Source organism: Pseudomonas sp. ERMR1:02 (genome assembly GCF_002277815.1).
Taxonomy (GTDB): Bacteria; Pseudomonadota; Gammaproteobacteria; order Pseudomonadales; family Pseudomonadaceae; genus Aquipseudomonas.
Window position 1 is genome coordinate 175,172 of sequence record NZ_NKJI01000001.1, and the last position, 57,671, is coordinate 232,842.

The window sequence follows — 57,671 nt, forward strand, 5'->3', positions numbered from 1 at the left end:
GTTTATACAGTAGCTCGCTATAGATGCAACCGCGAAATAGAAAACCCCGGCAAGCCGGGTTTTTATTACAGCGTGATAAGCGCGCAGGGTAATCAGCCGTTTTGGCGGATACCTGCCACCAACCAAGGCTGGTTTTCGCCTTGGGCACGTTCCATGTTCCAGCTTTCGCTGAACACTTCGCCCTGGTCGAAACGCGAGTTTTTCGACACGCCGCTGAAGGTCAGGGTGGCGATGGTCTTGTCGGCGCGGTCATCCACACCCTCCAGTTGTACATTGAGGTTATCAATGTAGGTGGACTGGAAACCGTCGCCCAGATCGGCACGTTCGCGCTTGAGGAACTCCAGCATCTGCGGGGTCACGAACTCGGAAATCTTATCCATTTCGTTGGCGTCCCAGTGCTGTTGCAGGGACTGGAAGTGATTGCGGGCCGCTTCGACGAAACTTGTTTCATTGAACCAGGCTGGCGCATTGATCACCGGACGTGCGGCAACGGGTGCAGCCGAACCACCGAAAACCGAACCCATGGCTGGCTTCTGTTCGAACGCTTCACGCTGCATCGGCGCGTGCCCGGCCGGAGTGTATTGCTCCTGCTGCTTGCGACGACGGGCGGCGATGAAACGGAAGATCAGGAACGCGATGACCGCCATGATCAGGATGTCGAAGATCTGCATACCCTGGAAGCCGCCGCCCATGAACATGGACGCCAGCAGACCACCGGCAGCGATACCGGCCAGAGGACCGAGCCAGCGCGAAGCACCGCCGGCCTTGGCAGCAGCGCCAGCGGCACCGGCAGCACCAGCGGTCGCCGCGGCGCCGCCCATGCCTGGAGAAGAAGGAGCCATTTGGCTGGTTTGGTGAGTCGGCGCAGCGCCGGCGCTTTTGCCACCACCGAAGCGCTTGGCGGCATTGACGTCGAGACTCATCGTCAGGCCGATGCACAACGCCATGGCGATGCTAAGAAAACGTTTCATAAAGGGAATTCCCATTTGTGGAAGGCACGCGCGCCATGTTGCACAGCTGAAGTGTTACTGGCTAGCGGCAGAGTGTTTCGGGCTTTTGCCTGACAGGTCGAGTTCAGCTTCAGTCAGCGCAATAAGGCCTGTTAACTTTGGTCTGTAGGATGAGTGGATAAGTTCTGTAGGAGAGATGCCTAGCGCCGAAGCACCAGCATGACGACTCCGGCAGTGATCAGACCAATACCGCCCCACTGGCGCAGTTCGAGCTTTTCGCCCAGCAGAATCACGCCGAGCACCGCTACCAATACCACGCTGAGTTTGTCCACCGGAGCGACCAGTGACGCCGGGCCGACTTTGAGTGCGCGGAAGTAGCAAATCCACGACGCACCGGTGGCCAGGCCAGACAACAGCAGGAACAGATAGCTTTTAGCGGAAATCGATCCTAATGCCTGATATTGGCCCGTCGCGTACAAAATCAAGGCCAGGCTGACCAGCACCACCACTGTTCGCAGCAGCGTGGCGAAATCTGAATTGACGTTTTCTATGCCAATCTTCGCGAAAATGGCGGTCAACGCCGCGAATGCAGCCGACAACAGCGCCCAGAATGTCCAGGAAGAAAAGAAGCCCGAGCCCATGGTGTCCATCCCTCAATCGACCACATTATCTTCGACACAACGCAGGTCCCCTGTGGGAGCGGGCTTGCTCGCGAAAGCAAAGTGTCAGGCGACATCTATAGTGACTGACATACCGCTTTCGCGAGCAAGCCCGCTCCCACATTAGATCTCTGGCGGCTGTTAGATCGCTTCCAGCTTGGCGTAACCCAGCATCAACCACTTGCTGCCTTCGCTGAAGTTAACCTGAACTCGAGCCTGTGCGCCTGCACCCTCAAAGTTCAGAATCACGCCATCACCGAAGATCGAGTGGCGTACAGTCTGGCCCAGGCTGAAACCGGTTTGCGGAATCTCGCTGCCGCTGAACAGGTTGCCGCCACTCATCGACTGGCCACCACCGAACGGACGGCTGACGCTGTTGGAAAGCCGCACTTCCTGAATCAGGCCTTTCGGCACTTCGCGCACGAAGCGCGAAACCTTGTTGTAGGTCTCGCTACCGTACAGGCGTCGGGTTTCAGCATAGGTCATCACTAGGTTCTGCATGGCCCGGGTGATGCCGACATAGGCGAGACGACGCTCTTCTTCAAGACGACCGGGCTCTTCCAGGCTCATCTTGTGCGGGAACAGGCCTTCTTCCATGCCCACGAGGAACACGTAGGGGAATTCCAGGCCCTTGGCGCTGTGCAGGGTCATCAGCTGAATGCTGTCTTCGTGCTCGTCGGCCTGGGTATCTCCAGCTTCCAGCGACGCATGACCGAGGAACGCCGCCAGCGGCGTCAGGTCCTCGTCTTCTTCGCTGTTTTCGAAGTTGCGCGCGGCGCTGACCAATTCCTCAAGGTTTTCTACCCGGGCCTGGCCTTTTTCGCCTTTTTCCGCTTGGTGGTAAGCAATAAGCCCTGACTGCTCGATGACGGTTTGGGTCATCAGGTGCAGTGGCATTTCCATACACTTGGCGGCGAGGTTTTCGATCAGTTCGATGAAGGCGCCGAGCGCGCCGGCTGCACGACCGGTAAGGCCCTTGTTCGCTACCAGCAGGCGCATCGCTTCCCACATCGACACATCGCTGTGACGCGCATGGTCGCGAATCGCCTCGACGGTTTTTTCGCCAATGCCACGGGCCGGCACGTTGATCACCCGTTCCAGCGCGGCATCGTTGCCACGGCCTTCGAGCAGGCGCAGGTAGGCCATGGCGTTCTTGATTTCGGCCCGTTCGAAGAAGCGCTGGCCACCGTAGATGCGGTACGGGATGCGTTCACGCAGCAGGGCTTCTTCCAAAACGCGCGATTGGGCGTTGGAGCGGTACAAAATTGCGATATCGCTGCGGGCCAGACCGGTTTTCAGCGCGCTTTCGATGGTTTCGACAACGTAGCGGGCTTCATCGTGTTCGTTGAACGCGGCGTACAGATTGATTGCTTCGCCATCGCCGCCGTCGGTCCACAGCTCTTTGCCCATGCGGCCGGTGTTGTTGGCGATCAAGGCATTGGCGGCTTTCAGGATGCCGGCGGTGGAACGGTAGTTCTGCTCCAGGCGAATGATCTCGGCATCCGGGAAATCGTCGGAATACTGGTAGATGTTCTCGATTTTCGCGCCACGCCAGCCGTAGATTGACTGGTCGTCATCGCCCACCACCATCAGACTGTCACCGCCCTTCGCCAGCAGGCGCAACCAGGCGTACTGCACGGCGTTGGTGTCCTGGAACTCGTCCACCAGGATGTGCCGGAAGCGCTTCTGGTAATGCGCCAGCAGCCCCGGGTGATCGCGCCACAGGTCGAGGGCGCGTAGCAGCAGTTCGGAGAAGTCGATAACGCCGGCGCGCAAGCACGCGGCCTCGTAGGCTTCATAAATACTGCGCATGGTGGCCAGGAACAGATCGCCGCTGGCTTGAATGTGTTGCGGGCGCAGACCTTCGTCTTTCTGCCCGTTAATGAACCATTGGGCCTGACGGGCCGGCCACCGTTGCTCGTCCAGTCCGAGCTCGCGGATCACCCGCTTGACCAGCCGCTGCTGGTCGTCGCTGTCGAGAATCTGGAAGGTCTGGCTCAATCCGGCTTCCTGCCAGTGCGCCCGCAACAAGCGGTGCGCCAGGCCGTGGAAGGTGCCGACCCACATGCCGGCCGGGTTGATACCCATCAACTGCTCGATGCGATGGCGCATCTCGGCAGCGGCCTTGTTGGTGAAGGTCACCGACAGGATGGAGTGGGGCGACGCGTTTTCGACCTGGATCAACCAGGCGATACGGTGCACCAGCACTCGGGTTTTACCGGAACCAGCACCGGCCAGGACCAACTGACGACCCACGGAGGCTGCTACGGCCTGGCGTTGGGCATCGTTGAGGGAGTTCAGCAGAAGGGAGAGATCATCGCGCATCGGGGCATTCTAGGGGGAGGGGCCACACCGGGCAAACCCCGCTTTGCTTTAGCCGATGAAAGATGCGTGCGGGACGACCGGTCAGTCACGACCGCAAGCGTTGGCCGGTCTCGTCTGGGGGGCTTTCGGGCCGAGCCGGGTGCTCGATATTTTGTCTGTTTTTTGACCGGGAGCAGTTTGGTCCGGGCACTTGCTTGTGTATGCTCCGGCGACGTTTGGGCCTCATGCTCATCATTATAAGAACAAGAAATTGCCTATGACCCTCAGCTCTGACCTGTCGGGCCCTTCTGTGGAGCCCCGGGTTATCCGTAAGCAATACGCCATGGAAATGGCGGTCGAACGCACGCGCCTGCTGTATCAGGGCTCTTTGCTTCCCACACTGTTCATGTTGATCAATGGTCTGGTCTGCGCCGGTTTGCTCTGGAGTCCGCAGCGCTACTATCTGGTCACGGTCTGGCTGGTGTGGCTGCTGTCGCTGGTGGCGTTGCGGGTGATTCAGGTTGCAGCCTTCGATTCGGCGATTCCCAACCGTCAGGCCCATCCGATCTGGCTACGCATGTTCTTGCTGGGCTCGGGTCTGACCGGCCTGACGCTGGCCGGAGCCGGTATCGCGCTGGTTCCCGCCGACAATTTCATCCAACAAGCCTGGGTTTTCGGCCTGATCGGCGCAGCGGCCCTTTCGGCCAGCGTGGCCTACGCGGTCAGCCTGCCGGCGTTTCTGTCATTCACGTTGCCCTGTTTATTGCCCGCCATCGCTTATCTGTTCTGGGACGGCGACGAGCAGGGACAGGGGTGGGGCTGGTTCGGCCTGATTCTGCTGGGGGCATTGAGCGTTGTGGCCTGGCAGGTCAATCGGCTGATCGATCACGGCTTGTTGCAGCGTTTCCAGAATCAGGCGCTGATCGAGCATCTGCAGCAGGCGCAAAACTGTAGTGATCAACTCAATCAGAAGCTGGCAAAGGAAATCGACCAGCGCCGGCGCGCCGAAGAGGAGTTGCGCGAAATCCAGGTCGATCTGGAAAGCCGCGTCGCCCAACGCAGCCGTGAACTGGACGTTGCCAATCAGGCGCTGAGCAAAAGTGAGGCGCGCCTGGCGCTTGCGCTGAAGGCCAGTGAGCTGGGGCTGTGGGACTGGAACCTGCAAACCGACGAAGTTCACCACACGCACATCAGGGAGTTGTTCGGCCTGGAGCCGGAATACGTGACGGCGATGCTACGCCACCTCAAGCCACGCCTGCATCCCGAGGATCTTCCTGCACTGAGAAGGGCGCTGGTCGAGCATTTGAAGGGCCGCACCGAGGATTATCAGGTCGAGTACCGCGTGCGGCATGGCGATGGTCACTGGGTCTGGATTGAGGACCGCGGGCGAGCGGTCGAACGCGCCGAAAACGGCCGGGTGATTCGCATGGTCGGCACTCGCCGCGACATCAGCGTCAGCAAGGCACTTGAAGAGCAGCAGCAATTGGCGGCGACGGTGTTCGAGGCGGCCAGCGAAGGCATTGTGATTCTCGACCCCGATTACGCACTGATCGCGGTTAATCAGGCTTTTAGCCGCGTGACTGGCTATGAGATTGGCGACATGCTCGGGCGCAACGTCGTCGAATTGCCGTGCAGCCGCGATGCTCGTCGCCATTTCGGAGTCATTCATCAAGCCCTGGAACAGCATGGCAGCTGGCAAGGCGAACTGGTGGAAACCCGCAAGAATGGTGAGATGTACCCGCAATGGCTGCACCTGAATACAGTGCGAGATACTCGGGGAAAAGTCAGCCATATTGTCGGCTTCTTCGCGGATCTTTCGGCGCGCCGTGAATCCGAAGAGCGCATGCGCTACTTGACCCATTACGACGAGCTTACCGGCCTGGCTAACCGTTCAATGTTCCGCGAACGGCTCAGCGAGGCGCACCAGCGAGTGCGCCAGGGGGGTATCGCAGCCTGGCGTTACTGCACATCAATCTGGACCGTTTCAAGCAGCTCAATGACAGTCTGGGTCATGAATTCGCCGACCAGTTGTTGCAGAAAATGGCCCGGCGACTGGTCAACGCGTTGCCGGAGGCTGACACCGTCGCTCGCTTGTCCGGCGACGAGTTTGCGGTGCTGTTCAACTCCTACGGCAACCTTTCGAGCCTGGCGCGGGTGGCGACACGCTTATCGAACAAGTTGCGCTTGCCGGTGACGGTCGAGGGCCATGAACTGGTGGTCAGCGCATCGATGGGCATCAGTCTGTTGCCGGACAGCGCCAGGGATATTTCCGCGCTGGTCAGCCAGTCGAACATGGCCATGCAGCACGCCAAGCATCTGGGCGGCAACAACTTCCAGTTCTACACCGACAGCCTGCAAGCCAGCACACTGGAGCGTTTGCAGCTGGAAAACCAACTGCGTAAAGCCGTGGAAGAGAAGCAGTTAAAGGTGTTCTATCAACCCAAGCTGTGCCTCGCCACAGGCAAGCTGAATGCCGCCGAAGCGCTGGTTCGTTGGGATCACCCAACCATGGGGCGCGTGCCACCGGGGGATTTCATCGGACTGGCCGAGGAAACCGGGCTGATCGGCCCGATCGGCGAGTTCGTGCTGCGTCAGGCTTGCTGGCAAGCCTGCGAGTGGCAGCGGCAGGGGCTTGAACCGATTCGGGTCTCAGTCAATTTGTCGGTGCATCAGCTGCGCCAGGGCAAGCTGGTCAGTCTGGTACGGCAAGTGCTGGAGGAAACCGGGCTGGCGCCGCACTACCTGGAGTTGGAACTCACCGAAAGTCAGTTGCTGGACAGCGTCGAGCACATCATTGCGACCTTCCAGCAGCTGCGTGATCTAGGGGTAAAGCTGGCGATTGACGACTTCGGCACCGGTTATTCATCACTGAGTTACCTCAAACGGATTCCGGTGGATTACGTGAAGATCGATCAGGCGTTCATTCGCGGGTTGGGGGAGGGCACTGAGGATGCGGCGATTACCCGGGCAATCATTGCCATGGCGCACGGCTTGTCGCTCAAAGTGGTGGCGGAAGGGGTGGAACGGTGCGAGCAGCTTGAATTTCTCAAGCATGAGCAGTGTGATGAGGTGCAAGGGTATCTGATCAGTCGTCCAGTCGAGGCGGATCGGCTCGTGGCGCTGCTGCGCGAACAATGCATGGAATGACGGGGAACTTCCCGCCGGTTCCTTTTCGAGAGCCGCCGGGAAGAGAACGTGCTGTTATTCGGTAATCATAATGTTGTCGATATGGTGCAGTAAATCGCCTTCGTAGAAGATGCTGACGCCAGTGACATTGGAATTACCCATTACTTTATATTCGACAGGTTTTTCGGTTACGACCTGCAGTGAAACTTCTTTGGAGGTTTCAAGTTTGAGTTCCAGTCGAATATTGAATGATCGGTCCTGTAGTTTCATGTATTCCAGTTTTGGCGTAACACCAGCGTGGGCAACGGTTACGGTGCCGTAGGTGCGGAAGGATGCTGCGCCAGGCATACGGTCAATTTGTGCGGTCCAGTCTTTGGTTTTAATGCTCATAGTGTGTAACTCCTGTAATTAATGTTATTGCTTCCTGCCGAGTCAATATATACAACTGAAGTAGCGGGAGGGGAACTTTGTAGTCTGGCTTTGTAAGGCTGTATGTTCCGGTAATTATCGAATGAATATTGACAGGTAGAACTTTGATGGGAGGTCGCGGCTCTTCAAGTCATGTAGCGATGGTGTGTTCGAGCACCGAGCGCGAGTGCTACATGAGGCGCGAGCACCTGAAATCGAGGGATCTGGTTACGCATTGAGCAGGCAAAAAGCCCATTCATGTAGTATAACTACAAGCGTGCTACATCCCCGGCAACTGCCAATAACAAAGAGTCCATCCCCTTGAATCTGCTGCAACACATCGCCCAGTCTCGTCACCTGTTACGCAAGTCGGAGCTCAAGGTCGCCGATCACGTGCTGCTTGACCCCGCGGCCGTGATGCACAGTTCCATGGCTGACCTGGCCCATAGCGTCGGCATCAGTGAACCGACCATCGTGCGTTTTTGCCGCGCCATCGGCTGTTCCGGGTTCCAGGACCTGAAGTTAAAGCTGGCCCAGAGTCTGGCGGCCGGCGCGAGTTTCGGGCAGTTCGCGATCCATGAAGACGATTCGGTCGCCGACTACAGCCTGAAAATTTTCGACACCACTCTGCACACCCTGATGGAGGTTCGCGAGAAGCTCGATCCGGTGGAGTTGCAGCGAGCGGTTTCGCTGATGTCCCAAGCCCAGCGTGTCGAGTTCTATGGCTTCGGCGCCTCGGGTGCAGTGGCGGCAGATGCACAGCACAAGTTTTTCCGTTTGCTGCTGACCGCAGCGGCGTATTCCGACCCGCACATGCAAGCGATGTCGGCGGTGACTTTGAAACCGACCGATGTGGCGATTTGCATTTCTCAGTCCGGGCGTTCCAAGGATCTGCTGATCACCGCCAACCTGGTGCGCGAAAGCGGTGCTTCACTGATCACCCTGTGCCCAAGTCAGACGCCGTTGGCCGAGTTGTCGACCGTCAACCTGGCGATCGACGTGCATGAAGACACCGAAATCTATACGCCGCTGACCTCTCGGATCGCCCATCTGGTGGTGATCGACGTGCTGGCGATGGGTGTGGCCATGGCGCGGGGGCCGAGCCTGGTCAACCACCTCAAAAGCGTCAAGCGCAGCCTTCGCAGCTTGCGGCTGTCACCTAAATCTGTAAAAGCGCTGGACGATTAATTCTGATCTGAAATGGCTGGAAGGTCGTTCCGACCTTCATTCGCGAGCAAGCCCGCTCCCACATTGAATTGCTGGTACACACGGATTTGTGTACGACAGAGATAAAATGTGGGAGCGGGCTTGCTCGCGAAGGCGTCCTTGATTACGCCGAAATTTTCATCTGTCTGTAACGCCCCAGCCGCCAAACCGTCATCCCTCGCGCCTATCTTGAAGCTCCCGCACTCGCCCTGGGAGACTCGAAATGGCTCAGCCCTACGAAGAACGCAACAGCGCCGTCAAAACCCGTCGTCAGCAGGAAGACCAACGCCGCATGGAGTTTCGCCGTGCGATCGAAGATCGCTGCGAGAAGCGTCAACTTCTCGCCGAGATTGGCGATTTTCCTGAAGAGTTCGAACTCAATTACTGGCAGGCTGCCTCGACAGCTTCCCGTCGAAGCGTTCAACCAGGCCGCTGATCTGCACCCGCTCGCTGCGAACAAACGCAAGGAATGCGTGGGCCACCGGTGACAGCCGTTTAGCCTTGGCTTGCACCAGGCACCAGCTACGGTACAGCGGCAGTTCTTCGACCGGCAACTCGATCAATCCGCCGGTCGCCAGTTCGAGGTTCAGGGCGTGGCGCGTCAACAGCGCAACGCCCAGGCCCGCCAACACACATTCACGCTGGGCTTCGGCGGATGAGACTTCCTGGGTCTGGTTGAAGTGCACGCGCTTCTCTTTGAAGTACTCCTCGCAAGCCAGACGCGTACCGGAGCCGGGCTCACGCAGCAGCAGCGTGTAAGGTTCGAGATCTTGCAGGCGCAGCGGTCCCATATGGCACAGCGGATGATCGGGTGGCGCAACAGCGACAATCGGGTTGTTGAGGAACGGCAGGAACTCCAGCCCCATGTCTTGCGGCACCATGGACATGATCACCAGGTCATCGCGATTGTCAGAGAGGCGCCGTATCACCTGTCCGCGATTGACCACCGTCAGTTGCAGGTTGACCTCCGGGTGCTGGCGCTTGAATGCGGCGAACAGGTGCGGGACGAAGTACTTGGCGCTGGATTCCACTGCGAGTTTCAACTGGCCCTGCAACGAGCCCTGCATGTCGGAAAGCTGCATGTCTAGGTTTTCCAGCCGCCCGAAAATGTCCCGGCTGGCGCGTTGCAGCGCTTCGGCTGCTTCCGTCATGTAGAGTTTTTTGCCAACGTAATCGAACAATGGTTGTCCGATCAGCTCTTCCAGTTGACGAATCTGTAGGCTGACGGCCGGTTGTGTGAGGGACATTTCTTCGGCTGCGCGGCTGTAAGACCTCAAATCACAGACCTCGTTGAAGATCTGCAATTGACGCAATGTCATACGCATCAAGGACTTACGCATTTTATGAGCGCTCTCACCGCAGGCTGATTCATCAACTATAAGTCTTTACTTATGCATGACCCAATAATTATTCATTTTTGTTAATCCCTTGTGAGCGCTAGTGTGGGCCTGCGACCAAATTGAAACATTTGGTCACGCGTCGACCTGGGTCTTGCAGGTCGTGGGTACTTCCGGCTCAAGGGAAATTCCAAGTGATAACAAAGATCCTGATCGCCAACCGTGGTGAGATTGCCGTACGAATCGTACGTGCCTGCGCCGAAATGGGCATTCGCTCAGTCGCGATCTATTCCGACGCCGACCGCCATGCCCTTCACGTGAAACGTGCGGACGAGGCCCACAGCATTGGTGCCGAGCCACTGGCCGGTTACCTGAATCCGCGCAAGCTGGTGAACCTGGCCGTGGAAACCGGTTGCGATGCGTTGCACCCCGGTTACGGTTTCCTTTCGGAAAACGCGGAGCTGGCGGACATCTGCGCCGCGCGCGGTATCAAATTCATCGGCCCATCGGCAGAGGTCATCCGCCGAATGGGCGACAAGACCGAAGCCCGCCGCAGCATGATCAAGGCTGGCGTGCCGGTTACTCCAGGCACCGAAGGCAACGTCGCGGACATCGCCGAGGCTCTGGTAGAAGGTGATCGCATTGGTTATCCGGTGATGCTCAAGGCCACTTCCGGTGGTGGCGGCCGCGGTATTCGTCGCTGCAACAGCCGCGAAGAACTTGAACAGGCTTTCCCGCGAGTGATTTCCGAAGCTACCAAGGCTTTCGGTTCTGCGGAAGTGTTCCTGGAAAAATGCATCGTCAACCCGAAACACATTGAAGCGCAGATTCTCGGCGACAGCTTTGGCAACGTGGTGCACCTGTTCGAGCGTGATTGCTCGATCCAGCGCCGTAACCAGAAGCTGATCGAAATTGCCCCGAGTCCGCAGCTGACCCGGAACAGCGCGCCTATATCGGCGACCTGTCGGTGCGTGCGGCCAAAGCCGTGGGTTACGAGAACGCCGGTACCGTGGAGTTCCTGCTCGCCGAGGGCGAGGTGTACTTCATGGAGATGAATACCCGGGTGCAGGTGGAACACACCATCACCGAAGAAATCACCGGTATCGACATTGTCCGCGAGCAGATCCGCATTGCATCCGGCCTGCCGCTTTCGGTGAAGCAGGAAGATATCCAGCACCGTGGTTTCGCACTGCAGTTCCGGATCAACGCCGAAGACCCGAAAAACAACTTCCTGCCAAGCTTCGGCAAGATCACCCGTTATTACGCACCCGGCGGCCCCGGCGTTCGTACCGACACGGCGATCTACACCGGTTACACCATTCCGCCGTTCTACGATTCCATGTGCCTGAAACTGGTGGTGTGGGCGCTGACTTGGGAAGAGGCGATGGACCGTGGTTTGCGAGCCCTCGACGACATGCGTCTGCAAGGGGTAAAGACCACCGCCGCGTACTACCAGGAAATCCTGCGTAACCCGGAATTCCGCAGCGGCCAGTTCAACACCAGCTTCGTTGAAAGCCACCCAGAACTGACCAACTACTCGATCAAGCGCAAACCCGAAGAGCTGGCCCTGGCCATCGCCGCCGCCATCGCCGCCCACGCAGGCCTGTGAGGAATATTCCAATGACTAAGAAAATCCACGTTACCGACACAATCCTGCGCGACGCCCACCAATCGCTGCTCGCGACCCGCATGCGCACCGAAGACATGCTGCCGATCTGCGACAAGCTCGACAAAGTCGGCTACTGGTCGCTGGAGTGCTGGGGCGGCGCAACATTTGACGCCTGTGTGCGCTTCCTGAAAGAAGATCCGTGGGAGCGTCTGCGCCAACTGCGCGCAGCGTTGCCTAACACGCGCCTGCAAATGCTTCTGCGTGGCCAGAACCTGCTGGGCTACCGCCACTACAGCGACGACGTGGTCAGGGCCTTCGTCGCCAAGGCAGCGGTCAACGGCATCGACGTGTTCCGTATCTTCGATGCCATGAACGACGTGCGTAACCTGCGCGTGGCCATCGAAGCGGTGAAAGCGGCGGGCAAACACGCCCAAGGCACCATCGCCTACACCACCAGCCCGGTGCACACCATCGATGCATTCGTAGCACAAGCCAAGCAAATGGAAGCCATGGGTTGCGACTCTGTGGCGATCAAGGACATGGCCGGTTTGCTGACCCCATACGCCACCGGCGAACTGGTCAGGGCATTGAAAGCCGAGCAGTCGTTGCCAGTGTTCATTCACTCCACGATACCGCTGGCATGGCGACCATGTGCCAGCTCAAAGCAATTGAAAACGGCGCCGACCACATCGACACGGCGATCTCCAGTTTCGCTTCGGGCACCAGCCACCCGGGCACCGAGTCGATGGTCGCCGCCCTTAAAGGCACCGAATACGACACCGGCCTGAATCTGGAACTGCTCCAGGAAATCGGCCTGTACTTCTACGCCGTGCGCAAGAAGTACCACCAGTTCGAAAGCGAATTCACCGCGGTCGATACCCGCGTGCAGGTCAACCAGGTTCCGGGCGGCATGATCTCCAACCTGGCCAACCAGCTCAAAGAGCAGGGCGCGCTGAATCGCATGAGCGAAGTGCTGGCAGAGATCCCGCGTGTTCGCGAAGACCTCGGCTTCCCTCCGCTGGTGACCCCGACCTCGCAGATCGTCGGCACCCAGGCGTTCTTCAACGTGCTGGCCGGCGAGCGCTACAAGACCATCACCAACGAAGTGAAGCTGTACCTGCAAGGCGGCTACGGCAAAGCACCGGGTACTGTGAGCGAGCAACTGCGTCGCCAGGCCATCGGCAGCGAAGAAGTGATCGACGTCCGTCCGGCCGACCTGCTCAAGCCGGAAATGGCCAAGCTGCGTGCCGACATCGGTGCCCTGGCCAAATCTGAAGAAGACGTGCTGACCTTCGCCATGTTCCCGGACATCGGCCGCAAGTTCCTCGAAGAGCGCGCTGCCGGCACCCTGACGCCAGAAGTGTTGCTGCCAATTCCTGAAGCCGGCCGCGTGGCTTCCGCAGGTGGTGAAGGCGTGCCGACCGAGTTCGTCATCGACGTCCACGGCGAAACCTACCGCGTCGACATCACTGGTGTTGGCGTGAAGGCGGAAGGCAAGCGTCACTTCTACCTGTCCATCGATGGCATGCCGGAAGAAGTGGTGTTCGAACCGCTCAACGAATTCGTCAGCGGTGGCAGCAGCAAGCGCAAACAAGCGACTGCACCGGGCCACGTCAGCACCACCATGCCGGGCAACATCGTCGATGTGCTGGTCAAGGAAGGCGACACCGTCAAGGCGGGTCAGGCCGTACTGATCACCGAAGCGATGAAGATGGAAACCGAAGTCCAGGCAGCCATCGCTGGCAAAGTCACCGCCATCCATGTGGCCAAGGGCGACCGGGTGAATCCGGGCGAGATCCTGATCGAGATCGAAGGCTGAGTTAACAGTCGCGATACAACGCTTTAAACCTCGGGGGGCATGTGCTCCCTTTTTTTATGTCTGCAAATCCGTTCATGGAAACGCCGCATACCTGTGGGAGCGGGCTTGCTCGCGAAAGCGGTATCACATTCAGCATTTGTATAGGCTGACCCTCCGCATTCGCAAGCAAGCCCGCTCCCACAGGTACTGCATTGATTCTGTGACGGCGGTGAGGGTTGATCAGAAGCTCATCTGCCACTGCCCAATCAATCCGTGATTGCGGCTATCGCTGCCCATTTCACCCGTGACGCCTACGCCAACTGTATTACGCGGGGAAAGCCTGAGATCCACCCCGGCGTCGACCATCAGCTTGTCACGATCCAGCGGGGCGCTGTAGACGCTGTAGTCATTGTCGCCCGTGACAAGACGTTGTCTGGTTTCGGTGTAGACCTCGCCGTACGTGTATTTCCAGCCTGCGCTGACGCGTGGAGTCAGTTGCATACCGTTACCCAGCGTATTGAGCTTCGCCAGACGCAAGCCGAATGTGCTGCTGAAGTATTCCTCGGATTGCCCGTGCACTTTCAGCGCTGCGGCGCCTCCTTTTTCCGTGAAGCTGTCGCGTTGATACCGTTGATACCCAAGGCTCGCAAACGGTTCGATATTGACCCCGGCGCGCCCCAGGTTGTACCCCACCTGCGCAAAGGCTTGTTGGGTATTGGCATTGTAACGGCCCTTGGGACGATCCTGGACCTCATAGAATTCGGCCCGGCGTGCGCTGGCTCCGGCGTGGTTATTGTGTGTCACACCCAGGCGCAAGGACATCGGGCCATCCTGGCGAAGGGCGTAAGCACCCAGATGCCAGCTGTCCAGATCGCCGTCGAGTTCATTGCTTTTCTGACGAGTCCGGGAGCTGCCGCCCATCACACCGACACTCCATTGCTCATCGACCGGCCAGTCGGCACCTAGTACCAGTCCCTGGGTGGAGTGTTGTAGCGGGTCATAGTCACGACTCAGTTTTCCGCTGCTTCCCAGCACCTGAAGCCAGACTCGTCCGTTGGCGTCGCTGCCAGCCGCCAGCCGAGGCGTGTTGTTCTGATTGCTGAAATCACCGGCACTGTCCAGTTGACGCATGGCGGAGAGGAGAGTGGCGCTGATTGGCCCGTCGCTATTCAAAGTAGCCTTTGCGAGGTTGGCGTTGCTGTCACCGGTCAGTAGTTCGATGATCCAGGGAGCTGTTGCGGTTGGCTCCGCCGTGGATTGTGCAGTCGCAAATTCAACCCAGCCGAAGGCAAGTGCGTTAGCCAGGACGAGGTGTTTTGGTCGGTACGTGTGTTGAGCGGGCATCGATTTCGGCCTCTGGTAACAGGAGGCCAAACTCTAAAGTGGGGTTACAGGTGCCGATGTCAGGCGCTTCCGGCAATCGTGCGAGGAATATCGGAGATTGCTGAGGAAAAAAAGCAGCTGCACAAATGCGGCAGCATTTGTCGTTTTCGGGCTGACTGTTTTTCCTACGACAATTGAGGCTGTGCTCAGCGGAACGTTGCGGTTTCATTTTTCAGGATGGCTTCCGACCGCGTTTAGGTGTCATCACTAAAACTGCATTATATTGCAGTTAGAGGACGAGGAATTACCGTCTGTATGCATTTTATTGCGTGTACAAATGCTGTTGATTTGTCTTGAATGCATTATATTGCGTTTATAGTTGATAGGACTCTTCAAGAAATGCATTTAAATGCAGGTAAAAAAGCATGTACAACCTGACATTGCAGGTTTTTACGGCGGGGCAATGGTCCGACGCCATGGTCTTGAGCTTTGATAAACCTGAAAACGGCTTCGAAAGCCGATGCAATTTCGGTTACGAGACGAGTTATCTCGTCGATAACCATGAATTCATAGGGTCCCCGTTTTCCAAGGCGGTGAGTGCAAGACTCCCATTGGATTGGGATAGTCGGCGTTCCGGCGCGCCAGCATTCGTGCATGACATTGCACCTGCGGGAGCCGCGAAAAGGTTTCTTCTAGCACGCTTGGGACAAGGTAAGCCCACAGATATCAGCGCCGATCTTTACCTGCTGGGTCGAAGCACTCCGGCCCTATCGGTAACATGCGGATAAAGGAATCTGCCGAGGCAGTGGACGAGCGGGAGCCCATCGGGTTTGAACGTCAGGATGTCATCCGTCGTGACAACCGATTCCTCGAGTACGCCTATGAGTTAGGTGCTGCTATTGGCGGTGCAACAGGGGCTGGAGGCGAGGCTCCGAAGCTTTTGTTGGCTGAAAACAAGAGCGGCCTTTTGTACCCGGATGCAGTGCTGGACGACGCGGAAGTCACACAGCATTGGTTTGTGAAGTTTGCTCGCAATAAAGGAAATCAGACTGATCAAGACATCCTCCGAAGTGAATACCACTACTACAAAGCTCTGCAGACCCTAGGTATCGAAACAGTTGCTGAAGAAGGGTTGGCGTTAGAGGAAGCAACCAAGCCCAGCTTGTGGATGCAGCGTTTTGATCGGCAGGTAACCGACCAAGGAATAAAGCGTTTTGCCGTAGAGTCGGTTTATTCGCTGGCGAACGTTACTCAGCCTGGAAGTGCGATGAACCACATGGAGGTAATCCGCATGCTTGCCGGGCTTTGGCGTGAAGTGGGGCAGGCGAATCGGATTCCGGATCTTGTTGCCGACTACTTGCGTCGGGATTTAATCAACAAAATACTCGGAAATTCGGATAACCATGGTCGCAACACCGCAATCATCCGGGATACGGACTCGTTTCGTTTGGCGCCAATTTATGATTTGGCGCCAATGGTGATGGATGACGAAGGTGTGACCCGCACGACCAAGTGGCCAAAAGAGCTGGAGAGGGCAGGGGATGTCGATTGGCGTGGAGTATGTCGTGCGCTAGCTGATATCGCTGATCCGGATGATCCATTGGCAGGATTGGCTGACGCGACAGACTCTTTCGAGCGTTTGCGTGAGGATGCGCTACGTTTGGCGGCACTTCCCGACATTTTGGCTACCAGTGGATTGCCTGCGGTGACAATGAATCATCCGCGCATAGCATTAAAAATCTGGAGCAACGTTTGAAAGAGTGGGACCTGAAATGAGCATGACCGTTGCCGAGCGCACGGTGCTCATAGAAAACATTCAAGAAGGGCTCACCCAGGGCTCGATTGAAATCGGTGAAGCTGTCCGACGCCTGCGAGTGGAAGTTACCGGCCTGCATCAGACCCAATTTGCCAAGATGTGCAAAATCTCGGTACGCACACTGGTGCATATCGAGCATGGGGAAGGGAACCAGACGCTGAAGTCGCTGAACGCAGTATTCCGCCCTTTTGGATTGAAGATGGGTGTAGTGCGAATTCGGCGTGATATCAGCTGAAACTGCGCCGGTCATTTGTAGGAGCCGGCTTGCTGGCGATGGCGGAGCTTCACGCAACATAAGTGTCAACTGACACGCCGCTATCGCCAGCAAGCCGGCTCCTACAGAGATCAGACGTTGCTGATCCTCAATTGATCAGCCGCGGCACTCAGCCAGCGTTTTCACCTGTCCCGAATCCGTCTGGTTTTCATCGCTCAACCACTTCTCGAACCCCGCGCCAATCGCTGGCCATTCCGAGTCCAGAATCGAATACCAGGCGGTATCCCGGTTCTGCCCCTTTACCACCATGTGTTGGCGAAACACCCCTTCAAAGCTGAAGCCCAACCGCTCGGCCGCGTATTTGGAGCGGGCGTTGCCGTTGTTGCACTTCCATTCAAGGCGCCGGTAGCCCAAGGCGAACGACTCTTTGGCCAGCAGGTAAACCGCTTCAGTGCTTTTCGGCGAACGCTGCATCGGGGCGCCGAAGGTGACGTGGCCGATTTCGATGCGGCCCTGGGCCGGAACGATGGACATCAGACTGAGGATGCCTTGCACGTCGCCACTGGCGCGATCGATCACGCTGAAGAAATACGGGTCGCTGTTGGCGGCGTGGTTGTTCAACCAATCATTGAAGACGCTGCGTTCCGGGAACGGGCCGTATGGCAAGTAATCCCAAGTTTTGGGTCGGCGCCGGGGCCTTGCAGGGCTTTGAACAAACCGTCGCCGTGGCGTGCCGGGTCGAGTTTTTCCAGGCGGATGAAACGCCCTTCGATCGTTTGCACTGTTGGCGCCGGGACGCCTTTCCAGTCGGCGAGTGAAGTAGACATGCTGTTCTCCTTGAACCTTAAATGGCTTTGCGAAACTGGATGAAACCAGGGCGTTCGGCGACGCGCTCGTAGAGCTGGATCGCGGTGGCGTTGGTTTCGTGGGTTAGCCAGTGCACCTTGTTGCAGCCGTCAGCTCTGGCTGTGGTGTAGACGAATTCAATCAACTGGCGACCGACGCCGGTGCCGCGGGTTTCGGGTGCCACCAGCAGGTCTTGCAGGTAGCAGGAGTTTTCGATGCTCCAGTTCGAACGATGGTAGATGAAATGCACCATGCCCACCGCTTTGCCATCAGCCCAGGCCAGCGCGGCGTGAGTGGGCTCGTTGGGGTCGAGCATGCGCTGCCAGGTGCTGTCAGTCACAGTCTCGGGCAATTCGGTTTTGTAGAAACGCAGATAGGTCTGCCACAGCGGCAGCCAGGCGCCGTGGTCGTCGGCGCTGACCTGGCGGATGTCGATCTGACTCATGTTCATTCCTTAACGCATCAATTGGGCGAGCGCGTGGTCGTGCACATCGGGGCTGGCGGCCAACCCTTCGCGCACGCCGGCGATGTCGGCGGGGTCACGGTTCTGGCTGAGCTTGCGCTTGCCGTCCAGTCGTTCGATTGGCACGGCGAAACCGACGATGGCCTTGAGCATGCCGTCGATGTAATCGGCGGGGGCATCGGCGACTTTCCAAGGCTGAGCACGGCCGCTCTCATGGCGATCAGTCAGAGTGCTGACGATGTCGAGCAGCCGTCCGCCATCGCTGAAGGTTTCGGCGCGACCATAGGCATGTACGGCGACGTAGTTCCAGGTTGGGACGACTTTGCCGTGCTCGGCCTTGCTTGGGTAAAAGCCCGGGCTGACGTAGGCATCGGCACCGGAGAAAATCAGCAAGGCTTCGGCGCCGTCACGCAGGTCTTTCCACTGCGGATTGGCCTTGGCCAGATGCCCGTACAGCGTGCCCTTTGGACCTTGTTCGCGATGGAGCAACACGGGTACATGGCTGGCTTGCAAACCGTGTTCGCCGTGGGTCACCAATATGGCGAGGCGGGTGGCGAGGATCAGCTCGTGCAGTTGGGACAACTCATCGATGGCAAAAGCGCGGGGCGTGTACATGGCGAGATTTTCCTTGGCGAATGCTTGCATCCTAGGCAGGCTATTGGTCTGTTGTAAGAGCCATTAATGACCAATTTCATAGGTCCATTGAAATGCATAGCGAACCGCTGTCCCTGTCGTTCAACCCGGCCGGTATCGAACTCGATCGCCGCCAGGGCCTGAGTCGACAGCTCTACCAGGCATTGCGATTACGTGTACTGGACGGACGACTGGCCAGCGGCACGCGATTGCCCGCAAGTCGGGATCTGGCCGCGGCGTTGGCGATTTCCCGCAACAGCGTGGTACGTGCCTACGATCAACTCTACGCCGAAGGGTTTATCGAGGGACGCGTTGGCGACGGGACTTATGTTGCGCAACTGCCCCAGACAACGTTACCGGGGAAAAAACTATCCACAAAAGTATCCACAGGGTTTTCAACAGGCTTACCCACAGCCTTATCCACAAATTGGTTAGATTTACCTGTGATTTCATCCAGTAAAGTTATCCACAGCGGCGCTCTGGGGCGCGTTGAAACAACCATTTAGCTCTGCCGCCAAGTGGTCCGCCGCGCGCATTTCGAGTGGGGGTTCCAGCGTTCGATCTGTTTCCTTTTGAGGTCTGGGCCAAGCTGAATGCGGCTTTCTGGCGCAAACCGGAACTACAGCAGTTGTGTTATGGCGACCCCGCAGGTGACGAGCGTTTGCGTGGGCTCATCGCCGCGTACTTGCGCAGTTCCCGTGGCATGCAGTGCACGGCTGAACAAATTGTGATCACCAGTGGTGCGCAGCAGGGGATTAGCCTTTGTGCACAGTTGCTGGTGGAACCGGGCGACGGGGTGGCGATTGAAAATCCGGGGTATCGGGCCGCCGGTCATGCCTTCGCCGTGGCCGGGGCGCGCCTGCACGGAGTGGCGGTGGACGGCGAGGGCATCGACTGCGCTGAATTGACTGCGCTCGGCGATTGTCGCCTGGCCTATGTCACACCTTCGCATCAGTACCCGACTGGCGTGGTCATGAGCCTGGCGCGACGTCTGGAATTACTGGCCTGGGCCGAGCGCACTCAGGGCTGGATCGTCGAAGACGACTACGATGGCGAATACCGTTACAGCGGCGCGCCACTGGCACCGTTGGCGGCGCTTGATCGGCAGGGTCGGGTTTTGTACGTCGGGACATTTGGCAAAGTGGCCTTCCCGGCATTGCGTTTGGGGTATCTGGTGTTGCCGCCAGCGCTCACGCAGGCATTTTCTCAACGTAGAGCGGTGGACGTGCGGCACTCCGAGGTCAGCACCCAAGCGGTGATGGCCGAGTTCATGGCCGCCGGCCACTTCCAGCGCCACATCCGTCGCATGCGTCGTGCTGCATTGAGTCGTCGTAACACGTTGCTGAGCGGTTGGCCCCAGAACATCCCAGGTATCGGCAGCCTGCCGAGTGTTGCGGCGGGGCTGCATTTAACGGTTGCAGTCGACACTCAGGCTCGTGAGCAAGAACTGATTGAAAAAGCCATGAGCGTCGATGTTGAAATCAATGCGCTGAGCAGTTACTGGCTGCCAGATACGCAAAAACCGGTGGACCAGCGCGCCGGGCTGGTCCTGGGTTTCGCGGCGGTGCCTGAAGCGGCCATCAGTGCTGCATTAGGACGACTGGAAAAAGTTTGGCGCCGTTGAAAAGACCCGCGTCAATCACGGGTCTTGCCTTTTAGTTGGCTCAGGGTTTCGAGGAGGAGGGCTTTGGCTTCTGCAAGAACAGTGCTTTGGCCAGTTGCGGGCTGATTTCGCTGCGATAGATCGCGATCAGCTCGCTATTGGATGTGGTTGTTCGCAGATCATATCCACCACCTAACCTGCGTTGTGATGCGGTTTTCAGGTGGGCTGCGGTATAGCCCTCGTCAGGCGTTTCAAGTTTGGGATAATGAAAGTGCGCGTACCAAAGTACAGCGCCATTAGCGTCGCCAGCCTTCCTGGATCCAGTGCCTGAACCAGTGCCACGCTCACGAATTTCATACTCTTCCAGAAAGTCCTTTCTGTGTCCTTTGAGCCGGTTTCGACCTGGAGTCTTGACGATGTCCACCAGTCCTTCGCCGTGCAGCCATTCAACACGGGCGGCGGTCGGTAGTTGTCGTTTGATTATGGTGATTCGGGTGAGGCGACCCTTTGCGTAAAGAATGGTCGCTTCATCATTGAGTTGCTTCACCACGTTGACGGCTGAAGTCTGGCCGCCTTCGGTGGCGTTCAGGTCGATCAGGGCCTTGTCGATTGCGTCGGCCGCTTCCGTCATCCGAGAGGCCTGTTGCTTGAACATCTCCTCGATTTCCACAGGAATACGCCCGGCCTGATTAGCATGTGTTTCGGTTCGACGGGTAAAGGGCTGCAATTGATTCAGTAACATTTGGCCCTGCTGGATACTGACGTCCAGATTGGGGCGTATGGGCATCGTCGGCGGGGCCTGATCCTTCACATGTTCGAGCCAGTTACCGGGTGTTTTTTCACGAAACGTCGCGATGACCTTTCCAGTCAGCGGTGATGTCACGTCGAACAAATCAATTTCATCGCCGGCCAATCGCTGGCGGGGGGTGCCGACCACAGTCCCTTTGAAGCGCGTTTTGATGATGCGTTTGCGAGGCAGCGCAGGACGTGACGGTCCCGCCGTCGGCTCAAGCATCCTGCGTTCGTGCAACAGGTCCGCGAGTTGCTTCGCCGTGGGCTCGTTGAATGCCTTGATCCGCTCGCGCATCAGTTGCAGTGGTGCGTCCAGCAATTGCTCGGGAAACTCTTCGGACAGATCGGCAATCCGTTGGTCCAGGGTTGCAAATTGCTCCACCAGATCGTTGAAACCGTCGATTCGTTCGAGCAGCGCGAGTGTCTCTGCGTCGGCAGCGAGGTCTAGAGAAGACTGAATGGTGAGGCCGGCATCTTCGACAAGGTTTTCGATTGTCTGCCGTGCAGGCGCCAGGTCGGCCGGGGTGCTGTCTTTGAGACATAGCTCCTGAGCAATACTGATCTGGAATAGTTTCAGATCCTGCAGCTTGAACGTCGGCAATTGTGCGGTGTATTCACGGGCCACTTCGCAGGCTTCCTTACCGAGGCGCGTCAGTTCTTCGATTCGAGCTCCAGCAAATTCGATCTTGTCGATAAAGCCCTGTGTCAGGTCGCTCGTGAGCTGATGAATCTGGCGTGGCGTCTGCGGACCTTCGACCTCATTCTGGTCCAGCAGCGCAAGGGATTGGCGCATACGTTCACCGAAAATACGGTTTTGGCAAATGAACCATTTCTGTGTCAGTGATAGCTGGAGTTCAAGGCAACTGACAATGACCGGGCGATAGTTCGGGATGGGCTCAAGGGCGTTGTAAGTCTTGAGTTGTTCAATGTAGGTGCCGTAAGTCGTCAACTGTGAATCCAATGTTTCGATCAGGGATTGGTGATCGGCATCGGTAGCGGCTTTTTCTGCTGTTTCCAGTTCCTTTTGCAACTCCAGCTTGCGGCCATCAAACGCTTTCAGTTGTTGCTTCAAGTCTTCCTTGCGTCGCTGGTTGGCGCGCTCAAGGGCTTTTCGACGACCGCCGCCACGTAGCCTAAGGCGCGTGTCGATGAACCACTCTCCCTTCGCCGAATGAATCAGGAGAGGGCCTTTCACCGCAGGGGTTTGCCGTGAATCGATGATCTGCACTGCATCGTTGTCGTTCAGCATGACTTCGAACCAGCGTCGACCGACCTTCGCGTACCACTTGCCGTTGAGTCCACTGAGATGCTGGTGGGGGCCGGGATCGAGCGAAGGCGCTGCCAGTCCTGCAGGTACTGCAATGGTCAGGCTTTCAAGCACGGCACCCAGAGCCCCGGGCGGCAAAGTGCCGAGGGCATGTAGAGAGGTTTCATGTGCCACCGCAGGTTGGCTTGCCTGCCAGTCGGGCAGGCGAGTCACGGTTGGTTTGGTGGCGGGCACAGTTTGTGTTGCAGGGTGTACGGTTGTAGTTTTTTCGGGTTTTCGCGTGGAGGGTTTGTGGCCAGCGGCCGCTTGATGGGCGAGCACCATGCCCAGGGTCAGCAGCAGGTCGGTCATGGCGGACCAGACACCTTGGCGATCATCATTTTCGTTGGCGTCGGTTGCTTCCTGCAGATCGTCCATGATCTGCCAGATCCAGGCAGCCGTACCGGCCGTGCGACCTAGGAAGGGCAGCGCGATATTGAAAAGCATCCACGCGCCTTTCTTGAGCGTTGCCCAGCGGGCTTCGGCATTGGATACCGATTGGCGGTCAGCCAACGTGACCATCGCGTTGGCGTTCGCTTTGAACAAAGCCAGGAAAGGTTTCTCACCCAGCGACTTCGTGCTCAACGCCACGCTGCCCATCTTGGCCAGAACCGAGGTGGGCTCAACCAGTAATTGCGCCACAGTCCAGACCGAAGGCAACTCGCCGGGGAAGACATACTGGGAATAGTTGAAGCGCACACTGTCCGGTAGCCAGGCCAGGATCGATTGGCGAAGGTCTTTGTTTTGCCTGATCGCATACAACAGATTCGCTTCGCTGGGATATTGCAGCAGCGGGTGGTCGAGTAACGGCCGGTAGAGCAGGCAAGGTCCCAGCGTGGCGAGTCGCGGCCCGATCACAAACATGTTGGCGACTTCATCGGCCTTGCTGTCAGTGCGGTCCCCGGGAATGAGTGCCAGCGGGCGAATAATGACTTCCACCCCGTCGACAAAGCGGTCTGCAGGGTTTTGCTGCATGGCCGCAACGACATATCGATACCCGCGCTCCTCAATTCCGGCCTGACCGCGGATCTTGTATTGCAGCGCCTGCATCGGCAGCTGAATGCGCAGATGCGGGATATAGAGTTCTACCCTTCGCAACGTTTCCTGCGCATCGGTGAGTAGTTTGCGCTTGATCAGCGCGGGGTAAGTCGCGCCGATATTCACCTGCGTCACGAGTTTTTCCAGGTACGCCGGCTTCATCCACGTCGGTGTTGCTTCGCCGTTTTTGAAATGCACCGTCTTATTGCCCAAAGGGACCGCAATCAGGTTCTGCAGCGCAAGTTCCACCAGCGATAGCGTGAGGGTCTCAGTCTTTGCGGGCACGACGAAAGTGCCGATAACGACAAGACTGGTGATGCTGATTTCGACGTCCTCAAGCTTCAGGGTCGACGCGCTCGGATAGTCTTTGATCATCTGCTCGCGCAGGCTCTGCACCGCAAAGTCCGGCAGCGCTGGAATGTCGTCGAGGAAGGTTTTACCCGCGTCCTGTTCACGCAAACTGGCTAAGTCCATCAAATGCCGGCTGTATCGGGTGAGGTCCGCTGGTGAGGCATTATTCAGCCAGTCCGGCATCAAGCCCTGAACCTTGCGAAAGTGTGACGACGGCAGTTCATCAAGGTCAGTGAAGTTTCTTGGTGGAGAGTTGACCTGTGGTGAACGGCTCGGCGAGGCTGTGCTGTCAACGGTATTCAATGAGCCGATGGCCTGGGCCTCAAGGGCAATCAACGCGCAGGCCTGGTGGTGGAAAAAATTGCCGTCTGGCTCATACAGGCGCCACTGCGAAGCCTGCTGGGCGGGCAGTGTTTCACCCAATGCCTCAACAGAATCGTAACGTTTGAATCCTTTAACTATGGAGTGCGTGAGCACAAACGTACGGTTGCCGAGTGTGCCCACGAGCACCGCGATATCCAGAATCTGCGAATGTTTGCTCGCCCCGTTTTCCACGTCGTCGATGTCGATCAGGCAGGCTTTGGTCAGGTACTTGTCCTGGGCACGCCGTGTCGCGCGGTCCGGATGGCTGAACACCGCGCTGACCATGGCTTTTTCGTCTTCGCTCCAGTCCAGGGTCGGGTCGAGGTTCCAGATGTCTTGCAGTGACTTGGAGAGCTGATGCCAGCGTGGTGTCGACGGGCTCGTCACCTGGTTCCAGTAATCAAGCTGCTGTTGCTGATAGGCATTGAACAGCAGCGGGGCGAGTGAATTGATGAGGCATCCGATCGTATCGATTTTCACCGCGAGTTGAACCACCGGTTCGACACCGGGATGCAGGGTCAGAAAATGTTCGCCGTCGATGTAAGTCACGGTCGATCCCGCGTATCCGAGTCGCACCAGCACATTGGTGAGGGATTCATACAGGTGAGGGCCGGGCACAATGCGATCTTCAGTAATAACCCAGGTCGGGGTGACGACTGTGGCGAGTGTCGGATCGATCTTCAGTAGCGGATACAGCGTGTTAAGCGCGGCCCCCAGAAAATTCGCAGCAACTTCACTGATCGAGGGGCCAGTGACCAGCTCGGTCAGTACATCTTTGTCTTTTTGGAGGGTGGTTTCGGGCATGGTCGTCTCCTGACGGGTGTGCGAGCCGCTGTGGATGACACGGCGCGGGATCAGGGGACGTTATCGGGCGGTTACAGCAGTCTTGCGGTAGATAAATATTGCAGGCAAAAAAAGACAGCTTCAGCGGATCTGCTACTTGGCATGGCAAAGCTCCCTTGTAGGAGCTGGCTTGCCAGCGAAAGCGATGGGCCACCCGAAATATTTATCGCGTGAACGATTGCTTTCGCTGCGGTGCAGCGATCCGACAAGCCAGCTCCTACAAAATCAGGTCCCGGACTTGATCTTGGTCCAGGCACGGGTCCGCGCACGTTCGGCATCGCGCGGCAGCGGTTGCAGGGTGTAGAGCGTGCCCATCGCCGCTTCAGTCGGGTACAGGTTCGGGTTGTTGCGGATCGCCGGATCGACTATTTCCGTGGCGTCCTTGTTCGGGTTCGGGTAGCCGACGAAGTCGCTGACGGGTGCGATGACCTGCGGTTGCAGCAAGTAGTTGATGAAGGTGTAGGCGTCCTCTGTGTTCTTCGCGCCCTTCGGAATGGCCAGCATATCGAACCAGATCGGTGCGCCTTCTTTGGGCAGGCGCATGTCGACGATCACGCCGTTCTTGGCTTCCTTGGCGCGGTTGGCGGCCTGGGAGAAGCTGCCGGAGTAACCGACCGCGACGCAGATGTCGCCGTTGGCGATGTCGGCCATGTATTTGGACGAATGGAAGTAGGTGACGTATGGACGGATCTTCATCAGCAGCGCTTCAGCCTTGTCGTAGTCCGCCGGCTTTTTGCTGTTGGGGTCCAGGCCGAGGTGTTGCAGGGCCAGCGGCAGGATCTCCGACGGCGAGTCGAGCAGGGCGACGCCGCACTGCTTGAGCTTGCTGATGTTCTCTTCCTTGAAGATCAGATCCCAGCTGTCCACCGGCGCATTGTCGCCCAGCGCAGCTTTGACTTTGGCCGGATTGAAGCCGATCAGAATGGTGCCGTACATGTAGGGCACAGCGAACTTGTTGCCCGGATCGTTGGCCTCGATCAACTTCATCAGCTTGGGATCGAGGTGGTTCCAGTTCGGTAGCTTGCTGCGTTCCAGTGGCTGGAACACGCCGGCTTCGATCTGCTTGGCGAGGAACACGTTGGACGGCACTACCACGTCATAGCCGGAGTTGCCGGTCAGCAGCTTGGCTTCGAGGGCTTCGTTGGTGTCGAAGATGTCGTAGATCAGTTTGGTCTGGGTGTTCTGCGCCTTGAAATCTTCCAGCGCCTTGGGGGTGATGTAGTCGAACCAGTTGTAAACGCGCAACGTTCGTTCTTCAGCGTGAACGGCGCCGCTGAGCACCGTTGCGCAAAGCGCTGGCGCGATAAAACGCTTGAGTTTGTTCATTGTTGTTATTTCCCCTGGGCGCTTTCAAAACCTTCGAGAACGTTCACGGCATTGATGCCGATTTCTTCAACAGCGTAACCACCTTCCATCACGAACAACGTCGGCTTGCCTAGGCCGGCGATACGCTTGCCCATGGCCAGGTAGTCCGGGCTGTCGAGTTTGAATTGCGAAATCGGATCGTCCTTGAAGGTGTCGACACCCAGGGATACGACGATGATGTCGGCACCGTAGCTTTCAATCTCTTTGCAGGCTTGTTCCAGCGCTGCGCTCCATACTTCCCAACCCGAACCTGCGGCCAGCGGATAGTTGAAGTTAAAGCCTTCACCGGCGCCTTCGCCTCGTTCATCGTCATAACCGAGGAAGAACGGGAATTCGGCTTGCGGGTGACCGTGGATCGAGGTGAACAGCACGTCGCTGCGCTCGTAGAAAATCGATTGGGTGCCGTTGCCGTGGTGGTAGTCAACGTCGAGGATCGCGACCTTTTTGTGGCCCTGATCGAGGAACGCCTGCGCTGCGATGGCGGCGTTGTTGAGGTAGCAGTAACCGCCCATCAAATCGCTGGCGGCGTGGTGTCCCGGTGGACGGCACAGGGCGAAGGCACTGCGCGCGCCTCGCTGGATTTCCGCTTGCGCGGTCAACGCCACTTGCGCTGCGCTGTACGCCGCTTGCCAGGTGCCGGCGGTGATCGGGGCGCCACCGTCAAAGCTGTAGTAACCGAGCTCGCCGTGCAGGCTGGTGGGCTTGATGCGGCGCAGGGAACGGGCCGGCCAGGTGTAGGGCAGCAAGTCACCGTCGGTGTTGAACTCGGTCCAACGCGCCCAGGCGCCTTTGAAGAAGTCGAGGTAGTCGCGGCTGTGGATGCGTGCGATCGGGTCGAGGCCGAAGTCCTTCGGTGCCTCGACGGGGCCCAGGTTCTGGTTTTGCACTCGTGCCAGCACATGGTCGGCACGCGAAGGCATTTCGAAACAGGGCTTGAGTTGCCCGTCGATCAATTCACAACGGCCGTGGTGCAGGTGGTGATCATCAGAGTAGATCGTCAGCATTTCTTGTTCTCCGCAGGCTGATTCGGTTGAACACAGTCTTGCGGCGCCGACGGTTTTGGAGAACGGCAGGAAAGGCCAAAAGGGGATTAATATGGCCAAAACCTTTGACCGAAATTCGCCCCTTATTAGAACCTAAGGACGCATTTTCTGTAGGAGCGAGGCTTGCCCGCGAAGCTTTTGGCGGTTTCACGGCCGCCTTCGCGGGCAAGCCTCGCTCCTACGAGGATCGGGTCGTTTTCAAGGGCGGAATTGGCTCGGCGCCACGCCGCTCCAGCGCACGAAGGCATGGCGGAAACTCGCGGTTTCGCTGAAACCCAGCGCTTCAGCTATTCGGTAGATGGGCAGTTGATCCTCACAGAGCATTTGCTTGGCCTGTTCGAAACGCAGTTCGTCGAGCAACTCCTGATAGCTGCACCCCAGATCCTTGAGGTGTCGGCGCAAAGTTCGCGCGGAGCAGTTCATCTGTTCGGCCAAGCCTTCCAGCCCCGGCGCAGCATTCAATTGCGCACTGAGCAGATGTCGAATTCGCCCCAGCCACGCCTGTCGCCCGGTGAACTCGGTGTTCTGCTTGCGGCAGCGTTCGGCCATGGCTTGATGGGTTATGACGTCCGCCAGTGGCAAGGGTTGTTCGAGCCATTGTTTGTCGAAGGCGAAGGCGTTATCCCGTGCACCGAAGTGCAACGGGCAATCGAAGTGCTCGGCGTAGGTCGCCTCATAGTCGGGTGCAGCATGTTCGAAGCGCGCGGCGAGCAGCGGCAGCGGGTGGCCGAGCAGGTCGTCGCAAGTGACTTTCAGCGAGAGCAGGCAGAACTCGGCGTTGAACGCCGCCAGTGCGGGGTTCTCCCGGTAATCGGCGGCAACAAACCAGACGCGCTCGCCGTCATCTTCCAGGCTCAGCTCGAAAAGTGTTCCCAGCAGCGCCGGATAGCGCATCGCCAGGCGTAACGCGTCACCGAAGGTGGCACAGGTGAGCAACGCGTAACCGAGAATGCCGTAGCAGGAAACGTGCATCCGCCGACCCAGTTCCAGGCCGATATCGCGTTTAAGCGCAACGGCGTTGGCACAGACCTGCATCTCCTGGTTGGTGGTGATGTGCGTGTCAGCCCGGCTGAGATCCGCCGCGCTGATACCACTGCCGGCCAACAAGGCGTCGCTGGACAGACCTTCGGCCTTGAAGGCGTTGAGCACCAGGGAGACGGCGTTTAGGGTGGTGAGGTGGGAGTGGAGCATGTCGGCTTCCAGCCTTGGGGTAGCTGAAAGTCGAGCAAATTATGTGCCGTGAACCGACCCCGTAGGAGCGAGGCTTGCCCGCGAAGGCGTCTTCAAGTACGCCAAAAGCTTCGCGGGCAAGCCTCGCTCCTACGGGGGTTGTACGGTGTCAGCTCAGTTCGCCGCACAGGTCGAGTTCGACCAGCCGCCGAATCTCGGCGGTTTCGAGTCCGACACCCAGCAGCCCATGCAACTTGCCGAACGCCGCCTCACGGGTCATGCCACCACCGGACAACACGCCGACGCCACGTAAGCGGCTACCGGCCTCGTACACGTCCAGCTCCACACCGCCTTCATGGCATTGGGTAACGGCAACCACTACCACACCCTCGTCTCGCGCCCGTCCCAGGCTGGCGAGAAACTCGGGATTGTCGCTCGGCCCGGTGCCACTGCCATAGCACTCCAGCACAAGACCCTGAATGCCGCTATTGAGCAGGCCATCCAGAATCTCGGCGCGGATACCGGGAAACAGCGGCAGCACCGCGACGTTCGCCAATTGTTTGCTCTGGTTGTAGTTCAACGCTGCAGGCAGTGAAGTGGCCTTCGCCCCACCTCCCTGACGCTCCAGGCGCTTGAACGGGTGACGTCCGAAACTACGCACCTTCGCGCAACGGCTCGGGTCCAGCAGTTCGCCGTGGAAGTACAAATGCACGCCCGGCCCCAAGCCTTTGCCCAGGGCAACCAGCGCGCCGCCGAGGTTTTCCCAGGCATCGCTGTCGGCCACGCCGGCAGGCAACATCGAACCGGTGAAGCACACGCGGGCATTCAGTCCCAGGAGTTGAAAACTCATGGCTGCTGCGCTGTAAGCGAGGGTGTCGGTGCCATGCAGGATCAGCACGCTGTCGCAGCCCTGCACATCAACCGCATCGACCACCGCTTCACGCAGTTGCTGCCAGTACGCCGGGGTCATGTTGGCGCTGTCGATCAGCGGCGACATCTCGCGGAAACGCCACTGTGGCACCACCAGGTCAGGCTGGCTGTGCAGGTATTCGCGCATCCGCGCTTCAAAACCGGATGCCGGGGCCAGGCCATGGGCGCTGGCTTGCATGCCGATGGTGCCGCCGGTGTAGAGCACCATGACGTGCTGGGCGGCAGGATAGGTCGAGGAATTCATGGAGACTCTCTGAAAACGATGACTTCCTTTGTGGGAGCGGGCTTGCTCGCGAAAGCGGTGGGTCAGTCAACATAGATGTTAACTGACCCACCGCTTTCGCGAGCAAGCCCGCTTCCACACTGGATTTCCGTACTTTAACTGACGGGCGCGGGGATGCGCCCGTCGTTTACCCGTCAGCGTTGCGCTGCGGGTACGCCCTGCGGCTGAGCTTCAGCCTTGGTGGTTGTCGGCGGATTGGCCGGCCAGGCTTTCAGGTCAAGATCCAGATCCGGGAACTTGCTCGAATCGAACACCGGTGTCTTGATGCCGGCGGCACGCTGGTCATCGTAGTCACGCAGGATGCGCATACCAACCTTGAACAGCAGGAACAGCGCGATCAGGTTCACGAATGCGAGCAGGGTCATGGTGATGTCGGCGAAAGCGAACACAGTGCCGAGGTTCTCGATGGCGCCCCAGAAGATCAGCACCAGTACCAGGGCCCGATAGCCGATCAACGCCTTGCGGTTTTCACCGATCAAGAAGCGCAGGTTGCTCTCGCCCAGGTAGTAGTTGTAAAGGATCGAAGTGAACACGAACAACGCCAGGGCCACGGAGATGAACATCCGGCCCCAGTCACCGACCACGGCGGCCAGGGAGTTCTGGGTCAAGGCAATGCCGTCGCCTTCGAAACCCGGGGTGTAGAAGCCCGAGAGCAGAATCAGCAGCGCGGTGCAGGTGCAGATCACGAAGGTGTCGAGGAATACGCTGAACGCCTGGACCACGCCTTGCGCCACCGGGTGCTCGACCGACGCTACAGCGGCGACGTTCGGCGCACTGCCCAGGCCCGCTTCGTTGGCGAACACGCCCCGCTTCACGCCCATGACGATGGCGCTGCCGATTAGCCCGCCAAAGGCTTGATCCAGACCGAAAGCGCTCTTGACGATGGTCATCAGCATCGCCGGTACGTGGTCGAATTGCAGCACGATCACGTAGATGGTCACGCCGATGTATACCAGGGTTTTCACCGGCACCAGCAGGTCAGCGACCTTGGCGATGCGTTTGATGCCACCGATGAACACCAGGCCCAGCAACACCGCCAGCGCGAGGCCTGTCCAGGTGGTGTCGAGGCCGAACGCGTTGTTCAACGAGTGGGTCACGGCGTGGGATTGCAGGCCGTTGAAAGCGAACCCGAAGGTCACCAGCAACAGGAACGCCATGATCATGCCCAACCAGCGTTTCTGCAGACCGTGCTGGATGTAATAGGACGGGCCGCCACGGTAAGTGCCGTCGGAGTCAGCGCGTTTGTAGAGCTGGCCGAGGGAGCATTCGAAGAAGCTGCTGGACATGCCGACCAGCGCGGTCACCCACATCCAGAACACCGCACCGGGTCCACCGAGGGTCACGGCGATGCCGACGCCGGCGATGTTGCCCGCACCGACACGACCGGCGAGGCTGAGCATCAGGGCCTGGAACGAACTGAGTTGACCGGCGCTGCTTTTGAGGCTGTCGCGGAACACCGAGAACATGTGGAAGAAGTGACGCAATTGAACGAAACGCGAGCGGATCGTGAAGTAGCTACCGAGCCCGACAATGAGCACGATCAGTACTTTCCCTGAGAGGAAGTCGTTAATGACTTCGAGCATGGATTATTCCTCGCTGTTTTTGTGTAGGCAAATGTTGACCGGAGAGACACATCGAGTTACACCAGCTGGCACACGGCACAACAGGCGGGTCGAAGTTCGTCCCGGTTTCATTTCGCGGGTTTGTTATTAGTTCGGGTTTCGCATGGGTTGTGGCCTCGCTACCGACGACCGCTCACGCGAAGAGGGGCGGCACTATACCGATGAGAGTGCCGTCCGTCTGCACGGTTGTGGTGCATTCGGTGAAACGAAGATGCTTTGCAGGGATTTGGGGTGACCTTGAGGCCCTCTTCGCTGGCAAGCCAGCTCCTACAGTGGGTTGATGCCGCAAATGTTGTGTTTGCCTGGCCACTGTAGGAGCTGGCTTGCCAGCGAAGAGGCCAGCACAAACACCGCAAATCCGGGTAAAAAAAAGGGCCTGGAGATTGATCTCCAGGCCCTCAAAAGGTGAGAGGTGTCTAGTCCCTCGACCTGGTGAGCGGTGCTACAAGTTACGCGTCGGATCAGGCTTTAAGCGGAACCAGACGCGGAGCAATCATGTTTTCCGGGCGCAGGATGTCGGCGAGCATGGCGTCGTCGAGCAAGCCTTCTTCGCGCACCAGTTCCAGCACGCCGCGACCGCTTTCAAGGGCGATACGGGCGATGCGGGTGGCGTTTTCATAGCCGATGTACGGGTTCAGCGCGGTAACCAGGCCGATCGAGTGCTCGACCAGTTCACGGCAGCGCTCTTCGTTGGCGGTGATGCCGGTGATGCAGTGCTCGCGCAGCATGTCCATGGCGCGTTGCAGCAGGCGGATCGAGTCGAAGATCTTGAAGGCGATCAGCGGCTCCATCACGTTCAGTTGCAGTTGGCCGCCTTCGGCCGCGATGGTCAGGGCCAGGTCGTTGCCGATGATCTGGAACGCAACCTGGTTCACGGCTTCCGGGATAACCGGGTTGACCTTGCCTGGCATGATCGAGCTGCCTGGCTGACGTGCCGGCAGGTTGATTTCGTTGATGCCGGTGCGTGGGCCGCTGGACAGCAGGCGCAGGTCGTTGCAGATCTTCGACAGCTTGACCGCGGTGCGCTTGAGCATGCCGGAGAACAACACGAAGGCGCCCATGTCGGAGGTGGCTTCGATCAGGTCGGCCGCCGGTACCAGCGGGTGACCGCTGATCGTGGCCAGGCGCTGAACGGCCAGGTGCTGGTAACGCGGGTCGGCGTTGATGCCGGTGCCGATCGCGGTACCGCCCAGGTTCACTTCGGTCAGCAGCTCTGGCGCCAGAGTCTTCAGGCGTGCCAGGTCTTCGCCCAGAGTGGTGGCGAAAGCGCGGAATTCCTGGCCCAGGGTCATCGGCACGGCGTCTTGGAGTTGGGTGCGGCCCATCTTCAGGACGTGGCTGAATTCTTCACCTTTGGCTGCGAACGACTGGATCAGGCTGTCGAGGCTGGTCAGCAGCGCGTCGTGACCCAGCAGCAGACCCAGGCGGATCGCCGTCGGGTAGGCGTCGTTGGTCGACTGCGCCATGTTCACGTCGTTGTTCGGGTGCAGGTACTGGTATTCGCCCTTCTGGTGACCCATGGCCTCCAGCGCGATGTTGGCGATGACTTCGTTGGCATTCATGTTGGTCGAAGTGCCAGCGCCGCCTTGAATCATGTCCACCACGAACTCTTCGTGGAAATCGCCGCGGATCAGACGGGCACAGGCTTCGCTGATGGCAGCGTGCTTGGCTTCGCTCAGGTGACCCAGCTCGCGGTTGGCGTCAGCGGCGGCCTGTTTGACCATCGCCAGGCCGACAACCAGCTTCGGGTAATGCGAAATCGGAACGCCGGAGAGACGGAAGTTATTCACCGCTCGCAGGGTCTGGATGCCGTAATACGCTTGAGCCGGTACTTCGAGTACGCCAAGCAGGTCTTTTTCTGTGCGGAATGATGCAGCGGAGGACATGATAGAAATCATCTCGATATGGACCCGGTCTGTGCCGGAACACTGCAAATGCTAGGCTTGTGTAGAATTTTGGGCCAATGCTGTTAAGTACTGGCCTATGCATATTCGGCATAATGCCTATGTGACGCCGTGTTTACGGCGAGCGTGCGACCTAAATTGGTGCGTGTCCGGGAGGACGTGATGAATCTGGAAAGTAAATGGCTCGAGGATTTCAGTGCTCTGGCCGCCACCCGCAGCTTCTCCCAGGCGGCAGAACGTCGCTTCGTGACCCAGCCGGCTTTCAGCCGGCGGATCCGCAGCCTCGAAGCCGCGTTGGGGCTGACGCTGGTCAACCGTTCGCGCACGCCGATCGAGCTGACGGCGGCGGGGCAGTTGTTCCTGGTTACCGCGCGCACCGTGGTCGAACAGCTCGGCGAAGTGCTGCGCCATCTTCATCATCTGGAAGGCGGGCAGGGCGAAGTGATGCAAGTCGCCGCCGCTCACTCGTTGGCGCTGGGTTTTTTCCCGCGCTGGATCGCGCAATTGCGCAACGAAGGCTTGAACATCGCCACGCGGCTAGTGGCGACCAACGTCGGCGACGCGGTGCATGCACTGCGTGAAGGCGGTTGTGATCTGATGCTGGCGTTCTACGACCCGGACGCGGCGATGCAAATGGATCCGGAAATCTTCCCCTCGCTGCACCTTGGCCAGACCGAGATGCTTCCGGTATGCGCCGCCGATGCTGACGGTAAACCACTGTTCGATCTGGAGGGTGAGGGCAGCGTGCCGTTACTGGCCTATAGCGCCGGTGCGTTTCTAGGCCGATCCGTGAACATGTTGCTGCGCCAACGGGCATTGCGCTTCACCACCATCTACGAAACCGCGATGGCCGACAGCCTGAAAAGCATGGCGCTGGAAGGGCTAGGCATTGCGTGGGTGCCTCAGCTCTGCGTGCGCGCCGAACTGGCGCGCGGTGAGCTGGTGGTGTGCGGCGGTCCGCAATGGCATGTGCCGTTGGAGATTCGCCTTTACCGCTGCGCATTGGTGCGCAAAGCCAACGTGCGGTTGCTGTGGCGCAAGCTCGAAGGCGGTGCTGCGCAAACGCCCACCGGACTGTAGGAGCCGGCTTGCTGGCGAAACAGGCAACGCGGTTTGCCTGAAACACCGCGTTGTCTGGTTCGCCAGCAAGCCGTCTCCTACAAGGGATTTGTGGTGGGTTTTCGCTGACCTTTGAGTCAATAAAACAGGCACTTTGAGCCGTATGACAGATGGTCGTAACGGGGGCTGTTTATTGGTTGCATTGAGGTATACTGCGCGGCCTTCGGCCGGTTCGCCTGGCCATAATTCGTACATCCAAGCCACGCATCTGCGTGGCTTGTTGTTTTTTGACGCGCCTGCGGGCGCCCAGAGAGAAGAGGCACGACGATGAGTGCACTGGTTGGCGTGATCATGGGCTCCAAGTCCGATTGGTCCACCCTTAGCCACACCGCCGATATGCTGGAAAAGCTCGGCATCCCTTACGAGGTCAAAGTGGTCTCTGCCCACCGTACCCCGGACCTGCTGTTCCAGTACGCTGAAGAGGCCGAGGCGCGTGGCATCGAGGTGATCATCGCCGGAGCCGGTGGCGCGGCCCACTTGCCTGGCATGTGTGCGGCCAAGACCCACCTGCCGGTGCTGGGCGTGCCGGTGCAGTCGTCGATGCTCTCGGGCGTCGATTCGCTGCTCTCCATTGTGCAGATGCCGGCAGGCATTCCGGTTGCCACCCTGGCCATCGGCAAGGCTGGCGCGATCAACGCAGCGCTGCTGTCGGCGAGTATCCTCGGCGCCAAGCACCCGCAGTTCCACAAGGTGCTGAAAACTTTCCGTGCTGAACAGACAGACAGCGTCCTGGAAAATCCAGACCCACGCATCGCCTGAGGTTGTTGACGATGAAGATCGGTGTAATCGGTGGCGGCCAGTTGGGTCGCATGTTGGCGCTGGCGGGTACTCCGCTGGGCATGAACTTCGCTTTCCTGGACCCGGCGCCGGACGCTTGCGCTGCTGCATTGGGCGAACACCTGCGCGCCGATTACGGCGATCAGGATCACCTGCGTCAGCTGGCCGATGAAGTCGATCTGGTGACTTTCGAGTTCGAAAGCGTTCCAGCGGAAACCGTAGCGTTCCTGTCGCAATTCGTGCCGGTCTATCCAAGCGCCGAAGCCCTGCGTATCGCCCGCGATCGCTGGTTCGAGAAAAGCATGTTCAAGGACCTGGGGATTCCGACCCCGGCGTTCGCCGACATTCAGTCCCAGGCTGACCTGGACGCCGCCGTGGCTTCCATCGGTCTGCCGGCCGTGCTCAAGACCCGTACCCTGGGTTACGACGGCAAGGGCCAGAAAGTCCTGCGCACCCCTGAAGATGTGGTCGGCACTTTCGCCGAACTGGGCAGCGTGGCGTGCCTGCTCGAAGGCTTCGTGCCATTTACCGGCGAAGTCTCGCTGATCGCTGTGCGTGCTCGCGATGGTGAAACGAAGTTCTACCCGTTGGTACACAACACCCACGACAGCGGCATTCTTAAACTGTCCGTGGCCAGCACCGACCACCCGCTGCAGGCTCTGGCTGAAGACTACTCCAGCCGGGTGCTCAAGCAGCTGAGCTACGTTGGCGTGATGGCGTTCGAGTTCTTTGAAGTCGACGGTGGCCTCAAGGCCAACGAAATCGCCCCACGCGTGCACAACTCAGGGCACTGGACTACCGAAGGGGCCGAGTGCAGCCAGTTCGAAAACCACCTTCGGGCGGTGGCTGGTCTGCCATTGGGTTCGACTGCCAAAGTCGGTGAAAGCGCGATGCTCAATTTCATCGGCAAAGTGCCGGAGACCGAGAAAGTCCTGGCCATCGCCGATTGCCATCTGCATCACTACGGCAAGGCGTTCAAGGTTGGCCGCAAGGTTGGTCACGCCAACCTGCGGTGTGCAGACCGCGAGACGCTCGCCGCGCAGATCCTCAAGGTCGAAGCGCTCATTGCCGAATAAATAGTTTCATGTGGCAGCGGCGGAACCATTGCGGGGCCGCCGTTCTCTCATGGCAGTATCCGAAAGTCTGGCTAGGCTTTCGCATAACTATCCATTCAGAGGGAAATGCCATGGGAATTATCGGAACCATCTTTATCGGCTTGATCGTCGGCCTGCTGGCGCGGTTCCTGAAACCGGGCGATGACAGCATGGGCTGGATCATGACCATCCTGCTCGGTATCGGCGGTTCGTTGGCGGCCACTTACGGCGGCCAGGCTTTGGGCATTTACCAGGCTGGTCAAGCTGCCGGTTTCATCGGTGCGCTGGTCGGAGCCGTGATATTGCTGGTGATCTACGGCCTGATCAAAAAGAACTGACTCAAGCGACAAAGCCCTCTCTGCTAAGCAGGCCGGGAGGGCTAGAATGCTCGGCGTTCCAGTTCTCTCCATTACCGAGCACCTTCATGCGCCGTCTTCTGTTGACTCTTCTTTTACTGGGTTCGGGCCTTGCCCACGCTGGCGAATTGCCGGAAACCGACTGGCTCGAACTGATGCCCAAGTCGGACCAGAAAGCCCTCGAGGCCATGCCCGAGATCGACCACAACTCCCCGAAGCCAATGGCACCTTCACCGATAAGGGCGGCATGAAGCAGAGCAAAGGCCTGCCGGCGGTGATGTATTCGACCAAAACCGTGCCGTCGATGAGCGACAAAAACATCCGTCTGGGTGGTTATCCGGTGCCGTTGGAAACCGACGCCAAAGGGCGCAGCACGTTGTTCTTCCTCGTGCCGTATCCGGGCGCTTGCATCCATGTGCCGCCACCGCCGCCTAATCAACTGGTGCTGGTGCGTTATCCCAAGGGTTTGAAGCTCAATGATATCTACACGCCGCTGTGGGTTACCGGCACGCTGAAGATCGAGAAAGTCAGCAATGATCTGGCTGATGCGGCGTATGCGCTGGATGCGGCGAAGGTGCGAGTGGTTAAAGAGTCGGACTTGTAACGCGTCATTCAAACCAGGCATGAACCAAATGTGGGAGCGGGCTTGCTCGCGAAGGCGGTGTATCAGTCAACGATGATGTTGAATGTTACGGCCCCTTCGCGAGCAAGCCCGCTCCCACATTGGTTTTCGGTGTTGCTTACAGCGGGGCGCTGCCGATACTCACGCCCAGGGTATGGCTCGCACCCGGCGCCAACACCACCACATCACCCATTACATTCGCCGTCTCGATGCACAGCATACGTTGCCAGCCATCGTCGGCCATGTCACTGAATGCCGCGGCGCGGTCGATCCATGGGTTCCAGATCACCGCCGAGCGCGAACCGGTACTGGTCAGCTCTATGCGCCGTTCCCATGCCGGGTCGACGATGCTCAGTTTCACCGGAGGATCGAGGTAGATGCGGTCGGTCTCGCCGGTAAAGCGCAGGTCGCCGGACTGGGTTACGGTTTTCCAGTCGTCCAGCGTTTCGATGTAGCTCAAGCCATCCACGCCTTCGACATGCACGTTGCGCACATCGCTGACGGCGAAATAACTGTGCAGTGCCTGGCTAATGGTGACTGTATCGGTGCCCTGGTTGTGGCTGGCCAGGCTGATGTGCAGTTGCTCATCCAGACGAATGCTCAGTTTCAAGTCCACCTGATGCGGCCAGCCTGGCAGGCCACCTTCGGGGTAGGGCAGCAGGAACTCGACCTTCAGGCTTTCGCCCTCGGCTTCAATGCCGCCCAGTTCCCAGTCCATTGCCCGCACCAGGCCATGAGCGCTTGGCGGCTCGTTGCTGACACGCATCGCCTGCACACTCTGCGGATTGCGCGCGAAGTTGCCGAACCACGGCCAGCACACCGGCACACCGGCGCGGATGCTTTTGCCGGTCTTGAACACCGCCTCGTCGTTGAGCCAGATCAGTGGCGGCTCACCGGCCAATTGATAACTGAGGATGTGTGCGCCTTGCTGGGCCACCAGCAATTCGGCCTGACCGTGGCGGATGCGCCAGCAGTTCAGTTCATCCAGTTTCACGGCTTCAACGTTGGGCGTGCTCATGGGACAGCTCTCGATCAGTATCAGGACTGCAATGGACCGTAAAACGGTCGTCGGGTTTTAACGAGGCTCTTGTTAACGGGCGCGTGGCGGAACCGAACGGGTGCGGCCGCTGCCATCGATGGCAACGAACACGAATACCGCTTCGGTGACTTTGCGCCATTCGCTGGACAACGGATCGTCGCTCCAGACCTCGACCATCATCTTGATCGAGCTGCGGCCGATTTCCAGTGCCTGGGTATAGAAGGAGAGTTGAGCGCCCACCGCCACCGGAACCAGAAACGCCATGCGGTCGATTGCAACAGTGGCCACGCGACCACCGGCAACCTTGCTGGCCATTGCGGTGCCGGCCAAATCCATCTGCGCCACCAGCCAGCCGCCGAAAATATCGCCAAAGCCGTTGGTTTCGCGGGGAAGTGCGGTAATTTGCAGGGCCAGGTCGCCTTGCGGGATCGGATCTTCTTGTTCGAGTTCTATCATGCCGGGGGTGCCTCTGACCCGTGACTCTTCATTGGTATTTCAGGTGAATAGCCGTCTCAAGGAAAAACGATTCAGCCCCGAACATACTACGTTCGTCACGTTTTTCGTAAGGCGCCTAAAGGGAAACTCTGCGAAATCGCCTGTGAACCTGAAGGCGTTTTCGCACAGCAACCCTTGCAAGCTATTGCACAATTGCGAGTATATCGGTCGATAGACTCCGATACGACCGTCCGGTTCTCATTTTGACTGTCAAATACGCGCTTCTATGTGCTTTTTCGAACAATTTGCTATCGTGCCGGACCTGCCCGAGCCCTTGCCAGCGTTGTAGGGGCGGCAGACCTGACTATAAGAGAAGCCTTTGCCATGACCACAGCGCCCTCGAGTATCGCGCAGCCTTCGCAATCCGCACGTCCGCTGACCCGTAACGACTACAAGACACTATCGCTGTCGGCCCTGGGTGGCGCGCTGGAGTTTTACGACTTCATCATCTTCGTGTTCTTCGCCACGGTGGTGGGCAAGCTGTTCTTCCCAGCGGATATGCCCGAATGGCTGCGTTTGATGCAGACTTTCGGCATCTTCGCCGCCGGCTACCTGGCGCGGCCGCTGGGTGGCATCGTGATGGCGCACTTTGGCGACCTGCTTGGTCGCAAGAAAATGTTCACCTTGAGTATTTTCATGATGGCGGTGCCGACCCTGATCATGGGCCTGCTACCGACTTATGCACAGATCGGCATGTGGGCGCCGATTCTGTTGCTGGTGATGCGGGTGATTCAGGGCGCAGCGATTGGCGGTGAAGTGCCGGGCGCTTGGGTCTTCGTTTCCGAACACGTGCCGCAACGTCATATCGGCTATGCCTGCGGCACCCTGACCAGCGGTCTGACAGCGGGTATCTTGCTTGGCTCTCTGGTTGCTACGGCGATCAACAGTATTTACACCCCGGTGGAAGTCTCGGATTACGCCTGGCGGATTCCGTTCCTGCTTGGCGGCGTGTTCGGCCTGTTCTCGGTGTACCTGCGCCGCTGGTTGCACGAGACGCCGGTGTTCGCCGAACTGCAACAGCGCAAGGCCCTGGCCGAAGAAGTGCCGCTACGTGCGGTGTTGCGTGACCATCGTGGCGCGATTGCCATTTCCATGCTGCTGACCTGGCTGCTGTCGGCCGCCATCGTGGTGTTGATCCTGATGACCCCGACCGTGCTGCAGACGGTCTACCACTTCTCGCCAACCACCGCTTTGCAATCCAACAGCGTGGCGATCGTATTCCTGAGCATTGGCTGCGTCGTTTCCGGTGCCCTGGCGGATCGCTTCGGCGCCGGCAGAGTCTTCGTGTTCGGCTGTGCGGCGTTGCTGGCCAGCTCCTGGACCTTCTACCACAGCCTGGCCGAGCATCCAGACTGGCTGTTTCCGATGTACGCCCTGACTGGGCTGCTGGTGGGTACCATCGGTGCGGTGCCGTACGTGATGGTCAAGGCATTCCCGCCGGTGGTGCGTTTCAGCGGCCTGTCGTTTTCCTACAACGTCGCCTATGCCATTTTCGGTGGCCTGACACCGATGATCGTCAGCCTGCTGCTCAAGGAAAGCCCGATGGGGCCTGCGTATTACGTGGCGGTGCTGTGCGTAGTCGGGGTTTTGGTGGGTGCGTATCTTTGGAAGAAAGGGCGTTAAGCCAACTGACGCCTTCGCGGGCAAGCCTCGCTCCTACAGATCACTCGGTCCTGTAGGAGCGAGGCTTGCCCGCGAAGAACGATAACGCCGTATCCCTTCAAAACATCGAATACTGGCCTTTCATCCAATTGTCATATTTCAGCCATAGAGTGTTCACACGGCCTGCCGATACTTGGCCCCGACTTAACACACCCTATCTGCTAGGAGTAAGGCATGAAACTGAAGCGTTTGATGGCGGCAATGACTTTTGTCGCTGCTGGCGTTGCGACTGCCAACGCGGTTGCCGCTGTTGACCCGTCGATCCCGAGCTACACCAAGACCACTGGTGTGTCGGGCAACCTGTCCAGCGTCGGCTCCGATACCCTGGCCAACCTCATGACCCTGTGGGCTGAGAACTACAAAAAAGAATACCCGAACGTAAACATCCAGATTCAGGCCGCCGGCTCCGCCACTGCGCCACCTGCGTTGACTGAAGGCACCTCCAACCTGGGCCCGATGAGCCGCAAGATGAAGGACACCGAACTGGCTGCCTTCGAGCAGAAGTACGGCTACAAGCCAACCGCTATCCCGGTTGCCGTGGACGCCCTGGCTGTATTCGTCCACAAGGACAACCCGATCCAGCACCTGACCATGGAACAGGTCGACGCGATTTTCTCGTCTACTCGTCTGTGCGGCGCTAAAACCGAAGTAAAAACCTGGGGTGACCTGGGCGTGACTGGCGACCTGGCCAACAAGCCGGTTCAACTGTTCGGTCGTAACTCGGTATCCGGCACCTATGGCTACTTTAAAGAAGAAGCCCTGTGCAAAGGCGACTACAAGCCAAACGTCAACGAACAACCAGGCTCGGCTTCGGTCGTGCAGTCGATCAGCTCTTCGCTGAACGGCATCGGTTACTCGGGCATCGGCTACAAAACCGCTAGCGTGAAAACCGTTGCTCTGTCGAAGAAAGGCAGCACCGAGTTCATCGAAGACACCGAAGAAAACGCCCTGAACGGCAAGTATCCGCTGTCGCGCTTCCTCTACGTTTACGTCAACAAGGCCCCGAACAAGCCTCTGGCCCCGCTGGAAGCCGAGTTCGTGAAACTGGTTCTGTCCAAACAGGGCCAGGAAGTTGTAGTGAAAGACGGCTACATCCCACTGCCAGCCAAAGTTGCTGCAAAAGCACTGGCTGACCTGGGTCTGGCGGAAGGCGGCGCTGAAGTCGCAAAAAAGTAACACCGTAGGAGCAGAGCTTGCTCGCGAAGGGGGCGCCGCGGTCCCTTGAGACTGCGGCGTACCCTTCGCGGGCAAGCCTCGCTCCTACAAGGCCAAGGATTGCCGCACGGGCAATTCGGTCCCCCCAATTTTTAATCCGCTGCCAGTACCCGCCGGCGGCGGATTTGTTGCGTCACTGCACTGTCATCTTTCTGTCATACAGGATCGCTAGGGTGTGCGAATGAATGATCTGGCCAATTCCAACATGACTACTAATCCCCCCAAGCGGATTGATTTCAATACGCCTGAGCTACAACGCAAGCGCCGCATTCGCGCGCTCAAAGATCGCCTGACTCGCTGGTACGTCCTGGTGGGCGGCCTTGCCGTACTGGGCGCGATCACACTGATCTTCTTCTTCCTTGCCTACGTCGTCGCGCCCCTGTTCCAGGGTGCCAGCCTGACTGCCAAGGACGCCATCACGCCCGCCTGGATGCAAGACGCCGGCAAGCCGTTGATGATCTCCCTGGAAGAACAGAACCAAGTGGCAATGCGGGTTTCCGACAAAGGCCAGGCGCTATTCTTCGACATCGACAGTGGCGCAGAACTCAAGCGCGTCGATCTGCCGGTTCCGGCCGGCACTACCGTAACGTCCATCGGCGAAGACCAGCCAGGTCATCCGCTGGTGGCGGTGGGTCTGTCCAACGGTCAGGCTCTGGTGTTCCGTCATACCTATAAAGTCAGCTACCCGGACGGCAAGAAAACCATCTCGCCAGCCATCGAATACCCATACGGCGAAACTCCGATCGTATTGAACGAAGCGGGCGGTGCGCTGGAGCATGTCAGCCTTAACGCTACCGATTCGACCCTGATGCTGGTCGGTGCCACCGGTTCACAACTCAATGTTCTGTCGCTGACCAGCGAAGAAAACATGATGACCGGCGAAATCACCAACGAGCAGAAACGCATCGATCTGCCGCAAATGACCGAGCCGGTGAAGAACATCTTCGTCGACCCGCGTCAGCAGTGGCTGTACGTGGTCAACGGGCGTGCCCAGGCCGACGTGTTCAGCCTGCGCGACAAGAGCCTCAACGGTCGCTACAAACTGCTGGAAGACGGTGAAGCCCAAGTCACCGCAAGCACCCAGCTTGTGGGCGGTATCTCGCTGATCGTCGGCGACTCCAAAGGTGGCCTGGCCCAGTGGTTCATGGCTCGCGACCCCGATGGCGAACAGCGCCTGAAGCAAATTCGTACCTTCCAGATGGGCACCGCGCCAATCGTGGAAATCACCGCCGAAGAGCGCCGCAAGGGCTTCCTCGCCCTTGATGCTTCCGGCAAGCTTGGCGTGTTCCACAGTACCGCTCACCGCACCTTGCTTGTGGATCAGGTGGTCGAAGGCCAGGGCCTGTTCGGCCTATCGCCACGGGCCAACCGCGTGATCGTGGAGCAGGGTGGCAAGCTGCAACCGTTGCTGCTGGACAACCCGCACCCGGAAGTCTCGTGGAGCGCGTTGTGGAGCAAGGTCTGGTACGAGAACTACGACGAGCCTAAATACGTCTGGCAATCGACCGCCGCCAACACCGACTTCGAACCGAAACTGAGCCTGTCGCCGCTGACCTTTGGCACCCTGAAAGCTGCGTTCTACGCCATGCTTCTGGCTGCCCCTCTGGCCGTCGCCGCCGCAATCTACACCGCGTACTTCATGGCTCCGGGCATGCGCCGCAAGGTCAAACCGGTTATCGAGCTGATGGAAGCGATGCCGACGGTGATCCTCGGTTTCTTCGCCGGTCTGTTCCTCGCACCGTATGTGGAAGGGCACCTGCCGGGCATCTTCAGCCTGCTGATGCTGCTGCCGATCGGCATCCTGGTCGCCGGTTTCACCTTCAGCCGCCTGCCTGAGTCGCTGCGCCTGAAAGTGCCGGACGGCTGGGAAAGCGCGATCCTGATCCCGGTGATCATTTTCGTCGGCTGGCTCTCGCTGTACATGAGCCCGTTCATGGAGAACTGGTTCTTCGGCGGCGACATGCGCATGTGGATCTCTCACGACCTGGGCATCACCTACGACCAGCGCAACGCACTGGTGGTTGGTCTGGCCATGGGCTTCGCGGTGATCCCGAACATCTACTCGATCGCCGAAGACGCTGTGTTCAGCGTGCCACGTGGCCTGACCCTCGGTTCCCTGGCCCTTGGTGCCACGCCGTGGCAGACCATGACCCGCGTGGTGATCCTCACCGCCAGCCCGGGCATCTTCTCGGCGCTGATGATCGGCATGGGACGTGCGGTCGGTGAAACCATGATCGTACTGATGGCCACCGGCAACACTCCGGTCATGGAAATGAACCTGTTCGAAGGCCTGCGCACCCTGGCCGCCAACGTCGCGGTGGAAATGCCCGAATCGGAAGTCGGCGGCAGCCACTACCGCGTGCTGTTCCTCTCGGCGTTGGTGTTGCTGCTCTTCACCTTCGTCATGAACACCCTCGCAGAACTGATTCGTCAGCGTCTGCGCAAGAAATACTCGTCGCTTTAAGAAAGGTAGAAGTCTGTGAAACAGAACTCCCTGAATGGATGGTTCAAGAGCGGCGCCCCTGGCGTCTGGATCAGCGGTGGCGCGGTGTCCATCGCGGTCATCATGACCATTGGCCTGCTGGCGGTGATTGCCGTGCGCGGTCTGGGTCACTTCTGGCCGGCGGACCTGGTGCATGCCAGCTACGACGTGCCGGGCCAGGCCAATCACCTGGTCGTTGGCGAAGTGGTACAGAAGGAAGAAGTACCGCGCGCGCGTCTGAAAAGCGCGGGCTTGCCGGTGCCGGACGAAGGTCCGGAGTTCATGACCCGCGAGCTGATCAAAGTCGGCAACCGTGACCTGAACGGCAACGACTTCACCTGGATCGTTGGCGAGTGGCTGACTAACCAGAAGACCCCGGTCGAATTGATGGCGCTGGAGCGCCGCGAGTGGGGCAACTTCTACGGCTATCTGGTCAACGTCAAACAGGATGGCAAGGTCATCGCCGAAGGCGAGGCGGCATGGCCCGAGCTGCAAGCGCGGATCAACCGCGTAAATCAGCTGGCCGCGCAACTGAAGTCCCTGGAAAAGTCCGACATCGGCGCGATCAACTCCGGTCTCGAACGTATCCGTCTGCATGGCCGCAAACTGGAACTTGAAGGCAAGCTCGACCCCGCCGCCCAAGCTGACATGGAATCGGAGCGTGCCGAACTCAACGCTCGTTATCAGGACGTTGAAGCGCGTCTGAGCGACCTGCATGCGCAGTTCAACCGCGACAGCCTCACCGCTCGTGATGCCAACGGCAAAGAAGTAGAAATCGGCCTCGGCAAAGTGGTTCACGCCTATCAGCCGAACGCCATGGGCACGATGACCAAGCTGGGGTTCTATTTCAGCAAGATCTGGGAGTTCCTGAGCGACGATCCGCGTGAAGCGAACACCGAAGGCGGGATTTTTCCGGCGATTTTCGGCACCGTGATGATGACCCTGATCATGGCGATGATCGTTACCCCGTTCGGCGTGCTGGCGGCGGTGTACCTGCGTGAATACGCCAAGCAGAACGCCCTGACCCGGATTATCCGGATCGCGGTGAACAACCTCGCCGGCGTTCCGGCGATCGTCTACGGCGTGTTCGGTCTGGGCTTCTTCGTTTACGTACTCGGTGGTTCGGTTGACCGCTTGTTCTTCCCGGAAGCGCTGCCGGCTCCGACCTTCGGTACGCCGGGTCTGCTCTGGGCTTCGCTGACCCTGGCGCTGCTGGCGGTGCCGGTGGTGATCGTGGCCACCGAAGAAGGTCTGGCACGTATTCCGCGCACCGTGCGTGAAGGCTCGCTGGCCCTCGGCGCAACCAAGGCCGAGACCCTGTGGAAGATCGTAATTCCAATGGCCAGCCCGGCGATGATGACCGGCATGATCCTCGCCGTGGCACGCGCCGCCGGTGAAGTGGCGCCGCTGATGCTGGTGGGTGTGGTGAAACTGGCGCCGTCGCTGCCAGTGGACGGCAACTACCCGTACCTGCACCTTGACCAAAAGATCATGCACCTGGGCTTCCACATTTATGACGTTGGCTTCCAAAGCCCGAACGTCGAAGCCGCTCGGCCACTGGTATACGCCACGGCACTGCTGCTGGTGCTGGTGATCGCGACATTGAACCTGTCGGCCGTTTATATCCGTAACCACCTGCGCGAGAAGTACAAAGCGCTGGATAGCTAATTGTCGCCGCTCCCTGTAGGAGCCAGGCTTGCCGGCGAAGGCGTCTTTGAAATCGCCTTCGCCGGCAAGCCTTGGCTCCTACAGGGAGTGGCAATACCGCTGGCCCATTTTTTTGAGGCCGCGGTCAATCGAACCGAATTTGTTAGCACAGGGAGCCTCCCATGCAGCACGAAGCACATACCCACGGCATCAACATGTCGGCCCTGGGTCGCGACAAACAGAGCCTGAACCTCGAGCAGGAAACCGTGGCCATCGAAGTGCCGGGCCTGAGCCTGTTCTACGGCGAGAAACAAGCGCTGTACGACGTCAGCCTGAACATTCCGAAACAGCGCGTGACCGCCTTCATCGGCCCCTCCGGCTGCGGCAAATCCACGTTGCTGCGTACCTTCAATCGCATGAACGACCTGGTGGATGGCTGCCGCGTAGAAGGTGCGATCAACCTGTACGGCAACAACATCTACCGCAAGGGCGAAGACGTGGCCGAGCTGCGTCGTCGCGTCGGCATGGTGTTCCAGAAGCCGAACCCGTTCCCGAAAACCATCTACGAGAACGTGGTCTACGGCCTGCGCATCCAGGGCATCAACAAAAAGCGTGTGCTCGACGAAGCCGTTGAGTGGGCATTGAAAGGCGCGGCGCTGTGGGACGAAGTCAAAGACCGCCTGCACGAGTCGGCGCTGGGCCTGTCCGGTGGTCAACAGCAACGTCTGGTGATTGCCCGCACCATCGCCGTGGAGCCGGAAGTGTTGCTGCTCGACGAGCCGTGCTCGGCACTCGACCCGATCTCGACGCTGAAAGTCGAAGAGCTGATCTACGAACTGAAATCAAAGTTCACCATCGTCATAGTGACCCACAACATGCAACAGGCCGCGCGGGTGTCCGACTACACGGCGTTCATGTACATGGGCAAACTGGTGGAGTTCGGCGACACCGACACCCTGTTCACCAATCCAGCGAAGAAGCAGACCGAAGACTACATCACCGGTCGTTATGGCTAGTTGAGGCAGCTACAAGCCGCAAGCTTCAAGCGGCAAGTTAGAAGCTATGCGGTTTCGAGTTCACCACAACACAGCTGGCAGCTTGTAGCTTGCAGCTCTTGGTTAAACGCTTTTGCGGAGCGAACACAATGATTTCTAAGGAAGGCCTCACACACCACATCTCCCAGCAGTTCAACGCTGAGCTTGAGGAAGTGCGCAGCCACCTCCTGGCAATGGGCGGGCTGGTCGAGAAGCAGGTCAACGACGCGGTGACCGCGCTGATCGAGGCCGACTCCGGCCTGGCCCAGCAGGTGCGCGAGATCGACGACCAGATCAATCAGATGGAACGCAACATCGACGAAGAATGCCTGCGCATTCTGGCCCGTCGTCAGCCGGCAGCGTCCGACTTGCGCCTTATCATCAGCATCTCCAAATCGGTGATCGACCTGGAGCGCATCGGTGACGAAGCGACCAAGATCGCCCGTCGCGCCATCCAGTTGTGCGAAGAAGGTGAAGCACCACGCGGTTACGTAGAGGTTCGCCACATCGGCGACCAGGTACGCAACATGGTGCGCGATGCCCTGGACGCTTTTGCCCGTTTCGACGCCGACCTGGCGTTATCGGTGGCGCAGTACGACAAGATCATCGACCGCGAATACAAGACCGCCCTGCGTGAGCTGGCGACCTACATGATGGAAGACCCACGCTCTATCTCGCGGGTCTTGAGCATTATCTGGGTGCTGCGTTCACTGGAGCGCATCGGCGACCACGCTCGTAATATCTCGGAATTGGTGATTTACCTGGTGCGCGGCACTGACGTGCGTCACCTGGGCCTCAAGCGCATGAAGGAAGAAGTTGAAGGAACAAGCGGCGAAAGCGCTAATGTTCCGGGCAAAGCTGACGATAAGTAAGGTTGCCCCAGGACGCGCCCGGCCCTTTGGCCGGGCGTTTTTGTTGGCGGCTTACGAATTCGAATAGCAGCACCCGCGAACGAAAAGTCCCGGCGTGACTGAAGGTTTTTGGCAAAGTGCCATCAGCAAAGCGGTATGCTTGCCGGGATTTTTTAAAGGGGTTATGGATGAGTAAGGTCAATGTGTTGGTCGTGGACGATGCCTCGTTCATTCGTGACCTGGTAAAAAAATGCCTGCGTAACTATTTTCCGGGCATGCAGATCGAAGACGCGGTCAATGGCAAAAAGGCTCAGGCCATACTGGCGCGGGAACCGTTCGACCTGGTCCTGTGTGATTGGGAAATGCCGGAAATGTCCGGTCTGGAGCTGCTGACCTGGTGCCGCGAGCAGGACAATCTCAAAGGCATGCCGTTCGTCATGGTGACCAGTCGCGGCGACAAAGAGAACGTCGTCCAGGCGATCCAGGCTGGGGTATCCGGCTATGTCAGCAAGCCGTTCACCAACGAGCAGTTGATCACCAAGGTCAAGCAGGCGTTGCACAAAGTCGGCAAGCTCGACGCCGTAATGAACACGGCCAATACCAAAACCAGCTCGGCGTTCGGCAATGATTCCCTGAATGCATTGACTGGTGGCAAGGCTGTCGTGGTGGCACCGACAGCCCCTGCACCTGCTGCAGCAACTGCCCCATCCCGTGGGTTGCTGAACAGCCCGCCGGTCAAGGCACCGGTTGCCGCTGCTGCAGCCGGGGGCGGACGTGGCCAGGGTCAACTGCGCCTGCCAAACGGCATCCAGCAATGCGTGATCAAGGCCCTTAGCCTCAAGGAAGCGCTGCTGGTGGTCAAACGCGCGGATACCCTGCCGCAAGTGCTAGACAGCGCTGTGCTCGACCTGGAGCAGGGTGATAACGCCGAAACCGCCCGCCTGAACGGTTACCTGCACGCCATCGTCGCCCACGAACCGAAACCCGATAGCGAATGGCTGCAACTGACCTTCCGCTTCGTCGATCAGGACGCGCAGAAGCTCGATTACATCTCCCGCTTGATTGCACGCGGCACGGCGCAGAAGCATTTCGTACCTGGCGCCTAATCTTCGTCGCCTATTTGTCCGTCTTCGCGAGCAAGCCCGCTCCCACATTTGATCTCCAGTGGACACAAATTTTGTGACCAGCTGGGGATCAAATGTGGGAGCGGGCTTGCTCGCGAAGGGGCCATTAAATTCACCACACATCACCCTGATCACCCCATCTTGAAACATCTGCCGACTACCCGGGTCCATTGCAGCTGCTAGGCTTATTCCCAGGCCTTACTCGACAGAACCCCTGCCCATGCTCGCGCGCCTGCTGTTTCTCTGTGGTCTTTTCATGGCCTCCACCTCGGCTATGGCCATGACCATCTACAAGTCCACCGACGCCAATGGCGTGGTCTCCTACAGCGACCGCCCCAGCAAAGGCTCCAAGGTGTTCACTTTCCAGGATCGAATGGTCGAGCACCTTGAGCGTCAGGTTTACTTCGTCATCATGAAGAAGGACGGCGTGGACAGCGTGTATGTGCGCAATGACCTGTATGCGCCGGTAGAGATCGAATTAAGTTTCACCGGGGTGAAGAATGCCGACGGAGTGCCGAGTCGGCCAATACGGCGAGTCATGCCGCTGCGCAGCAGCATTCGTCTGGCGCAGCTGACATCGAAGCAGGCTGGAAGGCCACTCGCTTATATCCCGAAGCTGAAATATTCCTGGGTGACCCGTCAGGGGCCTCCATGGCCTATCAATACCCGTTTCCCTGGCGTGGCGGGCCCTTCCACCTGAGTCAGGGTGCCAATGGCCAATACAGCCACTACGGACCGAAGAACCGTTACGCCATGGACATCGCCATGCCCGAAGGCACGCCGATCATCGCCGCCCGCGGCGGGGTCGTGGTGAAAACCGAAAACCACCAGACCGGACGCGGTACCGACCCCTCGGGCAACTTCGTGCGTGTGCTGCACGATGACGGAACCATGGGCGTGTACCTGCACCTGAAGAAAGGCTCGGTCTGCGTTCATGAGGGGCAACGGGTTGCGGTGGGCAGTGCGCTGGCGTTGTCGGGCAATACCGGTAACAGCAGCGGGCCGCATCTGCACTTCGTGGTGCAGCGCAATACCGGGATGGGGTTGGTGTCGATACCGTACCGTTTCAATCAACCGGTAGGCGCATTGCCCAACTTTGCGTTGGGCATGTAGGAGCCGGCTTGCTGGCGATGAACGATTACGCGGTATCACAGAGGCTCCGCGGTGCGCCCATCGCCAGCAAGCCGGCTCCTACAAAGGTATTTAATCGAGCATCAACACCTTGGCCAGAACAATCTTCGGCCCTTTCATCTTCTTGATAATGATCCGCAGGCCTTCGACTTCCAGCACTTCTTCCTCTTCCGGCACCCGTTTCAGGCTGTCATAGACAAGCCCGGCGAGTGTTTCGGCTTCAACGTGGTCCAGGTCGATACCCAACAGCCGTTCGACCTTGAACAGCGGCGTATCGCCCCGAACCAGCAGTTTGCCCGGCTGATACGCGAGGATCCCGCGCTCGGCCTTGTGGTGTTCGTCCTGGATATCGCCAACCAGAGCTTCCAGCACATCTTCCATGGTCAGGAAGCCGATCACCTTGCCATCGGCCTCCTCGACCAGCGCGAAATGCGCGCCGCCCTGGCGGAACTGTTCCAGCAGGCTGGACAGCTGCATGTGCCTGGTCACTCGCTCCAGCGGGTGCAGAAGCTCGATCATATTGAACTTGGACGGTAGCATTTCCAGCAGCGACAGCTGCAGCAGCAGGTCCTTGATGTGTAGCAGGCCGATAAAGCTGGCAGTTTGTTCGTCGTACACCGGGTAGCGGCTGTACTTGTGGCGGCGGAACACACTGAACACATCTTCCAGCGCGGCCGTGCTGTTGAGGTAAACCAGGTCTTCACGCGAGTTGGCCCAGTCAACCACTTCCAGCTCGCCCATTTCCACGGCCGAGGCCACTACGCGCATGTCCTGGTCGCTGGGGTCGCTGGCGCGACTGGAGTGGAGGATCAACTTGAGCTCGTCGCGGCTGTAATGGTGCTCGTGGTGCGGACCAGGTTCACCTTGCCCTGCGATGCGCAGGATCTGGTTGGCGCTGGCGTTGAGCAAGTAGATGGCCGGGTACATGGCCCAGTAGAACAGGTACAGCGGCACCGCGGTCCACAGCGACAGCAATTCGGGTTTGCGGATGGCCCAGGATTTCGGGGCCAGTTCGCCGACCACGATGTGCAGGTACGAAATGATGAAGAACGCAGTGAAGAACGAAACCGCCTTGACCACCTCGGCCGAATCCACGCCCACGGCACTCAGCACGGGTGCCAGAAGGTGTGCGAACGCCGGTTCGCCGACCCAGCCCAAGCCCAGGGAGGCGAGGGTGATACCCAGTTGGCACGCCGACAGGTAAGCATCGAGCTGACTGTGCACGGTGCGCAGGATGTGCCCGCGCCAGCCGTGCTGTTCAGCGATGGCCTCGACCCGGGTCGAGCGCAGTTTGACCATGGCAAACTCTGCCGCAACGAAAAAGCCGTTGAGCAAAACCAGGATCAGAGCAAAAAGGATCATGCCGAAGTCGGCGAATATTGATGCGAGGGTCAAGCCAGGGGAAGGGTCCATGATGGAGTTTTGCGGGTTCCGTGTATTCGAATGGATAGAAAAAAGTGCGTCTGAAAAGGCAGGCGCAAGTCAGCCAATGTAGCGGCTGACTTGGCGATTGCCTAGGGGGGAGTGCTCGCCGGTACTAATCGGTGGTGCTGATAACCCGGGATTTGCTGACTTGGGCCGGTGCAAAATGGCAGGTAAATGTACTGCCGTGACCCGGTACGCTGCTGATCTCCATGCGTGCGCGATGACGCAACAGCACGTGTTTGACGATCGCCAGCCCCAGCCCGGTGCCGCCTGTATTGGAGTTGCGGCTGGAGTCGACACGATAGAAGCGTTCAGTCAAGCGCGGCAGGTGCTTGCTGTCGATGCCGATACCGGAATCCTGCACGCTCAGATGCGCGCCTTGCTCATCGCCCCACCAACGAATGCGGATATTGCCTTCGGCCTGGGTGTACTTCACCGCGTTGAACACCAGATTGGAAAACGCACTGCGCAACTCCGCTTCGCTGCCCTTGAGCAGAATCGTCGGGTCGGCTTCCACGGTAATCTTCTGGTTTTTCTGGCCGGACAGCTGTTGCGCATCACCCTTGATCGATTGCAGCAAACCGTCGATGGCCACCGGCTGGTTGTCCGACGGGTAATCGGTGGCTTCCAGCTTGGCCAGCAGCAGCAGATCGTTGAGCAAGGTCTGCATGCGCCCGCCTTGCTGCTGCATCTGCTGCAGGGCGCGGGTCCAGCGCGGGTTCACTTCCTCGACGTTGTCGAGCAGGGTTTCCAGGTAGCCGCAAATAACCGTCAGCGGCGTGCGCAGTTCGTGGGACACGTTGGCGATGAAGTCTTTGCGCATCTGTTCCAGCTGATGGATGCGTGTTACGTCGCGCACCAGCATCAGGTGTTCATTGTTGCCGTATCGAGTGATGTAAAGCTGAATGCGCATCCGGTCGTTAGTCGGCGAGGGGATTTCCAGCGGCTCGGCGTAGCCGTCCTGCTCGAAATACTCCTTGAAGCGTGGATGGCGCACCAGGTTGGTCACTGGCTGGCCGCTGTCTTGCGGGGTCTTGAGGCCCAGCAGGGTTTCGGCGGCGCGGTTCCACCACTCCAGGTTGCCGTCGCTGTCGAGCATGACCACGGCGTCTTTCAACGCTGCGGTGGATTCCTGGACCCGGTCGATCACCGCTTGCAAGCGCCCGCGCACCCGTTGGTCGCGACGTTGCAGGTGGTAGATGCTGTCGAACACCTCGCCCCACAGGCCGTAGCCGTCGGGAGGCGCTTCATCGGGTTTGTGCAGGCTCAGCCATTTGTGCAGGCGCAGCAGTTGCTTGAGGGTCCAGGCCAGATAAAGGCCCAGGCCCGCAGCGAGGCTCCAGCCGTAGTAGCCGGTGATCAAGCCGATCACCAGGCAGGCGGTGACCAGCAGCAGCATGTGGCGAATCAGGGTGCCATGCCAGTTTTGGTTCACTTGAACGCGCGTCCTTGTCTACTTCTAAAGCGGGAAAAGTCCGGTCAGGCTTTGGTAGAAAAGCGGTAACCGGTGCCGCGCACGGTTTGTACCAGATTTTCGTAGGCATCGCCGAGGGCTTTGCGCAGACGTCGGATGTGCACATCCACGGTACGTTCCTCGACATAAACGTTGCCGCCCCAGACCTGATCCAGCAACTGGCCACGGGTGTAGGCGCGTTCCTGGTGGGTCATGAAAAATTGCAGCAGACGGTATTCGGTCGGTCCCATTTCCGCGGGTTTGCCATCGATGGTCACGCGGTGGCCGATCGGGTCCAGCAACAGGCCGCCGACTTCAATCGGCGCCTCGCCATCGGTCGGGCCGGCACGGCGCAGTACAGCTTTGAGGCGCGCGACTAGCTCACGGGGGGAAAAAGGTTTGGTGATGTAATCATCGGCGCCGACTTCCAGGCCCTGGATCTTGTTGTCCTCTTCGCCCTTGGCGGTGAGCATGATGATCGGGATATCCCCGGTCAGCTCATCGCGCTTGAGGCGGCGGGCCAGCTCGATACCGGAAGTGCCGGGCAGCATCCAGTCGAGCAGGATCAAGTCCGGTTTACGGTCGACGATAATGGCGTGAGCCTGCTGGGAGTTCTCCGCCTCCAGGCAGTCATAGCCGGCCATTTCCAACGCAACGGCGATCATTTCGCGAATGGGCGCTTCGTCGTCGACGATCAGAATGCTCCTGCCAACCATGCCTTAATCCTCTTGTCATTTAACTGTCTTGCGCCGCATTAGATAACGGAATTATTGCAGTCGTGTGACAGTATTTTAGTCGCCTGCAGTTGTCACGAACCTGGACTAAGCTCTAATTTCGAATCCTGACAACCGCAAAAGGAAGGTTTCCATGAATCACATTGCTCAATCCTGGAAGACTCTGCTGATCACGGCTGCGCTAACGCTGCCGACATTGGCCTTCGCCGCCGAGCCGGCGATGATGAAAGACGGCATGATGGTCGATCATAAGGGTATGACCGTGTACACGTTCGACAAGGACAGTGGCGGCAAGTCGATGTGTAATGGTGATTGTGCCAAGAACTGGCCACCGATGATGGCCCCGGCGGGCGCCGCGGTTTCAGGCAAGTGGAGCACAATCAAGCGTGACGACGGCACGATGCAATACGCTTACGACGGCAAGCCGCTGTATACGTTCATGAAGGATAAAAAGCCCGGTGACATGGTAGGCGACAACATGAAGGACGTGTGGCACGCCATGCGCGAGCATAAATAAACGCCCCGCTTTTCGTCGGAGCGAGGCTTGCCCGCGAAGGCGTCTTCGAGATCGCCATCGCAGGTAAGCCTTGCTCCTACAGAAAGCGGGTCAGGGCCTTATCTCAACGCAACGCATAATCCAGCACAATCCCGACAAAAATCGCCAACCCGGCCCAGTGGTTGTGCAAAAACGCCTTGAAACAGCGCATCCGGTCCTTGCCACGGGTGTACCAGAATTCCCACGCGAAACAGCCCGCCGCCACCGCCAACCCGAGCTGGAACCAGCCACCGAGCTCGAATTTCGAACCAGCCAGCAACAGACAGCCCAGCGCCAACCCTTGCAGGGTCAGGATAATCACCCGGTCCGCCTCGCCAAACAGAATCGCCGTGGATTTCACGCCGATCTTCAAATCGTCATCGCGGTCGGTCATTGCGTAATAAGTGTCGTAGGCCACCGTCCACATCAGATTGGCGATCCACAGTAACCAGGCCGCTGCCGGCAGTTCACCGGTTTCGGCGGTGAACGCCATCGGCATCCCCCAGGAAAATGCCGCGCCCAGCACCACTTGCGGGTAATAGGTGTAGCGCTTCATAAACGGATAACTGAACGCCAAGGCCAGGCCACCGAACGATAGCCAGATTGTTGCCGCATTGGTGCACAGCACCAGCAGGAAGCTCACGCCCATCAATAGAGCAAAAAACACCAGCGCCTCTTTGGAGCTGATCTTGCCGCTCACCAACGGCCGCTGTTCAGTGCGCTTCACATGGCCGTCGACTTTGCGGTCCGCCCAATCGTTGATGACACAGCCACCAGCGCGGGTCAGCACCACGCCGAGGACGAAAATCACGACATTGGCCAGCGACGGCGAACCCTTGCCGGCAATCCACAGCGCCCACAACGTCGGCCACAGCAGCAGATAAATGCCGATCGGCTTGTCCATGCGCGTCAGCTGAATGAAATCCCAGGCCCGTGGGTTCAAGCGGTTCAGGGACTTGAGCAGGCTCTGGTACATCAGCAGTTCTCCGGGTGGGCGCGGGCGGCGCTCCACAGGGTCGGCAAGAAAATTTCAGCCACCAGCACGCTCAACGTACCGCGGTCAAAGCGCGAACGGCGACCCCATAGCTCAACGGCCTGAACTTCCGTAGGCAGCCACGCTTGAGGATAGTGACAAACCTCGATGGCGCGGCGCTGGAACGCGTGGTCGCAAAACAGCAGTTCGCCCAGAGAGCGGCTGCCCAGCTCGTCCATGTGCAAGCCGTCGCCCTGCAATGCGCTGCGCGCCGCGACGCTGCGGGCAAACACCCACGCCTGGCCATGCCCGCGCAAATACACCTCGCGCACCCAGCCTTCACTGCCTTCGGCCAGATCCAGCGCGGCGCATTCGTCAGCGCGCAAGGTCTGCCAGCCTTCGAACAACGGCGTGACACTGAAGCCGTCATTCGACAAACGGGTCAGGCGGCGGGTCAGCGATCCTTCGTCGAACAGCCAGTCGAGGGTAGACGTGTCGGGGAGGGGCGTCAGTTGGCTCTTGGGAAGCCAAAGCGGGGCCAAGCAAGGGGATTCTGAGTGCGGCACAGTGAGTCATTATTGGCAGCAAATGAGGCGGCGAGCTTAACATGTCAGCTAATAAATTTGAGTGATGTGGCTGCCCGTTGCGCCGAACAGGCTTGCATCTAGCCGTGCCCATCAGTACAAAACGCGCTGAGCCGGACGGCAGCGCTTCAATCATCGACCGTTCGTGCCGGCAAAAGCCTGAACCTGAGGATGTACGTAAATGAAAAAGTGGCAATGTGTGGTCTGCGGCCTGATCTACAACGAAGCCGACGGCTGGCCGGATGACGGCATTGCGCCGGGCACCCGCTGGGAAGACGTACCGGCAGACTGGCTGTGCCCGGACTGCGGTGTGGGCAAGATGGATTTTGAAATGATCGAAATCGCTGCTTAAAAACTGAGGAGTAAGGAATGAACGCACCTGTTGTGATCGTCGGTACTGGCTTGGCTGGTTACAACCTGGCCCGCGAGTTTCGCAAACTCGATGGCGAAACCCCGCTGCTGTTGATTACCGCCGATGACGGGCGCTCCTACTCCAAGCCGATGCTTTCCACAGGTTTCGGCAAAAACAAAGACGCCGACGGCCTGAGCATGGCCGAGCCAGGCGCAATGGCCGAGCAGTTGAAGGCCGAAGTGCGTACCCACACCCGCATCAGCGGCATCGACCCGGGCCACAAGCGCCTATGGATCGGTGAGGAAGCGGTGTACTACCGTGACCTGATCCTGGCCTGGGGCGCCGAAACCGTGCGGGTACCTATCGAAGGTGACGCGGTGGATTGCGTTTTCCCCATCAATGACCTGGAAGACTACGCACGCTTTCGCGCCGCAGCGGCCGGTAAGCGTCGGGTGCTGCTGCTCGGCGCCGGGCTGATTGGTTGCGAGTTCGCCAACGACCTGAGCCTGGGCGGCTATGAGGTGCAACTGGTTGCACCGTGCGAACAGGTCATGCCGACCCTGTTGCACCCGGCGGCGGCCGGTGCGGTTCAGGCCGGGCTGGAAAGCCTTGGCGCACGCTTCCACTTAGGTCCCGTGCTCAATCGCCTTGAGCGCGTCGCCGATGGCCTGGAAGCGCACCTCTCCGACGGCCAGGTCATCCCGTGCGACGTGGTGGTCTCGGCCATTGGCCTGCGCCCGCGCATCGACCTGGCCGCCGCTGCCGGTTTGCAGGTCAATCGTGGCGTGATGGTCGACCGTCACCTGCAAACCTCTCACGCCAACATCTACGCACTAGGCGACTGTGCCGAGGTCGATGGGCTGAATCTGTTGTACGTGATGCCCCTGATGAGCTGTGCGAGAGCGCTGGCCCAGACCCTCGCCGGCAACCCGACGGCAGTCACCTATGGCCCGATGCCCATCACCGTGAAAACCCCGGTGTGCCCATTGGTGGTATCCCCGCCGCCACGGGGTTCGGAGGGCGTCTGGACGGTTGAAGGGCAGGGCGCCGACATCAAGGTGATATGTCGCGATGCCAGCGGCAAACTGCTCGGTTATGCCCTGACAGGCACGGCCGTAATGGACAAACTGGCCCTGAACAAAGAGCTTCCGGCGCTGCTGGCGTAAATGCCGGTCGTTCTGTCGGAATCACCCCCCTATAGACGTTATAAAGGTCGCGCCGATACTGGCGCGGCTCTTCCGTAAGTGCCATCCTCACTCCCGTCTGCCGCAGAGTAGAGCACCTGCGGCGCTTTGGGCGCTGCTCGGCAGAGAGCAGCACGGACATAACAACAAAAAACCGTCAAAGGGGCTTCACTAATATGCGTAAACCAGAACTCGCCGCAGCAATTGCTGAAAAAGCAGACCTCACCAAAGAGCAGGCCAACCGCGTCCTCAACGCCGTTCTCGAAGAAATCACCGGCGCCCTGCACCGCAAAGACAGCGTCACGCTGGTAGGCTTCGGCACCTTCCTGCAACGCCACCGCGGCGCCCGCACCGGCAAAAACCCGCAAACCGGTGAGCCAGTGAAGATCAAGGCCAGCAACACTGTTGCTTTCAAGCCTGGGAAATCGTTGAAAGATAGTGTTAATCCGTAAGACGTTTCCCTGACCCGCGTAGCGGG

Annotated in this window: 41 protein-coding genes and 9 pseudogenes; 27 read left to right on the plus strand and 23 right to left on the minus strand. The window is 59.0% G+C overall.

The features are described from left to right. Positions 1 to 92: 92 nt before the first annotated feature. The 3 genes from CES87_RS00845 to uvrD all read right to left on the minus strand — a co-directional run bounded on the left by CES87_RS00845 (position 93) and on the right by uvrD (position 3,934). Positions 93 to 971 carry a Tim44 domain-containing protein gene (locus CES87_RS00845; protein WP_128604555.1) on the minus strand — a complete coding sequence of 293 codons (879 nt, stop codon included), beginning with the start codon at positions 969 to 971 and terminating at the stop codon, positions 93 to 95. A 179-nt stretch (positions 972 to 1,150) separates the two neighbouring features. After that, the gene (locus tag CES87_RS00850; RefSeq protein WP_128604556.1) at positions 1,151 to 1,591 is read right to left on the minus strand and encodes an EamA family transporter; all 441 of its coding nucleotides are present in this window, start codon (positions 1,589 to 1,591) and stop codon (positions 1,151 to 1,153) included. 159 nt (positions 1,592 to 1,750) lie between these two features. Continuing rightward, positions 1,751 to 3,934, minus strand: a complete 2,184-nt coding sequence (gene uvrD, locus CES87_RS00860; protein WP_128604557.1) for a DNA helicase II — start codon at positions 3,932 to 3,934, stop codon at positions 1,751 to 1,753. Positions 3,935 to 4,190: 256 nt separating this feature from the next. Between uvrD and CES87_RS00865 the strand changes: the two are divergent. Then, positions 4,191 to 7,060 (plus strand): annotated as a pseudogene (locus tag CES87_RS00865) (putative bifunctional diguanylate cyclase/phosphodiesterase). Positions 7,061 to 7,114: 54 nt separating this feature from the next. On the opposite strand, the gene CES87_RS00870 reads toward CES87_RS00865, so the two are convergent. Further along, positions 7,115 to 7,429 (minus strand): hypothetical protein, encoded by a 315-nt coding sequence (locus CES87_RS00870; RefSeq protein WP_128604558.1) that lies wholly within the window; start codon positions 7,427 to 7,429, stop codon positions 7,115 to 7,117. A gap of 339 nt (positions 7,430 to 7,768) precedes the next feature. On the opposite strand from CES87_RS00870, the gene hexR reads away from it, so the two are divergent. Beyond that, positions 7,769 to 8,635, plus strand: coding sequence for a transcriptional regulator HexR (gene hexR / locus CES87_RS00875; protein WP_008027445.1), 867 nt, complete (start codon positions 7,769 to 7,771; stop codon positions 8,633 to 8,635). Between the two features lie 241 nt (positions 8,636 to 8,876). Beyond that, positions 8,877 to 9,089 carry a PA3496 family putative envelope integrity protein gene (locus CES87_RS00880; RefSeq protein ID WP_128604559.1) on the plus strand — a complete coding sequence of 71 codons (213 nt, stop codon included), beginning with the start codon at positions 8,877 to 8,879 and terminating at the stop codon, positions 9,087 to 9,089. On the opposite strand, the gene CES87_RS00885 is transcribed toward CES87_RS00880, so the two are convergent. Continuing rightward, positions 9,031 to 9,993: a LysR family transcriptional regulator gene (locus tag CES87_RS00885; protein ID WP_128604560.1), complete on the minus strand. Its 963-nt coding sequence runs from the start codon at positions 9,991 to 9,993 to the stop codon at positions 9,031 to 9,033. The two genes, CES87_RS00880 and CES87_RS00885, sit on opposite strands and share 59 nt — an antisense overlap. A 191-nt stretch (positions 9,994 to 10,184) precedes the next feature. Between CES87_RS00885 and CES87_RS32765 the strand changes: the two are divergent. From CES87_RS32765 to CES87_RS32775, 4 genes and pseudogenes are all read left to right on the plus strand, one after another. Next, positions 10,185 to 11,083 (plus strand): annotated as a pseudogene (locus CES87_RS32765) (biotin carboxylase N-terminal domain-containing protein); the annotation flags it as partial. A gap of 60 nt (positions 11,084 to 11,143) precedes the next feature. Then, the gene (locus CES87_RS32770; protein WP_256590815.1) at positions 11,144 to 11,599 is read left to right on the plus strand and encodes a hypothetical protein; all 456 of its coding nucleotides are present in this window, start codon (positions 11,144 to 11,146) and stop codon (positions 11,597 to 11,599) included. A gap of 11 nt (positions 11,600 to 11,610) precedes the next feature. Then, positions 11,611 to 13,352, plus strand: a pseudogene (oadA, locus tag CES87_RS00895) (sodium-extruding oxaloacetate decarboxylase subunit alpha); the annotation flags it as partial. 9 nt (positions 13,353 to 13,361) lie between these two features. Continuing rightward, positions 13,362 to 13,418: a hypothetical protein gene (locus tag CES87_RS32775; protein ID WP_256590816.1), complete on the plus strand. Its 57-nt coding sequence runs from the start codon at positions 13,362 to 13,364 to the stop codon at positions 13,416 to 13,418. Between the two features lie 219 nt (positions 13,419 to 13,637). Here the strand turns inward: CES87_RS32775 and CES87_RS00900 are convergent. After that, positions 13,638 to 14,666, minus strand: a pseudogene (locus tag CES87_RS00900) (autotransporter domain-containing protein); the annotation flags it as partial. A 479-nt stretch (positions 14,667 to 15,145) separates the two neighbouring features. On the opposite strand from CES87_RS00900, the pseudogene CES87_RS00905 reads away from it, so the two are divergent. Then, positions 15,146 to 16,496 (plus strand): annotated as a pseudogene (locus tag CES87_RS00905) (type II toxin-antitoxin system HipA family toxin). Continuing rightward, entirely contained in the window at positions 16,493 to 16,771 is a 279-nt protein-coding gene (locus CES87_RS00910; RefSeq protein WP_128604562.1) for a helix-turn-helix domain-containing protein, read from the plus strand. The pseudogene CES87_RS00905 and the gene CES87_RS00910 overlap by 4 nt, the downstream one beginning before the upstream one ends. 135 nt (positions 16,772 to 16,906) lie before the next feature. On the opposite strand, the pseudogene CES87_RS00915 reads toward CES87_RS00910, so the two are convergent. The 3 genes and pseudogenes from CES87_RS00915 to CES87_RS00925 form a co-directional block, all read right to left on the minus strand. Beyond that, positions 16,907 to 17,577 (minus strand): annotated as a pseudogene (locus CES87_RS00915) (GNAT family N-acetyltransferase). A gap of 17 nt (positions 17,578 to 17,594) precedes the next feature. After that, positions 17,595 to 18,041 carry an N-acetyltransferase gene (locus tag CES87_RS00920; protein WP_128604563.1) on the minus strand — a complete coding sequence of 149 codons (447 nt, stop codon included), beginning with the start codon at positions 18,039 to 18,041 and terminating at the stop codon, positions 17,595 to 17,597. 9 nt (positions 18,042 to 18,050) lie between these two features. After that, on the minus strand, positions 18,051 to 18,674 hold the full coding sequence (locus tag CES87_RS00925; protein ID WP_128604564.1) for an FMN-binding negative transcriptional regulator: 624 nt from the start codon (positions 18,672 to 18,674) through the stop codon (positions 18,051 to 18,053). A 92-nt stretch (positions 18,675 to 18,766) separates the two neighbouring features. Here CES87_RS00925 and CES87_RS00930 point away from each other — a divergent pair. After that, positions 18,767 to 20,316, plus strand: a pseudogene (locus CES87_RS00930) (PLP-dependent aminotransferase family protein). Positions 20,317 to 20,356: 40 nt separating this feature from the next. Here the strand turns inward: CES87_RS00930 and CES87_RS00935 are convergent. From CES87_RS00935 to aspA, 7 genes are all read right to left on the minus strand, one after another. Beyond that, positions 20,357 to 24,949, minus strand: a complete 4,593-nt coding sequence (locus tag CES87_RS00935) for a dermonecrotic toxin domain-containing protein (protein ID WP_128604565.1) — start codon at positions 24,947 to 24,949, stop codon at positions 20,357 to 20,359. A 264-nt stretch (positions 24,950 to 25,213) separates the two neighbouring features. Beyond that, positions 25,214 to 26,314, minus strand: coding sequence for a polyamine ABC transporter substrate-binding protein (locus tag CES87_RS00940; RefSeq protein ID WP_128604566.1), 1,101 nt, complete (start codon positions 26,312 to 26,314; stop codon positions 25,214 to 25,216). A 5-nt stretch (positions 26,315 to 26,319) separates the two neighbouring features. Continuing rightward, positions 26,320 to 27,357, minus strand: coding sequence for a histone deacetylase family protein (locus tag CES87_RS00945; protein ID WP_128604567.1), 1,038 nt, complete (start codon positions 27,355 to 27,357; stop codon positions 26,320 to 26,322). A 237-nt stretch (positions 27,358 to 27,594) separates the two neighbouring features. After that, positions 27,595 to 28,587, minus strand: a complete 993-nt coding sequence (locus tag CES87_RS00950) for an AraC family transcriptional regulator (RefSeq protein ID WP_128604568.1) — start codon at positions 28,585 to 28,587, stop codon at positions 27,595 to 27,597. Positions 28,588 to 28,735: 148 nt separating this feature from the next. Then, a complete protein-coding gene (locus CES87_RS00955) occupies positions 28,736 to 29,740 on the minus strand; it encodes an asparaginase (protein ID WP_128604569.1) in 1,005 nt (334 codons plus the stop codon). Between the two features lie 173 nt (positions 29,741 to 29,913). Beyond that, positions 29,914 to 31,362: a sodium:alanine symporter family protein gene (locus CES87_RS00965; RefSeq protein WP_128604571.1), complete on the minus strand. Its 1,449-nt coding sequence runs from the start codon at positions 31,360 to 31,362 to the stop codon at positions 29,914 to 29,916. Between the two features lie 500 nt (positions 31,363 to 31,862). Beyond that, entirely contained in the window at positions 31,863 to 33,287 is a 1,425-nt protein-coding gene (gene aspA / locus CES87_RS00970; protein WP_128604572.1) for an aspartate ammonia-lyase, read from the minus strand. Between the two features lie 180 nt (positions 33,288 to 33,467). Between aspA and CES87_RS00975 the strand changes: the two genes are divergently transcribed. The 5 genes and pseudogenes from CES87_RS00975 (at position 33,468) to CES87_RS00995 (ending at position 37,255) form a co-directional block, all read left to right on the plus strand. After that, positions 33,468 to 34,385 carry a LysR substrate-binding domain-containing protein gene (locus tag CES87_RS00975; protein ID WP_128604573.1) on the plus strand — a complete coding sequence of 306 codons (918 nt, stop codon included), beginning with the start codon at positions 33,468 to 33,470 and terminating at the stop codon, positions 34,383 to 34,385. Between the two features lie 306 nt (positions 34,386 to 34,691). Continuing rightward, positions 34,692 to 35,183, plus strand: coding sequence for a 5-(carboxyamino)imidazole ribonucleotide mutase (purE, locus tag CES87_RS00980; RefSeq protein WP_128604574.1), 492 nt, complete (start codon positions 34,692 to 34,694; stop codon positions 35,181 to 35,183). 11 nt (positions 35,184 to 35,194) lie between these two features. Then, a complete protein-coding gene (locus CES87_RS00985; RefSeq protein WP_128604575.1) occupies positions 35,195 to 36,277 on the plus strand; it encodes a 5-(carboxyamino)imidazole ribonucleotide synthase in 1,083 nt (360 codons plus the stop codon). Positions 36,278 to 36,387: 110 nt separating this feature from the next. Beyond that, complete coding sequence (locus CES87_RS00990; RefSeq protein WP_128604576.1) at positions 36,388 to 36,633, plus strand: GlsB/YeaQ/YmgE family stress response membrane protein; 246 nt, start codon at positions 36,388 to 36,390, stop codon at positions 36,631 to 36,633. Positions 36,634 to 36,719: 86 nt separating this feature from the next. Next, positions 36,720 to 37,255 (plus strand): annotated as a pseudogene (locus CES87_RS00995) (DUF3299 domain-containing protein). Between the two features lie 136 nt (positions 37,256 to 37,391). On the opposite strand, the gene CES87_RS01000 reads toward CES87_RS00995, so the two are convergent. Further along, positions 37,392 to 38,291: a D-hexose-6-phosphate mutarotase gene (locus CES87_RS01000; RefSeq protein WP_128604577.1), complete on the minus strand. Its 900-nt coding sequence runs from the start codon at positions 38,289 to 38,291 to the stop codon at positions 37,392 to 37,394. A gap of 72 nt (positions 38,292 to 38,363) precedes the next feature. After that, on the minus strand, positions 38,364 to 38,768 hold the full coding sequence (locus CES87_RS01005; RefSeq protein WP_007942704.1) for an acyl-CoA thioesterase: 405 nt from the start codon (positions 38,766 to 38,768) through the stop codon (positions 38,364 to 38,366). A gap of 363 nt (positions 38,769 to 39,131) precedes the next feature. On the opposite strand from CES87_RS01005, the gene CES87_RS01010 reads away from it, so the two are divergent. The 8 genes and pseudogenes from CES87_RS01010 to CES87_RS01045 all read left to right on the plus strand — a co-directional run bounded on the left by CES87_RS01010 (position 39,132) and on the right by CES87_RS01045 (position 49,935). Then, entirely contained in the window at positions 39,132 to 40,430 is a 1,299-nt protein-coding gene (locus CES87_RS01010) for an MFS transporter (RefSeq protein ID WP_128604578.1), read from the plus strand. 213 nt (positions 40,431 to 40,643) lie between these two features. Further along, the gene (locus CES87_RS01015) at positions 40,644 to 41,645 is read left to right on the plus strand and encodes a phosphate ABC transporter substrate-binding protein PstS (RefSeq protein ID WP_128604579.1); all 1,002 of its coding nucleotides are present in this window, start codon (positions 40,644 to 40,646) and stop codon (positions 41,643 to 41,645) included. Positions 41,646 to 41,865: 220 nt separating this feature from the next. After that, the gene (locus CES87_RS01020) at positions 41,866 to 44,148 is read left to right on the plus strand and encodes an ABC transporter permease subunit (protein WP_128604580.1); all 2,283 of its coding nucleotides are present in this window, start codon (positions 41,866 to 41,868) and stop codon (positions 44,146 to 44,148) included. 15 nt (positions 44,149 to 44,163) lie between these two features. Beyond that, the gene (gene pstA, locus CES87_RS01025; RefSeq protein ID WP_128604581.1) at positions 44,164 to 45,834 is read left to right on the plus strand and encodes a phosphate ABC transporter permease PstA; all 1,671 of its coding nucleotides are present in this window, start codon (positions 44,164 to 44,166) and stop codon (positions 45,832 to 45,834) included. 161 nt (positions 45,835 to 45,995) lie between these two features. Further along, positions 45,996 to 46,829, plus strand: a complete 834-nt coding sequence (gene pstB / locus CES87_RS01030) for a phosphate ABC transporter ATP-binding protein PstB (protein WP_077046279.1) — start codon at positions 45,996 to 45,998, stop codon at positions 46,827 to 46,829. Positions 46,830 to 46,957: 128 nt separating this feature from the next. Continuing rightward, entirely contained in the window at positions 46,958 to 47,719 is a 762-nt protein-coding gene (gene phoU, locus CES87_RS01035) for a phosphate signaling complex protein PhoU (RefSeq protein ID WP_128604582.1), read from the plus strand. 167 nt (positions 47,720 to 47,886) lie between these two features. Then, positions 47,887 to 48,804 carry a response regulator gene (locus CES87_RS01040; protein ID WP_128604583.1) on the plus strand — a complete coding sequence of 306 codons (918 nt, stop codon included), beginning with the start codon at positions 47,887 to 47,889 and terminating at the stop codon, positions 48,802 to 48,804. Positions 48,805 to 49,042: 238 nt separating this feature from the next. Next, a pseudogene (locus CES87_RS01045) lies at positions 49,043 to 49,935 on the plus strand (peptidoglycan DD-metalloendopeptidase family protein). Between the two features lie 90 nt (positions 49,936 to 50,025). On the opposite strand, the gene CES87_RS01050 reads toward CES87_RS01045, so the two are convergent. The 3 genes from CES87_RS01050 to phoB form a co-directional block, all read right to left on the minus strand. Beyond that, a complete protein-coding gene (locus CES87_RS01050; protein ID WP_128604584.1) occupies positions 50,026 to 51,366 on the minus strand; it encodes a hemolysin family protein in 1,341 nt (446 codons plus the stop codon). A gap of 124 nt (positions 51,367 to 51,490) precedes the next feature. Beyond that, a complete protein-coding gene (gene phoR / locus CES87_RS01055; RefSeq protein ID WP_256590817.1) occupies positions 51,491 to 52,777 on the minus strand; it encodes a phosphate regulon sensor histidine kinase PhoR in 1,287 nt (428 codons plus the stop codon). 80 nt (positions 52,778 to 52,857) lie between these two features. Continuing rightward, positions 52,858 to 53,547, minus strand: coding sequence for a phosphate regulon transcriptional regulator PhoB (phoB, locus tag CES87_RS01060; protein WP_034149326.1), 690 nt, complete (start codon positions 53,545 to 53,547; stop codon positions 52,858 to 52,860). 151 nt (positions 53,548 to 53,698) lie between these two features. On the opposite strand from phoB, the gene CES87_RS01065 reads away from it, so the two are divergent. Further along, entirely contained in the window at positions 53,699 to 54,082 is a 384-nt protein-coding gene (locus tag CES87_RS01065) for a hypothetical protein (RefSeq protein ID WP_128604586.1), read from the plus strand. Positions 54,083 to 54,185: 103 nt separating this feature from the next. Here CES87_RS01065 and ubiA read toward each other — a convergent pair whose 3' ends face one another. Together ubiA and CES87_RS01075 are read right to left on the minus strand one after the other, a co-directional pair. After that, positions 54,186 to 55,076 carry a 4-hydroxybenzoate octaprenyltransferase gene (gene ubiA / locus CES87_RS01070; RefSeq protein ID WP_128604587.1) on the minus strand — a complete coding sequence of 297 codons (891 nt, stop codon included), beginning with the start codon at positions 55,074 to 55,076 and terminating at the stop codon, positions 54,186 to 54,188. Next, positions 55,076 to 55,615 carry a chorismate lyase gene (locus CES87_RS01075; RefSeq protein ID WP_371858166.1) on the minus strand — a complete coding sequence of 180 codons (540 nt, stop codon included), beginning with the start codon at positions 55,613 to 55,615 and terminating at the stop codon, positions 55,076 to 55,078. The genes ubiA and CES87_RS01075 overlap by 1 nt, the downstream gene beginning before the upstream one ends. A gap of 223 nt (positions 55,616 to 55,838) precedes the next feature. Between CES87_RS01075 and CES87_RS01080 the strand changes: the two genes are divergently transcribed. From CES87_RS01080 to CES87_RS01090, 3 genes are all read left to right on the plus strand, one after another. Beyond that, entirely contained in the window at positions 55,839 to 56,009 is a 171-nt protein-coding gene (locus tag CES87_RS01080) for a rubredoxin (protein WP_128604589.1), read from the plus strand. 17 nt (positions 56,010 to 56,026) lie between these two features. Beyond that, positions 56,027 to 57,175, plus strand: a complete 1,149-nt coding sequence (locus CES87_RS01085; protein WP_128604590.1) for an NAD(P)/FAD-dependent oxidoreductase — start codon at positions 56,027 to 56,029, stop codon at positions 57,173 to 57,175. A gap of 194 nt (positions 57,176 to 57,369) precedes the next feature. Further along, positions 57,370 to 57,645, plus strand: a complete 276-nt coding sequence (locus tag CES87_RS01090; RefSeq protein ID WP_003213368.1) for an HU family DNA-binding protein — start codon at positions 57,370 to 57,372, stop codon at positions 57,643 to 57,645. Positions 57,646 to 57,671 lie beyond the last annotated feature (26 nt).

Bases quoted from the DNA above. Each gene is read 5' to 3' on its own strand.
- CES87_RS00845 (WP_128604555.1), bottom strand. From the start codon at position 971: ATGAAACGTTTTCTTAGCATCGCCATGGCGTTGTGCATCGGCCTGACG.
- CES87_RS00850 (WP_128604556.1), bottom strand. From the start codon at position 1,591: ATGGGCTCGGGCTTCTTTTCTTCCTGGACATTCTGGGCGCTGTTGTCG.
- uvrD (WP_128604557.1), bottom strand. From the start codon at position 3,934: ATGCGCGATGATCTCTCCCTTCTGCTGAACTCCCTCAACGATGCCCAA.
- CES87_RS00870 (WP_128604558.1), bottom strand. From the start codon at position 7,429: ATGAGCATTAAAACCAAAGACTGGACCGCACAAATTGACCGTATGCCT.
- CES87_RS00880 (WP_128604559.1), top strand. From the start codon at position 8,877: ATGGCTCAGCCCTACGAAGAACGCAACAGCGCCGTCAAAACCCGTCGT.
- CES87_RS00885 (WP_128604560.1), bottom strand. From the start codon at position 9,993: ATGCGTAAGTCCTTGATGCGTATGACATTGCGTCAATTGCAGATCTTC.
- CES87_RS00910 (WP_128604562.1), top strand. From the start codon at position 16,493: ATGAGCATGACCGTTGCCGAGCGCACGGTGCTCATAGAAAACATTCAA.
- CES87_RS00920 (WP_128604563.1), bottom strand. From the start codon at position 18,041: ATGAGTCAGATCGACATCCGCCAGGTCAGCGCCGACGACCACGGCGCC.
- CES87_RS00925 (WP_128604564.1), bottom strand. From the start codon at position 18,674: ATGTACACGCCCCGCGCTTTTGCCATCGATGAGTTGTCCCAACTGCAC.
- CES87_RS00935 (WP_128604565.1), bottom strand. From the start codon at position 24,949: ATGCCCGAAACCACCCTCCAAAAAGACAAAGATGTACTGACCGAGCTG.
- CES87_RS00940 (WP_128604566.1), bottom strand. From the start codon at position 26,314: ATGAACAAACTCAAGCGTTTTATCGCGCCAGCGCTTTGCGCAACGGTG.
- CES87_RS00945 (WP_128604567.1), bottom strand. From the start codon at position 27,357: ATGCTGACGATCTACTCTGATGATCACCACCTGCACCACGGCCGTTGT.
- CES87_RS00950 (WP_128604568.1), bottom strand. From the start codon at position 28,587: ATGCTCCACTCCCACCTCACCACCCTAAACGCCGTCTCCCTGGTGCTC.
- CES87_RS00955 (WP_128604569.1), bottom strand. From the start codon at position 29,740: ATGAATTCCTCGACCTATCCTGCCGCCCAGCACGTCATGGTGCTCTAC.
- CES87_RS00965 (WP_128604571.1), bottom strand. From the start codon at position 31,362: ATGCTCGAAGTCATTAACGACTTCCTCTCAGGGAAAGTACTGATCGTG.
- aspA (WP_128604572.1), bottom strand. From the start codon at position 33,287: ATGTCCTCCGCTGCATCATTCCGCACAGAAAAAGACCTGCTTGGCGTA.
- CES87_RS00975 (WP_128604573.1), top strand. From the start codon at position 33,468: ATGAATCTGGAAAGTAAATGGCTCGAGGATTTCAGTGCTCTGGCCGCC.
- purE (WP_128604574.1), top strand. From the start codon at position 34,692: ATGAGTGCACTGGTTGGCGTGATCATGGGCTCCAAGTCCGATTGGTCC.
- CES87_RS00985 (WP_128604575.1), top strand. From the start codon at position 35,195: ATGAAGATCGGTGTAATCGGTGGCGGCCAGTTGGGTCGCATGTTGGCG.
- CES87_RS00990 (WP_128604576.1), top strand. From the start codon at position 36,388: ATGGGAATTATCGGAACCATCTTTATCGGCTTGATCGTCGGCCTGCTG.
- CES87_RS01000 (WP_128604577.1), bottom strand. From the start codon at position 38,291: ATGAGCACGCCCAACGTTGAAGCCGTGAAACTGGATGAACTGAACTGC.
- CES87_RS01005 (WP_007942704.1), bottom strand. From the start codon at position 38,768: ATGATAGAACTCGAACAAGAAGATCCGATCCCGCAAGGCGACCTGGCC.
- CES87_RS01010 (WP_128604578.1), top strand. From the start codon at position 39,132: ATGACCACAGCGCCCTCGAGTATCGCGCAGCCTTCGCAATCCGCACGT.
- CES87_RS01015 (WP_128604579.1), top strand. From the start codon at position 40,644: ATGAAACTGAAGCGTTTGATGGCGGCAATGACTTTTGTCGCTGCTGGC.
- CES87_RS01020 (WP_128604580.1), top strand. From the start codon at position 41,866: ATGAATGATCTGGCCAATTCCAACATGACTACTAATCCCCCCAAGCGG.
- pstB (WP_077046279.1), top strand. From the start codon at position 45,996: ATGCAGCACGAAGCACATACCCACGGCATCAACATGTCGGCCCTGGGT.
- phoU (WP_128604582.1), top strand. From the start codon at position 46,958: ATGATTTCTAAGGAAGGCCTCACACACCACATCTCCCAGCAGTTCAAC.
- CES87_RS01040 (WP_128604583.1), top strand. From the start codon at position 47,887: ATGAGTAAGGTCAATGTGTTGGTCGTGGACGATGCCTCGTTCATTCGT.
- CES87_RS01050 (WP_128604584.1), bottom strand. From the start codon at position 51,366: ATGGACCCTTCCCCTGGCTTGACCCTCGCATCAATATTCGCCGACTTC.
- phoR (WP_256590817.1), bottom strand. From the start codon at position 52,777: ATGCTGCTGCTGGTCACCGCCTGCCTGGTGATCGGCTTGATCACCGGC.
- phoB (WP_034149326.1), bottom strand. From the start codon at position 53,547: ATGGTTGGCAGGAGCATTCTGATCGTCGACGACGAAGCGCCCATTCGC.
- CES87_RS01065 (WP_128604586.1), top strand. From the start codon at position 53,699: ATGAATCACATTGCTCAATCCTGGAAGACTCTGCTGATCACGGCTGCG.
- ubiA (WP_128604587.1), bottom strand. From the start codon at position 55,076: ATGTACCAGAGCCTGCTCAAGTCCCTGAACCGCTTGAACCCACGGGCC.
- CES87_RS01080 (WP_128604589.1), top strand. From the start codon at position 55,839: ATGAAAAAGTGGCAATGTGTGGTCTGCGGCCTGATCTACAACGAAGCC.
- CES87_RS01085 (WP_128604590.1), top strand. From the start codon at position 56,027: ATGAACGCACCTGTTGTGATCGTCGGTACTGGCTTGGCTGGTTACAAC.
- CES87_RS01090 (WP_003213368.1), top strand. From the start codon at position 57,370: ATGCGTAAACCAGAACTCGCCGCAGCAATTGCTGAAAAAGCAGACCTC.